This window comes from Corallococcus sp. CA053C, assembly GCF_003611675.1.
Taxonomy (GTDB): Bacteria; Myxococcota; Myxococcia; order Myxococcales; family Myxococcaceae; genus Corallococcus.
Map to the genome: position 1 here is coordinate 1 of NZ_RAWA01000031.1, position 43,690 is coordinate 43,690.

Here is a 43,690-nt window from a genome sequence, read left to right on the forward strand (position 1 = left end):
CCGCCCCCTCCGTCCCGCCCCGTGGACCATTCCTAGAATCAACGGAGGGCCTGACCGCGGAGGCTCAAAGGGGGCGCAGGGATGATGACAGCCGAGGCCAGCACCGAAGAGCGCGGCCTCTCCGACTGGGCCCTGCAATTCGAGGTCATCGTCTGGACCGCCGACGCGGTGACGCTTCAGCTGCTGCACGTGAGTCCGAATGCCGCCGGGCTTCTGGGCCATCCGCTGGAGCAGTGGTGGACCGAGCCGGACTTCCTCACCCGGCACCTCCACCCCGAGGACCTTGACGACGCGCTGACGCTCTTCTTGGAGGGCTCGCGCGACGGCTCACGCCGCCGGACCGGGCGCAGCGGCGTGCTGCGGTTCCTGGATGCGAACGGGCAGGCGCTCCCCTTCCTCACCAAGGTGCTGCCGCGCGAACACCGCGACGGCCATGCGCCCGAGCTGCGGTGCTTGATGGTGCGCCTCGAACGGGACACCCGCGTCAGCCAGGAACGGGAGCGCTCCGAGCGCGAGCGGGAGGCGCTGCTGCGCAAGGAGCACGAGGCCCGGGAGCGCGCGGAGGCGCTGGCCCGGCAGCTCGCGGCCGGCGAGTCGCGCTTCCGCAGCATCTTCGAATCCCACCTCATCGGGCTCGTGTTCAGCGACAACGACGGCCGCATCCTGGATGCCAACGACACCTTCCTGCGCACCGTGGGCTACAGCCGCGAGGACCTGGAGGCGGGCCGCCTCAACTTCATGGGCATGACCCCACCGGAGTTCCAGGCGGTGACGCAGCGGGCGGTGGAGGACGTCGAAGCCCGCGGCATGACGAGCACCTTCGAGAAGGAGTACGTGCGCAAGGACGGCCGTCGCGCGCCCGTCATGCTGGGCAGCGTCCGCCTGCCCGCCCTGAATCAGAACGCCACCTTCGTGCTGGACCTGACCGAGCCCAAGGAGGCCGAAGCGGAACGCGAGCGCTTCTTCCGACTGGCGCCGGACCTGTTCTGCGTCGCCACCATGGACGGCGCCTTCAAGCGGGTGAACCCGGCCTTCACGCGCATCCTGGGCTGGAGCGAGCAGGAGCTCCTCGCCCGGCCCTTCCTGGACTTCATCCACCCGGAGGACCGGGGCCGGGGCGAGCAGACGCTGGCCTTGCTGAAGCGGGGAGACGCCGGCCCCGGCCTCACCGTCCGTGTCGCGTGCAGGGAGGGCGGGTGGAAGTGGCTCGACTGGACCGCCGTGCCCGTGCCGGAGACGGGCCTCATCTACGCCTCCGCGCGCGACGTCACCCAGCAGCGGGAGGCCAAGGAGCAGCTCGTGCTGGCGGAGCAGCGGCTGCGGACCGTCATCAACAGCGGGCCGATCATCCTCGCCGTGCTCGACGCCGAGGGCCGCTTCGTCGTGTCCGAGGGCAAGGGACTGCGGAGCATGGGCCTCTCTCCGGGCCAGGTGGTGGGACAGTCGGCCCTCGAGATGTACGCGAACGAGCCCCTGGTGGTGGAGTTCCTCCAGCGGGGACTCCGGGGAGAGACCTTCTCCTCCATCGTCCGGACCGCGGGTCTCACCTTCGAGGTGTTCTACCAGCCCGTCCTGGACGAGGCCGGCCGTGTCACCAGCATCAGCATCGCGTCGCTGGACGTGACAGAGCGCGTCCGGGTGGAGGCCGAGCGGGAGGGGCTCATCCGACAGTTGAGGCACGAGCGGAGCATCCTCCAGGCCGTCCTGCAGCAGTTGCCCTACTCCGTCTACATCGCGGAGGCGCCCAGCGGCAGACTCTTCCTCGCCAACGCGCAGGCGGAGGCCCAGATTCGCGGCCCCACCGAACCCGCTCCGGACATGGAGGGGTACCGCGCCTATCCGGGCTTCCATGCCGATGGGCGGCCGTACGAACCCCTCGAGTGGCCCCTGTCGCGTGCCATCACCTCCGGCGTATCAGTCATGGCCGAGGCCATCCACGTCCTCCGGGGCGACGGCAGCCGGGGCATCGTCGAGTACAGCGCGACGCCCGTGCGCGACGCGCAGGGCCACATCACCCACGGAGTGGTGATGGGCGTGGACGTCACCGAGCGCAAGGTGGCGGAGCAGGAGCGGGAGCGACTCCTGGAGGAGCTGAAGCTGGCGGTCAGCGCCCGCGACGAGTTCCTGGGCATCGCCAGCCATGAGCTCAAGACACCGCTGACGCCCCTGGCCCTCAAGCTGGAGGCGCTCGCGCGCGTGGCTGGAGCCGAGCCGGAGTCCCCCCTGGCCCGGCGTCTTGTGCCCCACCTGGAGGTCATGCGGCGGCAGGTGAAGCGGCTCGCCGTCCTGGTGAACGACCTCCTGGACGTGTCGAACATCCGCGCGGGACGGCCGGCCCTCACGCTCGAAACCCAGCCGTGCGACCTCGCGGCGCTGGTGAGGGACGTGGTCGGGCGCTTCGACACCGAGGTGAAGCGCGCGGGCTGCGAGGTCCACCTCCACGCTCCCGCGCCGGTGGTGGGCGCCTGGGACAGCTCGCGGCTGGAGCAGGTGGTGACGAACCTGCTGGCGAACGCCCTCAAGTATGGCCCCGGCCACCCGGTGACGATGAGCGTGGAGGAGGTGGACGGGCACGCGAGGCTGACGGTCCACGACCGGGGCATCGGCATCGCGCCGGTGGACCTCCAGCGCATCTGGGGCAAGTTCGAGCGCGCGGTGTCCGAGCGCCACTATGGAGGGCTGGGCCTGGGGCTCTACATCTCGCGGCAGATTGTCGAAGCCCTGGGCGGCACGGTGAATGCCGAGAGCACGCTCGGCGAGGGCGCCACGTTCACCGTCGACCTTCCACTGCGGGGCGGCGCGGCGCACGGCGCCTGAGCCGATGCGTCGCGCGCCTGGGTCAATGCGTGACGGGGACGGAGCCGGGCTCCGGCAGCAGCGTCTCCTCGGTCGCCGGGTCGGTCTTGCCCGTCGCCTGCTGCGCCCTCGCCTGTCGCGCCTGAGGCGCTTCTGGCATGGGCCTGCCTCTCGCCGCGTCCACCGCGGGGAGGTTCAACCACGCCACGCTCGCGCCCGCGTGGCTGCGATTGGAGGCCGAGAAGCGGACCGTGTACGGGCCAGACTCCGCGCCGTGGGACACGAGCAGCGGGTCGCTGCCGGGCTCGAGGACCAGGGACACGTGCTCACCGACGCCGCCGCGATGCCAGAGCACGAGGTCGCCCGGTTTGACCTGGGATGACGAGACCGGCGTCAGGTAGCTGAGCAGCGTGCCCGTGTAGCCCTGCCCGTTGTAGTCCAGGCCATTGGGGTCGGGGGCGCCCGCCCACTTGTAGCAGAGCGTGACGAAGCCGGAGCAGTCGATGTTGAGCGGCATCTTGTGGCGCGCGTTGAGGCCGTCGATGGGGCGCACCTGCTGGTAGTGGATGCCCGCCGCGTTCGCGATGCCCCAGTTCGCCTCGGAGACAATCTTCGCGCGCAGTCCGCTCGCGACGACGACGGGGGCTCTCAACCGGGCCCAGGTGAGGGAGCCGACGATGCCATCGGCCACCAACTGGTGCGCGCGTTGGAAGGCCATCACCGCGGCCTCCGTCTTCGCGCCGAAGATTCCGTCGGCGCTTCCCACACTGAAGCCCGCCTTCGTGAGCAGTTGTTGGAGTTCGACAACGGCCGCCCCCCGCGAGCCCTCCTGAAGGATGGGATCGCCTTTCATTTCCCGGTTCGGTTCCGAGCCGGGGATTTCTTGAATGGACATGGGTGCACCTCCTCTGGAAAGTGTCTTCATCCCCACGGGACGGAGCACCCCCGCCGGAGCGTTACGCTCGCCTCCTTCGCGCTTGCTTGTGGGTGCGCTCACGCGCTGTCACGAGGTGGGATGGGGCGTCATGACGAATGACAGGGGGTTGGAATAGGCTGCCTTTCGTCCCTTACGAAAGGCTCCCCATTGAAGACGACGTACACGCTCAGTCACCCCGTCCTGCCCATGGGGACGTCATCCAAGGTCGACCTGCTGGTGACGTTCTCGGCGGAGGGGGGCGCGGCGTCCGCGCGGCGCTCGCTCAACCTGGGGCTCGTCATCGACCGTTCGGGTTCCATGGCGGGTGCGCCGCTGAAGAACGCCATCAAGGCCTCGCACGAGCTGGTGGAGCGCATGGGCCCCGAGGATTCGCTGTCCATCGTGGCCTATGACGACACGGTGTCCACGGTGCTCGCCCCGGTGAAGGTCACGGACAAGGCGGCCATCGGCAAGGTGCTCTCCAAGATTGGCGCGGGCGGCTGCACCAACCTGAGTGGCGGGTGGCTCAAGGGCGTGGACCACGTGAAGAGCCAGCTGTCCAGCGAGCGCATCAACCGCGTGCTGCTGCTCACGGATGGGAAGGCCAACACGGGCATCCAGGACGCGGGCCAGCTCATCGACCTGGCGCGCGAGAAGTCCAGTGCGGGCATCATCACCACGACGCTGGGCTTCGGCGCCAACTTCAACGAGGACCTGCTCATCGGCATGGCCAATGCCGGCGAGGGGCACTTCTATTACATCCAGTCGCCCGAGGATGCCGCGGGGGTGTTCCGCATCGAGATGGAGGGCCTGGGCTCGCTGGTGGCGCAGAACCTGGAGGTGGTGATCAAGCCCGCGTCCACGGTGAAGGTGGCAAGCGTGCTCAACCGCTACCGTTTCGCGGCGCAAGGCCAGGAGGTGACGGTGGGGTTGGGGGATGTGTACGCCACGGAGCCGCGGCAGCTCGCAGCGGAGCTGTCGGTGGAGGCGCCGTCGGTGGCCGGGCCGGTGGCGCTTGCCACCCTGGTGTTCCGGGCGCAGGTGGTGGTGGAAGGGCGCGTGCGGGAGCTGACGGGCGAGGTGCCCATCCTCGCGCACCTGGCCCCGGCCGCGGAGTCGGCGGCGACGGCGACGGACAAGCACGTGCTGGCCCAGACGAGCCGCCTGCGCATCGCGCGCGTGAAGGATCAGGCCATCGAGCTGGCGGACAAGGGGGACCTGTCCTCGGCCTCCCGGCGTCTGCGCGAGGTCATCTCCGAGCTGTCACTCCTCCTGGACAAGGCGTCGTACGAGCTCTCCGAGGAGGTGGAGCAACTGGCGCACTACGCGCAGCGGATGGAGTCGCGCACGTACGACGCGGTGATCCGCAAGGAGCTGAGGGACCAGTCCTATCAGGCGGGCACGCGCAACCGTGGGGACCTGGCGCTGCGTGGGACGGCGGGAGGCTCGGCGGACAGCCTGGAGGCCGTCAGCGACGCGGGCGGTGGCATCGTGCTGGAGTGCGTGCGCGAGGGCGGCAAGCTGCGCGTGCACACCGTCTCCCCGGGGCATGACACGAACTTCAACGTGCAGTTCCCCCGGAGCGCGCGCGAGGAGGGCGTGCGCTACGTGGTGGAGAAGCTGGAGACGTCCGGAGACGGCACCTTCTACCGGGTGGTGGGAGACATCAAGCGGCTGGTGGTGCCGGGACAGGACCGGCCTGCGCGGAGCCAGGCCGCGGCCCCAGCGAACAAGGGCAAGCCCACGGCCTCGAAGGTGACGGCGAGCTCGGCGGCGGACCTGCCCACGACGACCAGCGTGGGCACGGGCATCATCATCCAGTGCGTCAAGGAGGGCAGCAAGCTGCGCGCCCGCGTGGTGTCTGACGGATACGATCCGGATCTCAACATCCGCTTCCCCCGCGACATCCGCGAGGAGAACGTCCTCTACGTGGTGGACGAGATCATCACCATGGCCAATGGCAGCTCCTACATCGCCTGCGGCGACATCCGTCGACTGGTGCAGTAGGGACAGGCGCTCCGAACCGATCCTGCTTCAACCCAGGTTGAAGCAGGCCTGACCGTCACGGCGCCGTCGTGGGCGGCTTCCAGATGAACACGTTTCGCCGGGTGCTGTTGGCCACGACGAACACGTTGCGCGCGGGGCTGTAGCGGAACCGGCCATAGGTGCCATTCGAAGCCTGCGGGCCCGGGTCGTCGCCCGTGCCGGTGACCTCCACCCATCTCGCGGTCTGCAAATCCAGCATCGCCAGCCTGCGACCGCCCGGATACGCAATGAACCGGTCGAGCACCGGCGAGTACGCGAGTCCGGGCGCTCCGCCGACCGGCGCGCTCAAGCCCGTGGTGGTCACCGTGGCGTGGGTCTTCGCCGCGTCGTTCAGCGCGTAGGTCGACACGGTGGCGCCCTCGCGGACCAGCGCGAGGACGTTGCGCTTCGTGTCCACGGCCGCGCCCGCGTAGTAGAAGCCCGCTCCGTCCGGCGCGTGTGCGGTCCAGGTGTCGGCGACCGGGTCGTACTCGTGAAGCTTCCTCGGTCCGACGTACCAGAGGTGGCCTCGCGCGTCGGCGGCGCTCGCGCCGTAGTCGAGGACCGGGTTGTTCGCGCCGCGCACCCAGCGTGCGGTCGCGAAGTCGAAGCCCATCACCCGTGGAGCGCCGGACTGACCGCTGGGATAGGAGCCGACGGAACCGAGCACGTAGAAGCGGCCCGTCGCCTCGCTGAAGGCGATGTTGCCGTAGGTGTGCGCGCTGCGCGGCTGCTGCGCGTCCAATTGCGCGCTGATGCTCGGGTCGTCACACAGCTCGTGGCGCACGTAGCCGGAGGGGCCCAGGCCCGCGTCGGGGATGTCCAGGGACGCGACGGAGGGGTAGAGACCGCACGTCTCGACCCGCTTGTCGCGCATCACCGGGGTGACGCTGTTGCCAGTCATCCCCGTCGGAAGGTCGGTCCAGCGCTTCCACGTCATCGACGCGAGGTCGAACGTGAACACGTTGTTGTACGACGAGTCGTCGTGACCGCCGCCCCAGACGACCAGCCGGTCCCGGAGCGAGTCGTACGCTCCGCCGCTCCACGCGATCATCACCGCTTCGCACGGGTAGCTGGAGTATGGCTGGGGGCAGACGTCCGCCATCTGCGTGCCGGGCAGCTCCTTCCAGGAGCCCTCGGGCATGGCGGCGATGATGGCGTCGATGGGACCGGGTTCGATTCCGCCCGCGTCAGGCGTGATGACGGGGCCGCCATCCTCCCCGTCGCCACCATCCCGTGCGACGACGCCTCCGTCACCCGGGGGCGGCTCCGAGCCGGATTTGCCGCAACCGGGAGCAAGGACGGCCCAGAGGAGTGCCGCGGCCGGGATGCAGCTTCGAAGGACGTGTCGCATTCCACATCCTGCGCAGAGGCGCGCAGGGGCGCAATCTCCGAAGCCCCGGCGCCCGCTGGCGCCGCGCTACGGCCGCCAGACGTACGGCGGCGCGAGCGTGACGTCCGTCGTGTTCGAGGCGGCAGGGGTGTTCGGATCGACGAACCCGAAATAGGTGCCGCCCGTCTTGTTCAGGCCGACGCCCCGGTATTCCAGGTCGCCGATGAGCTGCGCCGTGCCCGACGCCGACTGCTGGCCCTCGTAGAAGCCCAGCGGGTAGAAGGTGGCGGCGACCCGGGCCGAGCCGCTCACGCTGAAGCCGTTCGTCAGCACGGAGAGGCCGGTGACGGTGCCGCCGGAGACGTTGCCCGACAGGACCACGGCGTGGTCGTCGATGCGCGCCGAGCCACTCACGGTTCCGCCGAGCACCTGTGCATCGGGACCGACGTACACGCTGGACGGCACGCCGCTGATGACGCAGCCGCCGCCGTTCGGATGACGCTGCGTCCCCGAAGGGCAGGCGTCCCGCGTGCCGCTCCTGAACCCCTCGGGCCAGGCATTCGTGAGCTGCACCATCCACGGATAGCGGTGGAGGGTGTTGTACGGCTGATCCCAGACAATCTGCTTCTGCACCGACGGGGTTCCGACCACGACCAGGAACAGCGCTTCGCCGGAGTTGACGCAGAACTGGAGCGCGCCATCCGCGCCGCGCTGCAGGGGGCTGTAGCGCGGCGTGGTGATGGCGCTGTCCGTGGCGACCAGGCCCCAGCGCCAGTCCGAGTCCGCGCCGCTCTGCGTGACGCCCCGGAAGGTCACGGTCACGCTGGTGGCGCCCGCTTCCGGGTAGAGCCGCACGATGTTGTAGCCCCAGCGCTGCGGCGCCCAGCCGGCCGGCGTCACGAACCGCCGGTTCGTCGCGAAGGCCGTGTCCAGCGGCTCCAGCTGGGTCAGGCGGAGGCGTCGCTCGGGGCGCGTCTTGCTCGTGATGGCGCCGTACTTCGCGCGGTAGGTCGGCCCCTGGTTGCCGCCGCTGGTGGGGGGCGGATCCTTGTAGTCCCAGGTCACGTTGTGCAGGGCCCACTCGCCGAAGAAGTCGTTCAGCTGGCTGATGTTCCAGCCCCGCGTCTTCATGATCTGCGAGAACGGGTCGTTGCTCGGGCTGCTCGTCCAGAGGTCATTGACGGCGCTGTAGCAGTGCTTGTCCTTCAAGAACTCCATGAACTGCCAGTTGCAGTAACGGTCCCGCGTCGAGCCCAGGTACACGTGGGGGGCGTTCACGGCCAGCTCCGAGCAGTGCACCTCGGTGCGGTACTCGGGGAGCTGGTGCGGCATGAAGTTGGCGTGACTCTCGTAGATCCACCCGCAGGTGTTGGACTGGTTGCACGTCATGCCGCCGCTCACGCTCTGCACGGCGTGCATGAACTCGTGTGCCAGCCCCCAGTGGTCATTGAGCGCGCCAGGGCCAATCCACATCCCCATCCGCGTCGCGCTCCAGGCACCACCGGACAGCCCCCAGTTGGAGTGGACGTGGACGCTGACCTTGGTCTTGCTCGTCAGGTTGCAGAGCGGTTCCTTGAAGAAGATGGGCGACCCGAAGTAGGCCTTCCAGACGGTGTTCTCCAGCGTGTCGAGCGCGGCCTGGGCGGTGGTGCTGGTGATGGCCTCATCCGAGTAGATGGCGAAGTGGGCGGACTCCCTGACCAGAGTGAAGTTCGTGTGATCCGGATCCGGCCCTCCCGCCGTCCACGTGCCCGGAGTGCAGGCCGGTGGCGAGGTCGGGCAGCTCGTGGCCCAGGCCGTCGTCGTGGTCCCAGGCTCGCATGCGAGCGCGGCCTCCGCGGAACGGGGGCCGCGCTCGGCCTCCGTCAGCTCCCCCTCCGGAAGACACCCGGCGCCAAGGACACTCATCATGAACAGCAAGGCAGGCAGACGCAGTGTCTTGTTGCAGCTCATGGCTTCGCATTCCCTTGCAGGAGGTGGCTCGGAATCCAAGTACCGCGCGCCAGCTCAGAGTTCAATTGGAGAGTAGGAATTGGCGCCAGGTGCCGTACCAATGGAACAAGACAGGGTCAGCGCTCCTCCCGAATTCGAAGCTGTGGTTGCTTTACAGTCACAGCATGAGCAGGAGGAGGAAGCCGCGCGTGTCATTGCAATGTCAGTGCGGAGGGGTGGGCGCGAAGTGGATCTGCCATGGACGATCCACCATGACGATTTCGCTCCTCCACCGGGTCGCCGGTGTCCTCGTCCTCTCCCTGGCGTCCATGGCCTGCTCCCTTCACGTACGCCAACACCCTTAAGCCTGCCTCCACACCTCAAGCACGCGAACACATCCAGGGCGAACGTCCTTTTCAGCAGCCCGGCCTGGTCCAAACGGGGTGTGCCCTCCTTCCTCGGCTCCTCCACCGTCGCGGCAAAGGCGGGGCTCTCCTCCGTAAGCCCCGGCTCCGCCCCTGCTTGAGGGAGCCATCATCCAGGGGTGCGTGAACGACCCCGAGGAGCACCTCTCCAGCGTCGTGGATCGCGAGATCCGGCGCGTGGCCACACCGAAGCAGTGAGTCCCGGAGTCGGCCTGGGCAGGGGCGACAAGGCACCTGCTCAGGCCACTCGCGACGGGGCGGCTCGGTCCTCTCGGGGCCGCGCACAGACCGTCCGTCGCCCGCGCCCGGCTTCGAGGGGTTGCCTGTATGGTGCGAGCCCAGTCCGGCGCCCCAGGCGCCTTTCATCCCGGTGGAGGAGTCATTGATGAGTCGTCGATGGGTCGCTGTGTTCGCATGCGTGGTCGCCGTGATGTCGGCCTGCGTGCCAATGGAAGACGGGGAGCCCGGAGGGGTCGCGGAACCTCTTGGGATGAGCCGCCAGGGGCTCTCTGAGGTCACCTTCCGCGCGGTGAGCAGCGCGAGCGGGAAGGGAATCACCTCGCTGGCCATCCCCGCGCCCGCCGGTGTTCAGGAGAATGACGTCATCCTGGCGCGCCTCACCAACCGCAACAATGTCAACGCGATCCTCACGGCCCCCACGGGATGGACGCTCCTGCGCTCGGACCAGAGCGCCTCGGCCATCAAGACCTGGATTCTCTACAAGGTCGCCACGGCCTCCGAGCCCGCGAGCTACACCTTCACCCTCGACCTCGCGAGCTACCTGGCCGGCACCCTCGTGGCCTACAGCGGAGTCGACCCGACGAATCCCATCGATACCCACAGCGGCCAGAAGAACGGCGACAGCCAGACCTTCACCACCCCCGCCCTCACCACCACGAGCGCCGACGGACTCGCGGTGTGGTTTGGCTCGCAGGTCTGGACGGGCGCGAGCTGCCCCACCCCCGGCATCTCTCCCCCGACGGGCTTCAGCGTGAAGGAGGACACGTGCCTGGTCTCCTCGTCCAGCGGCATCCTCTTCCACGTCTCCGAGAGTGAGCTGGGCGCCGCCGGTGTCCAGGCGGCCTTCAACGGAAGCTCGGCGTTCGTGGCCACGAACACCGCGGAGGTCGTCGCCCTGCGGGCCATCCCGCCGCCGCCTCCTCCTCCCGCCACGGTGGCCTTCCGCGCTACCGCCGCGGCCACCGCGCTGGCCGCGAGCTCCCTCACCATCGCGGCCCCCGCCGGAGTCCAGGCGGACGACCTCCTCCTCGCGCGCCTGAGCAACCGCAACCAGGTCGGCGCGGTCATCACTCCGCCCGCGGGCTGGACGCTGTTGCGCTCGGACCAGAGCTCCTCACAGCTCAAGAGCTGGGTCTTCTACAAGGTCGCCACGGCCTCGGAGCCCTCCAGCTACGCCTTCGGCATCGACCTCGCGAGCAACATCGCGGGCAGCATCGACGCGTTCAGCGGGGTGGACCCGGTGAACCCCATCGACACGCACAGCGGCCAGAAGAACGGCACGACCGCCGCGTTCGACACGCCGCTCATCACCACCTCCACGGCCGATGGCCTCGCGGTGTGGTTCGGCTCGCAAATCTGGACCGGGAGCACCTGCCCCGCGAGCCCCATCGTTCCGCCGACGGACTTCACGGAGTCCTTCGAGACCTGCCTCGTCTCCACCTCCACCGGCCTCATCTTCAACGCGGCCTGGAAGCCCCTCGGCGCGGCGGGGCTGCAGCCCGCGTTCAACGGAAGCTCGCCCTACGCGCAGACCAACACCGCCCAGGTCATCGCCCTCCGGGCCATCCAGCCGCCGGCGCCTCCCGCGGTGGCCTTCCGCAGCACCGCGCAGGCCACGGCGCTCTCCGCGAGCACGCTCACCATTCCCGCTCCAGCCGGAGTCCAGGAAGATGACGTGCTCCTGGCCCGACTCACCAACCGCAACCAGGTCGGCGCGGTCATCACTCCGCCCTCGGGCTGGACCTTCCTGCGCTCGGACCAGAGTTCCTCGCAGCTCAAGTCCTGGGTCTTCTACAAGGTCGCGACGGCCTCGGAGCCCTCCAGCTACGCGTTCGGCATCGACCTCGCGAGCAACCTCGCGGGCAGCATCGACGCATTCACCGGGGCGGACCCCGTGAGCCCCATCGACACCCACAGCGGCCAGAAGAACGCCACGACCGCCGCGTTCGACGCTCCGGCCATCACCACCTCGAGCGCGGATGGGCTGGCGGTGTGGTTCGGCTCGCAAATCTGGGCCGGCAACACCTGCCCGGCGAGCCCCATCGTCCCGCCCGCGGACTTCACCGAGTCCTTCGAGACCTGCCTCGTCTCCACCTCCACCGGCCTCATCTTCAACGCGGCCTGGAAGCCCCTCGGCGCGGCGGGGCTGCAGCCCGCGTTCAACGGAAGCTCTCCGTACGCGCAGACCAACACCGCCCAGGTGGTGGCCTTGCGTGCGGCGAGCGCCCCGGCCTGCACGGTCGGAGACACCTACGCGAGCACCTGGGTGCAGCAGGGAACCGTGACGGCCACCGAGATTGTGGAGCCCTCGGGTCTGGCGGCCAGCCGTGTGGTGCCGGGCGTGCTGTACGTCCACAACGAGGACACCACGGCCATCGTGGCCATCAGCACGCTGAACGCGGCCACGGTGGGAGTGTTCAACGTGGGCAACGTGACACCGGCGGACTGGGAGGACGTGGCCACCGGTCCATGCCCCGCGGGCTCATGCATCTTCATGGGGGACATCGGCCGCAACAGCGCCAACTTCCCCACGCCGCCGAACTCGTTCGCGGTCTACCGGATTCCGGAGCCGGACCTCGCGGGAGGGCAGACGACGGGCTCGCTGACCGCGGAGGCCTTCCCGTTCGTGTACCCGGACACCGCGAAGGACGCCGAGGCCCTCATGGTGCACCCCGTCACCGGTGACATCTACGTCATCACCAAGTCGGCGACCGGGGCGAGCAAGGTCTACAAGTTCCCCACGCCGCTCCCCACTCCCGGGACGATGTCCACGCTCGTCTTCGTCGCGAACCTGCAGCTGCCCGTGGACCCGCTGGACGACAACTTCGCGCGCGCCACCGCGGCGGCCATCCACCCCTGTGCGGAGCGGTTCATCCTGCGCACGTACCGGACGGTCTACGAGTTCCGTGCGGCGCCGGGCGCGGCATTCGAGACCGCCTTCGCCGCCACGCCGGTGCCACTCACCGACACGGTGGAGGGCCAGGGTGAGGCCATCGAGTACGACGCGAACGGCTCGGGCTACTTCACGATGAGCGAGAGCCCCTCGCCCTTCAAGCTCAAGCGCGTGAGCCGACAGTAGGGGGAACGAGAGCGGCCCATCCACGGAGGCGCGGCGGGGTCAGGGCCCGCCGCGTCCTCGTCGTGGAGGCGGCGGGAATCGAAGCCGTGTAGGGGGGAAACCGGCCCGCTCTGAAAAACGGCGCTCCCCCCGGTTTCCCTCTGAAAATCGGCCCCCCTCAGCGGCCGCACGCGTCCGCTCGATTGGGTCCTTTTTTGGTCCCCGGAATTCCCCAGGACCAAGCCGGAAAATCGACGCTCGGCTTGTGGTGAGCGTCCAGGCCGGACACGTTGACGCGGGCCTTGTTGTGAGCGCTGGGGCTCGCTCGTGCGAACACCTCCTGCCGCGGGAGGATGACCTACAAACCGAACCGCACGGGTGAGACCCGGACCGAGCTGACCGTCCAATCCAACGACGCGGAGACCTCGACGCGCACCGTCACGGGGTTCGGCGTGAGGACAGAGAACTGAGAGGCTGTCCGAGCGCCAGTTAGATTTCGAACCACGCCAGATAGGAGCGCCAACGCGGTGGTGGAGAGCTTCTTCTCCACGCTGAAGCAGGAGCTCGTCTACGTCCGCGACTTCAGGACGCGCCAGGAGGCGAAGGGGACGCTGTTCGAGTACATGGAGGTGTTCTACAACCGGAAGCGTCGCCACTCGGCCCTGGGCTACGTCAGCCCAGCTGAGTACGAGCGAGTGGCCTCAACGAAGCGGCTGGCAGCATAGTCAACCTGTCCACCGAATCGAGGAGCCAGGCTCACTGCCTTCACTTCACATCTTCCGAAGCAGCCAGGGATTATCGGACGAAGGGGCCGTGCTCCTGGCAACGAAAAGGGCCACCCCCACGCGCGTGGAGGTGGCCCTTGTTCATCCCACCGTGACGACTACTTCGCGGTCAGCCGCCAGGTGGTGCTCTCGGTGCTGCCGCCCTTCCCGTCCTCGGCGATGACCTTCCAGAAGTAGTCCTTGCCGGACGTCAGCGTCACCGTCCTCGCAAGCTCCTGCGTCGGCTTCGCATTGCACGCCTTGAAGGTGAAGCCAGAGTCCACGCTCCAGACGCAATGCCTGTACAGGACGGTGTCCCCGTCCTTGTCGTAGGTGCCGTCCCACTTGAAGGAGACGGTCGCGGAGGTGACATCGTTCTCCTTCGGGACCACCAGCGTCGGCACACCGGGCTTGAGGTTGCCTTCAACCTGCCCGGCCGTCACATACACCTTCGCCAGACCCGGCTCACCGGTCGCGGACACGTCCTGCATGCAGTCGCGGCGGCGCTTTTCGTCCGTGACGGCCTTGCAGAACTGCTCGGTCTCCTCCAGCGGAATCGGCTTCAGCGGCTCCGCGACCGGAATCCCAGGCAGCTGCTTGTCGACCCGGCACGAGCTCGCCTTGTACTCCGGCCAGCTCCGAAGCGTGTACGACTCGGTGGAGAACCCCGAGGCGTAGTCGAACAGCGACGTGTCCTTCGTCACCCGCCAGGCCTCCCCGAACTTCTCGTACAGGGCGATGTGACGCTCGTAGGGATCCGTCGGACGCGCTCCCAGGACACTTCCATCGGAGAGCGCCGGCAACCAGTTCCCCGGGGCGATGGTGCCCAGCAGGCCCTCCGTCGCGCGCGACTGCTGCACGCCGACGTTCATGAACCAGACGTGATAGTGCGCCCACCAATCCACGGTGATGATGACGCGCGTCCCGCCCGGCGACTCGATCTGGATGCCACCGGTCGCGGGCGTCGGGGTGATCCGCCCACCCGCGGGCAGCAGGATTTCCGAGCCGAGCTGCACGGGCTTGCCATCAATGCGCAGCTCCAGGATCTCCGGCTTCTCGGCGCTCATCTGGTACGTGATGCGGTGCGGGCCCACCCGGACGGCCACCGCCGTCGTCAGGCTCGCGCAGGCGGTCAGCCCGGTGTGGTCGTCCGGTCCCACCGGCTGATCCGTTTGGATGGGGGTGTGCCGCGCCTGGATCTCCAGCCCCGGGTCGCGGAGGAGCACGTACTCGCCAGCGCCCTGGAAGTCGTAGCGCACGCCGTCCATCGTCGTGAGATGCGGATCCCCCCAGGTGGAGGGGTTCGCCCCGACAATCCAGCGGCGAATCGTCTCAACGTCCACCTTGCTCAGCGGCGGCCCGCCACACGGCATCATGCCGAACGGGCAATCCTCGCCCGTGCGCGTGATCCGGTCGTACAGCGGACCCGCCAGGCTGCTGGCGTAGATCACCGCGATGCCGTGAGGCTGCGTGAGCGGACTCACGCCGGGGGTGCTCTGGTTCTCGGCGAGGTTCAGGAAGGTCCCGTAGTTCGCGTACGGCGGATAATCGAGCCCGCCGTGGCACTCGACACAGCCCTTGTTGAAGATCCGTTGCACGTCCGTGTACGTCGGAACGGCCGTGGCGGAGGGCAGCGACGCCAGCGTGGCATTCACGGCCGGAATCAACGCGGAACAGTCGAAGGGCGCCACGAGACCGGCGACCGGCTCCGCCGTCAGGCTGGCCTCCAGCGCATTCTCGAAGGCTGTCTTGTACCTGTCGAACACGTCGGCGAAGCCATAGGCGCGCGACCGGCCACGCACGCCCATGGACCACTTGTCGACCGAGACCCCCAGCGGTTCGAGGAAGTAGCGGTACAGGGCCACCGGCGTCGTGTTGAAGCCGTAGATTTCACGGTCGACCAGCATGCCGCCCATCACGGACATGTCAGCGCCCCCGAGATCGATGGGCCGGCGGAACACCTCGCGCCGCAGCCGGGCGAGCGAGGTATCCGTCGACGCGGTGGTCGTCGCGCCGTACTGCGGGATGAGGCCATTCACCGCCGGCCCGGTGGTCCTCACATACACGTCTCCGGTCCGGTCGAGGTTGAGCTTCTCGATGTCCGCCTTCCTGCGCGGAACGCTCTTCGTGCGTGCATCGGTGTCGGCGCGCACGGCGTTGATGCCCATGCCGCCGTTGCGCGCCGTGAAGAACGAGAGGTCGACGGCCAGGCCCGGTGGAGTGCTCTCCACCGTATTCAGCGCCGAGTTGATGACGAGGCAGCTCTTCGTGATGGCCAGGGCCACCGGACGCGGATCGACGTACACGCTGCCGGTCGCCCAGCGGTGGCTCGCGAGCTCATCCGCGATCCTGCGCTGGTTGAGATCGCCGTCCAGACCGCCCAGGAGGTCGAACAGCTGGACGCCTCGCCCCTCGGACCCGCCCACCGACGAGAGATGGAACAACGTGATGAAGGTCCCTCCGCGAGGGACGGCCGTGGGAGTGCCCGAACCCACGAGCCCGTTGAACGCATACGCGGTCGCGGGACCGGTGCCCCCCACCGGGGCCGGCTCCGTCGTCACCGGAGGCGACGTGTCGAAGGAGAACCGGGGCGTGCCGTCATTCGCGCCGCCGCGGTAGCGGGTGATGATGTTGGTGTTGCCCGCCGGAAGCCCCGGAGGCTGCAGCCGCAGCTGTTCCACCAACTGGCGAATCGCGGGGTTGGCCCGCCACGTCCAGGGATTGAAGAGCTTGCGGAACGCGGCCGTGTCCACCGAGCCCTGGTACAGCCGGTCCCGGTTGAACGGGAGCATGCCACCCCAGCTGTCATACGGGTCCCAGTTGGGCTTGTTCTTCGTCTTGATGACGCCCGCCGGAATGCCATCCGTGCCCGGAATCCCCGTCCTGTTGAGCACGTTCCGCGTGGAGTGGCAGCTCGAACACTTCGTGTCGTCCTTCTCGATGTGCCGGGAGCGCGGCGGAAGGGTGCCCATCGCCGGGATGGCCGTGAGGATGATTTCATGGAAGCGGAAGTTCCGCGTGGCCTCATCCCACTGCATGTATTCAATGACATCCGGATGCGAGCCCGGGTACGACGCGTGCGGTACCGGCCCGATGGAGAAGACAGACCTCGCGTTCTGACTCGACAGCAGGATGCGCGGGTGCTCCGCGGTCCCCGTCTGGAGGCTCTCCGAGCGCGACATCAGGATCGCGCTCTGCTTGTACTGGACGGGCAGCGCGCTGATGAAGCGGGCCACGGTGTTCGTGGCGGCATTGGCGGGATTGGTCAGGTACGCCTCGATTTCCTCGGGCGTGATGGCGCTCGGGTTCGCGGCGACGAGGGGGTTGATGGTGCCCGCCGGAAGGTGGAAGACCGGCTTCACCGACCGCGCCACGCCCATCGTCAGGGTGCAGCTCAGGGCCGTCCCGGAACAATCGGGGGTGGACAGGGGATCCGCGTCCACGTCGGTGTTCCAGCCGCCGAAGGTGGAGCCCCCGGTGGGCGCGGCGGTGAGCGTGACGGTGGCGGTCGCCAGATAGGCTTCATCACAGTCGCCGCCGGTGCTGGTGCAGGCGATTCCTGAAGCGGTGACCGTGCCCGTGCCGAGCCCCATCGGCATGACCTTGAGGGCGGCGGCTTCGGCGGTCACCCCGAACAACGAGGCCGCGACGAGCAGCCCTCGCAGGCCGGGACGAAGGTTGACGTGGGATGAAGACGGGATGCGTCTTTTGAGTCTCATGCGTTGAGCTCCGTGGGGCGGGTGACTGCCCAACGAAGCCCTCTTCAAGTCCGGGACCACGGCGCCGCTCCTCTGGAGCGAGGGGGCCGAGGGCCGTCGCCTGTTGCCTCCGGAGCTACGCTTCACGTCAGGCGTTGCCGGGAAGGCAACCCTGCCGCATCACGCCGTATGCACAGCCGGGGTGCCCCGCGCCGCTTGTGGATGGCGCGCGATGAACCTCCCGGTGACGCCCTTGGGGAGCACGACGCCGAAGAAGAACCCTTCCTCGAAGGGCTCCGTCGAATCGACGTGGGCCTTCACGCGAGCGCCGATGGTCGCGAGCGCCGTCTGCAGGAACACCATCGCGAAGGCGCCTCCCACGCACGCGCGAGGGCCCCGGCCGAACGGGAAGAAGTGGCCGCTCCCGAGCGGATCTCGCGCCACGCCACCGTCCAGCCACCGCGCGGGGTGGAAGCCTTCCGGGTCGGTCCAGTGCGCGGGGTCCCGGTGCAGGTGCTGGTTCGAGATCATGATCATCGACCCCGCGGGCAACATGACGCCGGCGAGCTGCGCGTCGGCGGACGGCGTGCGGGTGAAGACGCGGACGGCGGGCAGGAGCCGCAGGGACTCATACGCCACGGCTTCAATCCACTGCGCGCCGCTCAGCTTCTCGAACGTCAGCGCGCCTTCGGCCAGCGTGGCGGCCTCGGTCGCGAGCTGTGCTTCGGCGTCGGGGTACTTCTGGAGCTGGTGGAACGCGCCGACCAGGGTGGTGCTCGAAGAGAAGACGCCGCCATAGAAGACGCCACCGAGGAGGTGTGCCAACACCTGATCCTCGATGCCGGGCGTCTCGCGCAACGACCAGGACAGCAGGTCGACCGCGTGGGGCTTCGGGCTCTTGCGCGCCGCGCGGACCCGGTCGGCGAAGTGTCCGTAGAAGCGCGTCTTCGCCTCCGCGAAGCCCTTGGGCAGCGAGACGAACTTCAGCGGCAGCTTCGCCTGGATCCGGGCGTCCGCCCCCTTGGCGAGCAGCAGGAAGTCCTCGAACACGGAGGACGGGAGCTTCTCACCCACCGCCGCGACCGCGAAGGCATCGAAGGTCAGCCGGCGCAGCGCGGCGGTGTAGTCCAGGGACGGCTCCGCCAGCAGGGCCTCCACGGACTCGGCGATGGCCGTCTGCATCGGTTGCACCTGCGCGGCCAGCCACTCCGGGGACCACGGCTGCTCCATGGGCTCCAGCCTGCGCTTCTCCGCCCAGTCCTCGCTCAGCTTCGCGATGAAGACCGTGTCGCCCGTCACCGTGGGCCGGACCTGCTCGCTGATGTTCCCCTTCTCGAACTCCATCCGGCGGGGGGACTCCAGCACCTCCGCGATGAGCGCGGGATCATTGAGCACCACGCCGGGGCTGGGCCCCATCCAGATGAGCGTGACGCCGCCATACTCGCGGCCATACCGCGCGCAGACATCCCAGGGCTGGGGGCCCAGGAAATCGCCCGCGGTGCCGAGCACGCCGGGCTGCGGGCCAGGAAGGGCCGCGAAGGGTTTGCGCCTGGAGCCGAAGAACAGGTTGAAGAGACCGCGGGAAAGCAGGTTGGGCATGGGCATCTTCTCCAGACGTCTCAAACGGTGATGCCGCAGGGGATCCGGTCGGGCTGCAGGACGGTGTAGGGCACTTCGCACTTCGCGTTCCGGGCCTTCACCGCGTCGCGCTGGGCGCGCAGCCGGGCGTGGAAGCGGTCGCGAATGGCGAGGACCTCCGGCTCGGTGAAGTACTCCTCGTACCAGCCGCCCTCGTGGAGCAGGTACTCCTCGTCGTCACCGAAGCTGGAGAGCGCCCGGCCGATGGAGACCTGCCAGAGCATCTGGGACTTGGAGGGGATCATCGCCACGATGTCGTCCGGGCCGATGAGGCCCTTCTTCATCGGAGGCGCCTTGCGCATGCACAGGGGCGCGTTCGGCACGAAGGCGTAGTGCTCGTACTGGAGGTAGTTCACCGCGGCGTGCTGGACGCTGACGGTGAAGAGGACGGTGGTGAGGATGTCCACCAGGTCGGAGACGCGCGTCAATTCCGTGCAGGGCAGCTTCTCCACGGGCAGCCCGTGCGTGATGAGGTCGGTCCACCAGCGCTGCATCTCCGCATCGTTCACGAGGTCCGTGTCGGACCTGTAGAAGTGCCCGAGTACCCCACCGACGTACTCCTCGAACGCGTCCCACAAGGGCAGCGCGTCGTCACGGTAGGGATAGTGCGGGAGCACCGCCGGGTCGAGCACGCCGCGACGCTCGATGTCCGAGCGCGGCTTGTTGTCCGTCAGCTTCCAGCGCTGGTAGCCCTTTTTGCCCAGGAACACGTGTCCCTTGTCGGGGCCGCCGGTGGCGATGATGTCGTCGAACACGCCGCCCTCGGCGAGCAGACCCTTGCGAGCCCCCTCGTTGATGGCGAGCGTGTACCGGAAGTGGCGGCGCAGCAGCTTGTAGACGGGATGCGGATCCGGGAGGTTGCGCATCGTCGCCATGACGAACGGCTCCGCGACGAAGTGGGTCCGCAGCGCGTGCCCCACCATCTGGTGCGTGTTGCCCTCGCTGCACCGGACGTAGATCTTCGCCGCCAGCCAGTCGTATTGACTGTCATTGGGCGTGAAGACCGGATCCTGCTCCGGGTCCCGACCGAGCTGGATGGCGAGGGGCCGGAGCTGCCAGGTGTCGTCGAGGTACAGGAGGCACCGGGACGCGGGCGACCAGCGGCGCTCCTCGACGCCCTCCTTGTCGACCTTCCGGAACATCGGCACGTCGTCGAGGATCTCGAAGTCGAGCAGGAAGAGGCGCTTCGCCTCCAGCGCCTGGGCCAGCGTGGTGCCCGGCGACAGCAGGCCGTGCACGTCGGCATCCGCAAGCGGCAGGCCCGTGGGCAGCGCGGTGATGCTCTGGATGTGGACGGGGGTGATGCCCTGGACGGCCTGCCGCGCGAACTCGTAGTCGTCCTTCCAGCGGTTGGCGAGCTGGGGCAGCTCGATGCCCTTGAAGAAGTCGAAGATGTCCACCAGTCCGTTCCAGGCCTTGCTCAACACCGGCATGTTCAGCTTGATGGCCGCCAGGGTCTTGGCGATGACGACCTCGTAGTTGCCATCCACCAGCCCCCGGTAGAGTTCGTCCTTCGGGAGCGGGCGCGCCTCGCTGATGTCGAACGCGCCAGGCAGGCCGGCGGTCGCCTCCGGTGCACGCCAGCCATACATCCGCTGGCGGGCCTGGAGCTGTTCCATCCGGGCCGAGGCGTCACGTTCGCTGCGCACCTGGTGAGCGAACCGCGCCGTGCCTTCGAGGACCTCGGACGTGGAATGGCCCAGCACCCACCGGTGGTGCGGGAAGAACCAACTCTTTTCACCGGCGGTGACACGCACGGAGTCGAGCAACCAATCGCTCGCGACGCCTCCGGCGTTGGAGAAGCGGAGCAGGAGCAGTTCGCCCAGGTCGTGGGTCTTGACCGTGTAGGAGTCCTCCGCGCCGGCCTCGAAGTCGTTGTGGAAGCGCTTGTCCAGCTTCGCGGGAGTGCTCTCGCCCTGGGTGCCCACCAGGACGACGGAGATCGCGGCGTTGGTCCCCGCGCCAAGCCGTGAGCTCGTGCGAATCGTTAGCGTGTACTCGGAATTCATGGGGGTCCCCACTACCACGGGCCCGTCACGGTAGGCCGGCGAATCTGGGAGCTGCAAGCCATGCTAGCGTCCGGGTGCGATGACCCCCGCCACACACAGTTCATGTCATGAAAGCGATTCCGGAATGCCCCCCTGGGTGGGCTTGCCGGCGAAGTATGGGATTGAGGCGCGGGAATGATGTTCGCAGCCTGGCGCCGCCTGAAATCCTCCCTGGGCATCAAGACTCAAGAGCCCGATCTCCTGGAGCCTGAGGAACTGGCCCGCTGGTACGCGGGCCTGGATCTGCCGCAGCGGCTCGCGGTCAGCCGCAAGCTGGCCTCGCGCGTCCGAGCCCCCCGCGTGTCGCGGGACAGCGCCACCCTTCCCGCCGTCGCCACCGGCCGGCTCGTGTTCCAGCAGGACGGTCCCCAGGGGCCCATCCCGCTGCACCACGTGAAGGTGGAGCTGTGGGACCGGGACATGGGCACGCCGGATGATTTCCTGGGAGAGGGCTTCACGGACCCGGAGGGGTCGTTCTCCATCCGGTACGACCCTGCCGATGCAGGTGAAGGCGACGTGCCGGACCTGGAGCTTCGCTACTTCGAACCCCACCACACGTTCCGCAAGGACGGGCGGGTGGTGGAGAGCTGGCGGCGCATCGGTTCGGAGCGGGGGCCCGACGACCACGGCGGGCTCCATCACGACTTCGGCACGGTGCGGGTGCCGTATTGGGAATACGACCCGGCGACGCCGCTGGCGCGACTGCTCGTGGTGGAGGAAGGCACTCCGCCGACGGCGTATGCGCCGGGGCGTTCGCTGGCGATGCTGAAGGCTGTCGCACCCATCGAGCTCGTCAAACGACAGCATCTGCTCCAGGGCCGCCTGGGGCAGGCGCCCAGCCTCGCGAAGATCCAGGCGGACTATCCGGAGGCAACGACGGTCCGGCTGGAGCGGGAGTCTCCTGGTTCGACGCGCAGTGATGCGTATTTTGGCGAACGCCTGCTCAACGGCATGTTCTCCACCATCCTGGACCGGGATCCCGAGGCGCCCGGTGATGCACAGGCATTCCGGCTGTACCAACCGTGGAATGCGTATGAACAGGACGGCATCCACTGTCTGCCGGACGTGGACGTGCGGCTGCGGCTCGTGGAGGGAAAGCTCTTCCCCGTGCGCATCATCCTGGGGATGCGCGAGCCTGGAGCGACAGCGCCCGGCTCACCGGTGACGCGGCGGACCTTCACGCCTGGGGATGGCGCGGACTGGGAGGCCGCCAAGCGGATGGCGCGGGTGGGCGCGACGCTGGACACGGAGTTGGGCAATCACCTGGGTCAATGTCACTTCAACGTCGAACAGTACGCCATCGCCGCGAACCGGAACCTGCGACGCAATCCCTTGCGCTGGTTGCTGATGCCGCATTTGCGAGAGGTGGTGTTGATCAACCACGCGGCGAGCGGTTTCCTGGTGGGGCCCACGGGATACATCACGCGCGCCAGCGCCTTGACGGAGCACGGAATCAACCAGCGGCTGGAACACCTGATGGGCAGCTATGACTGGAAGGGCTTCGCGCCCGCGATGCCTGTCTGTGAAGGCCACCGGTACGCCCAGGCAGGACAGCTCTTCTGGCGGCTGCTGGGCGATCACATCGACGCGTTCTTCGCGGAGCATGGGGCGGAGATCGAAGCGCAGTGGCGCGAGGTGCGCAGGTTCTCGGATGACCTCGTCGCGCATTCAGCGCCTGCCTTTGTCTGTCGGTATTTGAGAGCGAAGGTGCCGGGGAAGGATGCACCGTGGTTCGTGCGCTCCGAACGCATGGACCTGGACACGAAGGCCGCGGAGCCACCGCCCAAGGCGGTGAGCGCGGTGACCCACACGGACACGCCGCGGGCCGGCGAGGTGGAGGCGCTGAAGAACCTCTGCCGTTACGTCATCTTCTTCGCGACGTTCCGGCACGCCTGGGCGAACAACCTCCAGTGGGAGGATGCGGGCGAGGTGCTGTACTCGTGTCTGGGGCTTCTCTGGGGCCAGGATGGCACGCTGCCGACGGAGGACGACCTGGACGTCGCGCCGAAGCCGGACGAGGCGACGGAGATGCTGTGGATCTCCTGGATGCTGTCGAAGACGAACTACGGGTTCATTCTCTCCAACGAGGAGGAGGACATGCACCCCCGCCTGCTGGAGTTGCTCCGGACCCACGCGGCGCAGTTCGCCGCGCTGGGCCTGGACGTGCGGACGGTCAGCTCCCGCATCAACATCTGAGCCCTTCAGGGCTCGTCCACTTGAGCCATCTCATCGGGCAGGGGCGTGCGCAGGAACATCCGTCCACTCCCCTTCCGCTCCCGGATGATCCGGAAGCCCTTTCCCGCGATACGAACGAGGTCCCCTTCATTCCCCTGCCCCTGGGCCAGCCAGACATCGGCCTCCTCGGACGTCGGGAATGACCGGACCGCGACGACCGATTCCGTTGCGGGCACAAAGAACCTCCGGAAGTACTCGCGGTAGTCCTCCAACTGCTCGCGGTCACGGATGTAGAGCAAAGCCACCGCGGCGATCCGGAGGGCCTCGTCCTCGGGCGTCCCCTCCTGGAAGCGCTCACCCACCGTTCCCAGAACGGCCATCACGGCATCGACGTCGAAGTTCGAGCCCGGTTTGATAGGCATCACGCCCCCCTGAAATCCAGGATGCCTGCGCTCAGTACGTCCAGGGGAAGCGCTTGAAGTCGCGCTTCCGCTTGTTGACGAACGCGTCGCGGCCTTCCTGTGCTTCCTCCGTGCCGTAACCCAGACGCGTGGCCTCTCCCGCGAAGAGCTGCTGGCCCACGAGCCCGTCGTCCGGGAGGTTGAAGGCATACTTCAACATCTTGATGGCCGTGGGGCTCTTGGTGTTGATCTCCGCCGCCCACTCCAGCGCGAACTTCTCCAGGTCCGCGTGCGGCACCGACGCGTTGATGGCATTCATCTGGAACGCCTCGTCCGCCGTGTAGGACTGGCCCAGGAAGAAGATCTCCCGCGCCCGCTTCTGTCCCACCTGCCGCGCCAGCAGCGCGGAGCCGTAGCCGGCATCGAAGCTCGCCACGTCCGCGTCCGTCTGCTTGAACATCCCGTGCTCCTTGCTCGCGATGGTCATGTCACACACCACGTGCAAGCTGTGCCCGCCTCCCGCCGTCCAGCCCGGCACCACCGCGATCACCACCTTGGGCAGGAAGCGGATCTGCCGCTGCACCTCCAGGATGTGCAGCCGCCCCAGTCGCGCCGGATCCGCGGCCTCCTCGCCGGGCTCATATTTGTAGCCGTCCTTGCCCCGGATGCGCTGGTCTCCTCCGGAGCAGAACGCCCACCCGCCATCCTTCGGCGACGGCCCGTTGCCCGTGAGCAGCACCACGCCCACGTCCGTCATGAACCGCGTGGCCTCCAGCGCGCGGGACAGCTCGTCCACCGTCTTCGGACGGAACGCGTTGCGCACCTCCGGCCGGTTGAACGCGATGCGCACTGTGCCCTGATCCACCGCGCGGTGGAACGTGATGTCCTTGAACTTGAAGCCTTCCACCGCCTGCCAGCGGGACGCGTCGAAGAGGGCCGAAACCATGCGCAGTCATGCTCCGAAAATGAGGGAGTGAACGGCCGCGGACCCTACCAGTTTCCCGCTCCCAGACGCCCGCGCTACCGTGCGCCCATGCCCACGAGCCTGCTCGTCGTCCATGTCCACGTGCACGTGCTTCCCCAGCACGTCGACGCCTTCCTCCAGGCCACCCTCGCCAACGCCCGCGCCAGCGTGAAGGAGCCCGGCATCGCCCGCTTCGACGTCGTGCAGGACAACGAGGACCCCACCCGCTTCGTCCTCGTCGAGGCCTACCGCTCCCCGGACGCTCCCGCCGCGCACAAGGAGACCGCGCACTACCTCACGTGGCGCGACACCGTCACCCCGATGATGGCCGAGCCCCGCACCAGCCGCCGCTACACCAACCGCTTCCCCGACGACGCGGGCTGGTGACATGCCCCCCGTGAGCTTCGAGTTCGCCACCGCGAACCGCGTCCTCTTCGGCCCCGGCCGCCTCGCCGAAGTCCCCGACCTGGTGCGCGCGCTCGGCGGTCACAAGGTCCTGCTCGTCACCGGCACGAACCCCGCCCGCGCCGAGCCCCTCCGCGCCGGACTCGAACGCCTGGGCATTCCTTCCGCCTCCTTCCGCGTCTCCGGCGAGCCCACCGTCGACACCGCGCGCGAAGGCACCGCCGTCGCCGTGGACCACGCCTGCGATGCCGTGGTCGCCATCGGCGGGGGCAGCGCGCTCGACGCGGGCAAGGCCATCGCCGCGCTCGCCGCCAACGGGGGCGACCCGCTGGACTACCTGGAAGTCATTGGCCGTGCACAGGCGCTCACGAAGCCGCCGCTGCCGTTCGTGGCCATTCCCACCACCGCGGGCACCGGCTCGGAAGTCACGCGCAACGCGGTGCTGGGCTCGAAGGAGGCCGGCGTGAAGGCCAGCCTGCGCAGCCCGCTGATGCTGCCTCGCGTGGCCCTGGTGGATCCCGACCTGCTGGAGCACGTCCCATCAGCCGTGCTCGCCGCGGGCGGCCTGGACGCGCTCTCCCAGCTCATCGAACCCTTCGTGTCCGTGCGCGCCCAACCGCTCACGGACGCGCTCGCCCGCGAAGGCATGCAGCGCTCGGCGCGCTCGCTGCGCAAGGCGGTGCTCCACGGTCCCGGCCCCTCGGAGCGCGAGGACCTGGCCATCGCCAGCCTCTTCGGTGGCCTGTGCCTCGCCAACGCGGGCCTGGGCGCGGTGCATGGCTTCGCGGCGCCGCTGGGCGGGATGCTCGGTGCGGCCCATGGCGCGCTGTGCGCCGCGCTGCTCGGCGCCACGCTGGAGGTGAACCTCGCGGCCCTTCGCGCCCACGCTCCGGACCACCCCGCCCTGCCCCGCTTCCGCGAGCTGGCCGTGCTGCTCACCGGCCAGCCGGAGGCCCGCGCCGAGGACGGCATCGCCTGGGTGAAGGCCCTGGTCCACGACGTGCGCATCCGGGGCCTGCGCGACATGGGCCTTGCCGACGCGGACGTGCCGGGGCTCGTGGCGAAGGCCCGCGCGGCCAGCAGCATGAAGGGCAATCCGCTGGTGCTCACCGATGCGGAGTTGACGACGCTCGTCGAACGGTCGATGTGAGGGTCCACCCATGAAAGCCTCTTCGCTCATCCCCGTGGTGCTCGACCGCCTTCGCGAGAAGTATCCCGACGCGAAGTACGAGCTGAACTGGAACACGCCCTTCGAACTCCTGGTGGCCACCATCCTGGCCGCGCAGTGCACCGACGAGCGCGTCAACCGCGTCACCGCCGAGCTGTGGAAGAAGTACGACGGCCCCCAGGCCCTCGCGGACGCCGACACCGCGGAGCTGGAGGAGGACCTGAAGCCCACCGGCTTCTACAAGCAGAAGACCAAGACGGTGCAGGCCATGAGCCGCGCGCTGCTCGACGCCTTCAAGGGCGAGGTGCCGCCGCGCATGGAGGACCTGGTGACGCTGCCCGGCGTGGCGCGCAAGACGGCCAACGTGGTGCTCAACACCGCCTTCCAGCAGGCCTCCGGCGTCATCGTGGACACGCACGTCGCCCGCGTCAGCCAGCGGCTGGGCCTGACGAAGCAGGAGAAGCCGGAGGCCATCGAGACGGACCTGATGAAGCTCGTGCCCAAGGACGACTGGACCTTCTTCGGCCCCGCCGTGGTGCTGCACGGCCGCTACACCTGCGTGGCCAAGAAGCCGAAGTGCACCGAGTGCCTGCTCAACGACGTGTGCCCCAAGCTGGGCGTCGCCGCCTGAGCCGGCGGCATCACATGTGCGCGAGCACCACCAGCGCCAGCACCCAGTCCAGCCCCGCTTCGATGACCGTGTACGTGGAGCCGTCGAACGAGGTGCCCAGCGCGACGCCCAGGTGACCGACGGGGCCGGCGAAGAACTTCACGCCCGCCTCGGCGCCCAGGTTGAGCGGGTTGCGCTGGCTGCCCAGATAGGGGCCCACGAGCACGCGGGCGTAGGGCGCCATCCAGTTCGTGACGAAGTGCTGGTAGCCCACGGTGGCGTTCAGCGACGCCGCCTGATCCTCGAAGGAAAGGTTCGCGCCCAGCGTCAGCCGACGGGCCCCCAGCCCCATGGGCTGCACGTTGATGTCCAGCCCTGCGCCCAGCCCGCCCTGCCACAGGATGCGCCACCCCAGGGCGACCTCCACCGTCGACTTGTCGATGGCGAGCGCCTCCCAGCGCAGCCGCGAGGCCCCCACCGCATCGCCTCGCGCCTCCTGGAGCTCCGCGAGCGCCAGCGCGCCCTCCTCCAGGTCGTCGTCGTAGGCCTTGCGCAGCGGCGGCTCCGCGCCGTCCAGGTCGCCCCGCTCCATCCGGAGCCGTCCCTGCTCCAGGCAGGACGAGTTCGCCCCCATCGCGCACGCCAGCCCGAACGCGCGGTCCGCTTCCTCCGTCCGGTGGTCCACCGTGAGCTGCTGCCCCCACGCCTCGCAGGACGACGAGCTTCCGCCCTCGCACTGCTCCTGCAACGTGGGGATCCGCACGTTCGACGACGTGGTCGCGCAGGCCACCGTCAGCAGGCAGGGCCACAGGCACCGCCAGCGACGCAGGGACGCGAAGAGACCACGGAGGGCTGGGGCCACATCCATGGTCGACATTCAAACACAACGCGGGGGACGCTGGTGGCGTCGACTCAGCGCGTCTTCAGTGTTCTTCGAGCGGCCCTTCACCGTCGTTGATGACGCCCGGGTTGCGGCCAACGTCCGGCCCGTCCCCGCTGCGCTCATCGGCCTTCTGCTCCTCGGAGGCGGTGTCGCCCGAACCGCCCACGCCTTCGCGGAAGCCCCGGGCGGCTTCGCGGCTGGATTCGCTGAGGCTCTCGGCGGCCTTGCTCGCGCCGTGCTTCACGTCCTTGGCGGCCTCGCCTACCTCCTGCCCCACCTGGCGGGCGTTGTCGTTGACGGACTGCTGCTGGCGTTCATTGCAACCCGCCGTAAAGCCCACCGTCCCAATCACTCCCAGCACGACGAGCCCGTTGAAGCGGCGTGTCCACATGGTGGTCTCCCTGGAGGGACCCTGCCCTCACCGGGGAAAAAGTAGGCACGGTCCCGTCCTGACGAAGTCCCGCTCCCCTGCCAGGACGGCCGCGAGTCCACGCCTGCCTGTCAGCCCCCCGCCGCGCTTCAATGGCCCGTGTCTTCTGGCGAATCCGAATACGGCTCATCCTCCTCCACGGGGCGCTCGTCCGGCACGTCCACCACGGCGTCGGGGTTGTCCGGATCCAGCTCCGGCTCTCCGGCCACGTCGGTGAGCTCCCGTGGCTCACGGAACGCGTCGGGCTTGTCGATCTTGAAGCCGACGTTCGTGGCGTCCGCCGCGTCCCCGCAGCCCGTCGCGCTCGCGAAGAGTCGCAGCACCTTCACGTCGTCCCAGTGCTTCTCGTCGTCGAAGAAGATCTGATCCTTGATCGTCTCCGACCCACCCGCAGGCAGGCTGAACTCGCCGCTCAGCGTCTCCTCCACGTGGCAGGGGCACCCCTCGCCGGTGTACGCGCGCAGGCACGCGGTCCCCGATGCGCGCCGGCCGCTCAGGTTCTTCACCGTGTAGGTGATGAAGTAGCCGGTACCCTCTTCGTCCTGGCTCAACTCGACGTTCGAGAGCGCGAAGTCCTCCACCTGCGCCTCCTCCACGTTCCGGGGCGCAGGCCCGCCCGGTGGCACCGGCTGACCTGTCGTCAGGACGTGCAGCATCTCGCTGGTCACCTCGGGTGGCGAGCGCTGGCAGTAGCTGGTCGTCGTGAACAGCTGCACCGACCGGGCCTGCTTCCAGAACTTGCGCGCCACCGTCGGGTGGTCCTGGAACGTGTCGGACGTGCCGCCCTTCAGGCTGAAGACGCCCAGAGTCAGCGTATCGATGACCACACCCTTGTCGTCGTGCAGCCACAGGCACGTCTGGCCCCGCCCCTGCGCCGTGCCCGGGTTGTCGAGCGTGTAGGAGACCTTCAGGTCGTCGTCCTTGTAGGCGAACGTCACGCCCGAGAACCGCAGCGGCTTGCGCACCTCCGCGACCGGGCCCGCGTCACGCACGGCCACCGCCACCGGGGCCACGCCCGCATCCAGCGACGCCACGGCCGCGGGCTCCTGCTTCTTGCAGCCCGGACCCCACACCACCGCGCACCCCAGCACGAGCACACCCAGGGCGCGCACGCGCCGCTTGTCCTTCCGCATCATGAACTCCCCCTCCGCGAACGACCCGCCCGGTCTCATATGGGACTCCGCCACGACGCGGCAAGCCGTGCCCGGCCCGGGTTCCCGCACGACCCGAATGCCGGGTCCTCCGCATCCGCCTTCGCGCGTGCTTGACGGAGCATGCCTGGAGCGCTCGGATGCGCGCCCTATGCCCATCCCCCAGTTGCGCACCCGTGCGGAAGCCACCGACTACCAGGAAACCTCTCGCAGCGCGGACGTGGTCGCGTTCGTCGACGCGCTCTGCGCCCAGACGAAGCTCGCGAAGCGCGTGGACTTCGGCCAGAGCGGCGAAGGTCAGCCGCTCATGTCGCTCGTCATCAGTGATCGCAACTGCTTCACGCCGGAGCTGGCGCGCAAGCAGAAGAAGATCATCGTGATGGTGGAGGCCAACATCCACGCCGGGGAGGTGGAGGGCAAGGAGACGCTGATGGGGCTCGCGCGCGACCTCACCCTCACGTCGCTGGGCAAGAAGCTGCTCGACCGGCTCTGCCTCGTCTTCATCCCCAACTTCAACCCGGACGGCAATGATCGCATCAGCCCGGGGAACCGCGCGCTCGACCTGAAGAACCTGGAGGGCCAGGTGAACCCGGCGGGCGGCGTGGGCATGCGCTACACCGGCGAGGGCTGGAACCTCAACCGCGACAACATGAAGCAGGAGGCGCCAGAGACGCGCGCGATGGCGAAGCTGTACCAGACGTGGTGGCCGCACCTCTTCGTGGACTGCCACACCACCGACGGCAGCATCCACGCCTTCGATCTCACCTTCGACATCCCGCACGGCAACGCGGACCTGCTCTCCACCTCGCGCGACTACAACCGCGAGCTGGCCTTGCGCGTGTCCGCCGCCGTGAAGAAGAAGCACGGCTTCGACAGCCACTGGTACGGCAACTTCCTCAAGGAGGGCGACCCGCGCTCCGGCTGGCACACGTACCCCGCGCTGCCCCGCTTCGGCAGCCACTACCGGGGCCTGCTGGGCCGGCTGGACGTGCTGCTGGAGACGTACAGCTACATCGACTTCCCCCGCCGCTGCGCCGTCACCCGCGCGTGGGTGCTGGAGCTGATCCGCGACGCCGCCCGCTACGCCAAGGGCTACCGCGCCGCCACCGACTTCGAGGAGGCCGCCATCATCGCCCGCGGCAAGAGCCCCGACGTGCTGGAGCGCGTGGGCGTCAACTTCGGCGTCGCCCAGCGGGACGCGGAAGGCGCGCTGGTGTTCGACTACCCCGCCTACGTGCTGGGCAAGGACACCGCCGTCATCAACTCCTTCGACGAGGCCAGCATCGAGGGCCGGCGCTACCCGGGCAAGCGGCGCAAGGTCTACAAGATGCCGCACTACCGCACCTTCGTGCCCACCCAGGCGGTGAGCACGCCGACCGCGTACCTGGTGCCCGCGTCGCTCGCGTCGCGGCTGGAAGGCCACGGCATCCGCTTCGAGAAGCTCGCCACCGCGCAGCGCTTCCAGGTGGACAGCTACCGCATCGCCCGCCGCGAGCAGACCTTCAGCCCGGACGTCGCCGCCAACGTGCCGGCGCCGGGCCAGAACGAAGTGCCTCTCAGCCAGAAGCCGAAGCCCGTGCGCTTCGAGACCGTCCTCACCGTGGCCCCCGAGCGCTCCGAGCGCGAGTTCCCCGCCGGCACCCTCAAGGTCCCCACCGACCAGCGCACCGGCACCCTCATCACCTACCTGCTGGAGCCGCATTCGGACGACGGCTTCTGCCGCTGGCAGTTCCTCGACGACACCCTGACGGTGGGGGAGCTGTACCCCATCCACCGGGTCGTGGAGGCCACGCGCGCCCCCCTGAAGGTCGAGTAGAGCGTCCGGCCGCGAACGTCTGGGAGCCCTCCGGTCTGCCCCCGGGTCTGTCAGCCCCGGGGGAATTGGCCCTAGACTGTTGGGCGCAGGACCCGCGGAGGTCGGCGGGGGCACGCGGGAGGCCCCGGATGGCTGACAGGCAGGACTCGCCCCAAGGCACGCGCCCTCCACGGCGCACGGGCCTGGGGCGCGCCGGGTTCTGGTTGGGACTCGCGCTCTGCATGGCCGTGGGCTTTGGCGCCGTGCGCTATGGGAAGCAGCGCGGCGCCGGTCCGGAGGCGGCCTCGCTGTGGCTGTCGGATCTGCCCACGCGTCCCCTGGAGGTGCGCCTGGCCCACCCCGCGGCGGACGTGCACCGCCGCTTCGTCGCCCCGGTCGAGCCAGGGCTCGCGGCCCGCCCGGTGCCGCTCGGGGCGCTGTCCCGGCTGGAGGACCGGGGCGACGCGTACGGGGTCGCGATCAGCTACCTGCTGCATGGCTACACGGAGCAGGCGCTCGCGCACCTGTCGCACGTGCCGCCGTCGCCGGACAAGGACACCGCCCACGCCGCCGCCGCCCTCCTGCGCGGACATCACGACGAGGCCCTGGAGCTGCTGGACAGCACGCTCGAAGCGGAGCCCCAGCACCCGCAGGCGCGCTGGAACCGGGCCGTGTTGATGCGCGAGCTGGGCCTGTCGCTCGTCGCCGCCACCACGTTCGAAGAGGTGGCCGCGCAGGGCGAGCCCGGCTGGAGCGACGAAGCGCGCGAACAGGCCCGGAGCCTGCGCGCCCGCTTCCAGGAGCGTGCGGATGCGTGGAAGGCCACCCGCGAGGTGCTCCTCGCCCGGCTGCGCACGCCGGACGCGCCGCTGCCGGTGGAGTCCATCAGCCGCTTCCCGGGGCTCGCGCGCGAGCGCGTCTACGACCTGCTCGGAGCCGCGGAGGACGCGGCGCGGGTGCGGGAGCTGCTGCCGCTCGCCCAGGCGCTGGACCACGTGTCCGGAGGCCGCGCGCTGGAGGACACCGTGCAGCGGATGGCCGCGCTGGACTTCACGCGCCGGGCCCCGCTCGCGCGGGAGTACGCGAAGCTGGTGCTGGAGGAGCATCCGTCGCCCGCGAGCCTCATCGAGCGCCTGCGCCAGGAGGAGACGGCGCGCGACCTGCTGCTGGGCGCGCTCTTGCGCACGCCGAGCGTGGCGCGCACGCAGGAGGAGCTGCGGGCCCTGACGCGCGATGTGACCGACCCGTGGATCCTCTCGCGCGTGGAGCAGGAGGGGGCACGGCTGGACGACCTCGCGGGGCAAGGAGCGCAGGCCGGGGATCGGCTGCGCGCGGCGCTGACGGGATGCCGCGAGAACAAGCTGCCCCTGCGCTGCGTGGACGTGTTGATGCGGCTGAGCCAGCGCGCCACGGCGTCGAACCGGATGGTGGAGGGCGAGGAGTCCGCGCGCGCCGCCTGGCAGGAGGCCGCCGCGCTCGGTGAATGGGAGCGCGAAGGCGCGGCGCTCGTGATGCTGGCCAACGCGACGCGCTTCCAGCGGCGGGTGGCCGTGTCGCGTGCCTACCTCAACGAGTCCCTGGCCCGGCAGCCCGACGACTGCATGGCGCGCACGCAGGCGCACCGCAACCTGGCCTCGCTCGCGCTGATGCGCTTCCGCCCGCAGGAGGCGCGCAACGAGCTGGAGGCCGCGCTGGCCTGCGGGCAGACGCCCGGGTTGCAGGGCGCGTGGATCCTCGCGGACCTCGCGCGGTTGGATCCGCGGCCGTCCGACGAAGCACGCCTGCGCGCGGAGCTGGCGCGGGTGACGCCGCTGACGGAGAACCCGGGCCGTCGCGTGCTGGCCACGCTCATCGAGGGGCGCTTCGCGGTGGCCCGCGACTGGCGCCAGGGCCAGCAGGTGCTCCGCCGCGCCATCGCCGAAGCGGAGCCGCTGCTGCGCGCCTCCGCGGATGCGCGCGACGCGCGGGTCGTGGCCTTCCAGACGCTGGCGGTGAGCGCGGGCCACGCGGGCGCCTTCCGTGAAGCCCTGGACGTGGTGGCGGAGAGCCTCCAGGTGCCCGTGCCAGAGGGCTGCGTGCTGGCGGCGGCGGTGGAGGACGAGCGCACGGTGACGGTGGTGCGCGGGCTCCAGGGCCAGGTGCGGGGTCACTACGACGCGTCCCGCACGCGCCCCCTGCGCGACGACCTGACGGGGCTGGTGCCTCCGGAGCTGGTGGCCCTGCTGCGCGACTGCCCCCGCGTCGCCGTGCTGGCCGCGCCGCCCCTGGACAGCCGCGCGGGCATCCTGCCGCCGGATCTCGCGTGGAGCTACCGCGTGGGCACGGGCGCCCAGGCCCCTCCTCCCACGAAGCCACCGCTGCACGTCGTCGTCTCGGACGTGGAGCCGCCCGCGTCGCTGCGGCTGGCGCGGCTGCCCTCGGCGGCGGACTCGGACCTGGAGGGAGCGCAGCGCCTGCTGCGCCTCAAGGGCGCGCAGGCCACGCCCGAGCGCGTGCTGGAGGCCATGGAGCAGGCCACCGACATCGACATCCACGCGCACGGCGTGGTGGACCGCGCGCTGTCGGATGCCACGGTCATCGCGCTGTCGCCGCAGCAGGACGGCCACTACGCGCTCACCGCGGAGGAGCTGCGCCGCCGGCACCTGCACGGCGCGCCGCTGGTGGTGCTGGGCGCATGCAGCGCGGCCCGGCTCGCCCCCATCCTCCACCAGACGTCGTCCCTGCCGCAGGCGTTCCTCGCGTCAGGCGCGAGGGCCGTCTTCGCGGCCACGGCGGACATCCCCAACGACGCGGGCGCCTTCTTCCGCGGGGTGCGCGAGCGCATCCAGGCCGGCACGGAGCCCTCCCAGGCCCTGCGCGCCGAGCGCCTCGAGTGGCGCCGGCAGCAGCCCGGCACGAGCTGGGTGGACAAGGTCCTGCTCTACCAGTAGCCCGTCACTCCACCGGAGGCAGCGCGGAGGGCAGCGGCTCCGCGTCGGACTCCCACGTCACGTTCGGCACCGGCAACGCGAACGCCTCGAATGACACGGCGAGCCCGCCCTCCGGCGCGTGGAAGCCGTACCACCACCCCACCGGCACCAGCAGCAGCTCCCCGGGCGACAGCGTCACGTCCAGGCGCAGCGGGGCCTTGTCGTCCGTGGCCGACGCCACGCGCCGCAGCTCGAAGGCCGGGATGAGCTGGAGCTGGCGCACGCCCCGCACCTGGGCGAGCAACACATTGCGCCGGGCGGCCCGCAGTGGAACCTCGGCCTCCGCGGGCTCCCACCACAGGCGGGAATCGCAGGCGCGCGCATCCTCCGCCGCCAGTCCCCGGGGCGTGGCCAGCCCCTGCGTCAGTGACTCCAGCCGCGCATCCCCGAACAGCGGCACGCAGCACGCGTGTCGCGCCTCGCGCTCACCCAGCAGGGTGGCCACGCGGGAGGAGGCCCACGCCCCCGGCTCCAGCGTGGAGGCCCAGGCATCGCGCAGCACCACGGGCAGGTTCTGGAAGTAGTAGCGCTCGAAGAACGCGGAGGGCGTGAGCGCCTCGTGACGGTCCACCCGGGGCGGGGTGTCCGTCTGTTGGAACAGCTCGGCATAGACATCCAGCAGCCCCTCCAGCTTGCGCTGCATGCCCACCGCGCCCAGGGCACCGACGACGAAGGGCTCCCGCTGCTCCGCCGCCACCGCCCGCCGCGCCGCCTCCGCCGCCACGCCCGCCTTCTCCAGCGCGGCCACCAGGTCGCGCGGCGCCGTGCCGCGCAGCAGGTTCTCCACCAGCCACCGCCGCCACTCGGGCGTCAGCGGCGAGCCCTCTCCTCCCACTTCGCGCGACGCACTCATCGGTCCTCCTCCTGGGGCGTGGCGCCCAACCAACCCTCCCGCCAGAAGGAGTTGAGGCCGGGAGTCTGCTCGAAGTTCACGAACGTGACGGACAGGCTCGGATCCAGCGCGCGCAGCGCATGCCACCAGCCCACCGGCAGGAAGAGCACGTCCCCCGGCCCCACCTCCACCGTGTGCAGGGCCACGCGGGCGAAGTCCGGGAAGCGCGCGGTGTCCGGCGCCATCACGTCCACCGCGCTGTAGAAGCCGCGCACGTTGGACATCCACGGCGTCTCCCAGGACGGCGCGAGCCACACCTGCTTGCGGCCCCACACCTGGCAGAAGAGGACGTTGAGATGATCATGGTGCAGGTTGGACAGCGTCCCCGCGGGCCCCAGCCACACGTGCACGCGGTCAGGTCCGTCCAGGTCCGGATGGATATAGCCCTCCGGGGCACGTAGGTCCTCCAGCAGCGGACGGAAGGCGTCGCGCAAGAGCAGGCTGTTGCGCGCCACCAGATACATGTCGTTCGTCGGCGCACCTTCGAAGCGCGAGAGCAATTCGCGCAGGGACACCTCGCGGCGCAGGCGGTCGGCGTGGAAGTCCGGCAGCGCCTGCGCATCGCGCCCCGCCATCACCTCCACCCGTTCGTCACCGAAGCGCTCGGCCATCCACGCGGGCGTCCACCGCTTCAGCGCGGGCCAGTCCTCCAACAGCCCTTCAATGACCACCGGCCGGTTGCGCCGATAGTAGTCGGTGAAGAACTCCGCTGGGTCCAGCCGGTGACGCCGCTCCACCCGTGGCGCCGCATGCGCCTGTCGGTACAGCGCCGACCGCGTCGCGAGCAGTGACGCCAACACCTCCAGACGTTCCGCATGGCTCCGGCCGCCTACCACCGCGGGGTGAGCCTCCGCGGCGCGCACCCCGTCCCGGGCGACCTCCGGGTCCAGACCCGCGGCTTCCAGAATGGCCACAAGTCTCGCGGAAGCCACCCCACGCACAAGGTTCTCCGCGAGCCACGTTTTCAATTCAGGGGGGAGGGCGTTCTTCATCTACGGTCCCCCCGCCTCGGGCTGAACGTTTCGGGTTGTCCACATCCACCTTGAGCGGACTGCAATGACTTCTTCTTCGAACTCGCACCAGATCGTCCCGAATCCACCGCCAAACCCTCCCGGAGAGGAGTGCGACCCGCTCCGGCGCAAGACGCCCGAGCCCACGCCGCCGCCGCCCACGCCGCCCCTTCCTGAAACGCCCACGAAGTAGAACCTCGACGAATCACCGACCCGCGCGGGGGCATCCCTCATCTGGAGGTGTGCCACCGCGCGTTGCCGCCCGGCAGGTCCAGGGACTGGAACGTCACCGACACGCTCACGTCGAGCGCATGCACCTGGTGCCACCACCCCACCGGGATGAAGAGCAGCTCCCCGGGCCCCAGCACCACCTCGTGCACGTGCGCCGTGCCGAACGCGGGGAAGCGCTCCAGGTCCGGCGCGGACGCGTCCACCGCGCTCCACACATGCGTGCGGTTGTACACGCGCGGCGTCTCGAACGAGGGGATCAACCAGAACCGCTTGCGCCCGTGGACCTGGCCGAACAGCACGGAGTCCACGTCGTGGTGCAACGCCGTGCGAGTACCAGCCGGTCCAATCCACAGCTTGATGCCCCCGGGCTCCGGATGCGGATGCAGGAAGCCGGGAGGAAAGCGCACGTCGTCCAACAGCCCGCGCAGCTCCGACCGCTCCAGCGCGAAGTTGCGCGCGGTGAGGTACAGGTCGTTGGTGGGCCCGCCGTGCTCCAGCCGGTGGAGGAACTCCGAAAGCCGCATCACCGTGCGGCACGCATCCGGGGACAGGTCGTGGTCCGCGCGGGACTCACGACCCGTCATCACCTCCACCTCCACCTCGCCATGCGTCCTCGCGAGCGCCTCCGGCCGCCAGCGCTCCAGCAGCGGCCAGCCCTCCAGGAAGTCCTCCAGGATGACGGGCCGGTGCGCGCGGTAGTAGCCGTCGCGGAACGCCTCGGCGGACACGCCCCGCCGCCGCTCCACGCGGAAGCCCGCCTGCGCATGCAGCGCGGCCCGCACGTCCAACAGCGACGCCACCTCCGCGCCTGCGCCCATCTGTCGGGCGCCCGCCTCCACCGCCGGGTGCCGCCGCGCGAGCTCCACTTCCGCGCGAGCATCCTCCGGGGCCACCCCGCCAGCGACCAGGGCCCGGGCCAGCGCGTCCGCCGCCACGCCGCGCAGCAGGTTCTCCGACAGCCACGCATGCCACGTGGGCGACAGGGCCATGGCGTCGAGTCTAGGCCACGCCCGCATCCGCGCGGCAGGGGGCGTTTGCCCCACATGCCCTAGAGGCTCAACGCGCCCTTGAGCCCCAGCACGATGACGTCACGCGCGCTCTCGTCGGCGCCCGGGCGGATGTACTGGAAGTTCGGACGCAGCACGAGCCACGGCGTCGCGTGCAGGCTGTAGTACAGCTCGCCCAGGTACTCCGAGCGGGGCACCGCCGCCGTGGGGTCCTGCAACTGCTCCAATTGCTGGGCCGTGACGTAGCGCCCGTTGGAGTGCGTGCGGCCCAGCGCGAAGCCCACGTCGTCATCCGGTCGGCCGAAGAGGCCCGTGTAGCCCAGGCCCACGGTGTACTGGCTGTCCACGGTGGAGGTGTCGCGGTCCGTGTGCGTCAGGCGCACGAACAGGTTGAGCCCCTGCGCCTCGTTCTCCGCGCCTCGCACGTGCGTGAGCTGCTGACGCGCCACGAAGTACGCGCCGTAGCGCCCGTTGCGCTCCACGCCTTCCAGCAGCACGTCGTTCGCGTTGGACGTGTCGTACCAGGCGCCCAGCTTGTAGAGCCCCTCCAGCCGATCCCCGTCGAACTTCGGGTTCCACCCCAGCTCCAGCGGCAGCATCACCCCGGTCGCTCCGGAGAAGCGCCCCAGGTAGAAGGACGGGTCCAGGTTGCGCGGGTTGATCTCATAGGCGGCGAGCTGCACGTAGGCCACCTTCATCGTGTCCAGCCGCAGCCGCGTGCCCCACTGGCTCACCGGCCAGTTGAACCAGTAGTTGCCCACGAGGTTGCCGGGCTGCGCGCCGCAGAAGGACAGGTTCTGGAAGTCGCATTTGAAGTCCGCCGTGTCCTCGCCCACGGTGACGCGGCCCAGCTTCCAGTGCAGTCGACCGCCCAGGAAGAGCTGCTCGTACCAGAGCTGGGTGAGGCGCCCCACGTTGCCGCGGCCGTACACCTCCTGCACGAGCTGCAGCGTGCCCAGCTCCATGTCCGCGCCCAGGTCGTTGCCGTTGCGGTGCGTGAACGTGAACTGGAAGGTGCCCCCGGGCAGGCCGAACAGCTTCTGCGTGTCCAGGCCCAACCCCACGTCGAGCTGGCCCGCCTGCCGCAGCGCATGCCCCTTGCCGCCGCGCGCGTTGTAGGCGAGTTCCGTGACGTAGCGGACCTGGAGCGACACCCCCAGCTCGAACAGCAACCCGCGCACGCCGCTCCAGCCACCCGTCAGCCCTGGAGGCATCTTCGTCTCGGCCGCCAGCGCCGGGCCCGAGCACAGCAGGGCCCACCCCAGCATCCACCCCACCCAGGTCTGTCGTCGCGTCGCCATCCGGACCATCCCCTCGCACGCCACCGCTCCTCAATGGCAACGGACGTGGGGATGTCCACCCGGCCACCGAGGCCGGCGTCGCATTCCCGCCACTCGCCCCAGCCTCCCAAGGGGCCAGAGGTGCGGCGCGCGACGGTGCGGGACGCCAGGAGTGTTGCCCCCGGCGCCTCCGCCTTCCCTGCCCGTCCGGGGCAGGGCCTTACGGCAGGCTACTTCTGCGGCAGCGGGACGGAGCGCACGTGCAGCTCGCGCAGCTGCTTCTCGTCCACGTCGCCGGGGGCGCCCGTCATCGTGTCCGTGCCCGTCTTCGTCTTCGGGAACGGGATGACGTCGCGCAGGGACTCGGCGCCGGTCAGCAGCATCACCAGGCGGTCCATGCCCAGCGCGATGCCGCCGTGCGGGGGCGCGCCGTACTTGAGCGCGTCCAGCAGGAAGCCGAACTTGGTGCGCGCCTCCTCCTCCTGGATGCCCAGCGCCTGGAACACCTCCGACTGCACCTTGGGGTCATGCAGGCGGATGGAGCCGCCGCCGATCTCGAAGCCGTTGAGCACCACGTCGTAGCGGTGGCACTTCACGCGGCCCGGATCCGACAGCAGGTACTGCACGTCCTCGTCGTGCGGACGCGTGAAGGCATGGTGCGCCGCGGCCCAGGTGTTGGACTCCTCGTCGAACTCGAACAGGGGCGGGTTCACCACCCAGAGGAACCTCCACTGGCCGCCGCTGCCGTACTCCGGGATGAGGCCCAGCTTCTTCGCCACGTGCACGCGCAGGTTCGCCATCACCGTGTGCACCAGCGACTCGCGGCCGAACTGGAACAGCAAGAGGTCGCCCGGCTTCGCGTTGCACGCCTGGTTGATGGCCAGCCGCAGCGCCGGCGTAATCGTCTTGGACAGCGGGGACTGGGTCCACTCACCGCCCTCGCCCACCTTCGCGCGCGCCAGGCCCCGGGCCCCCGCCTGCTTCGCGAAGTCCTCCAGCTTGTCGCTCTCCGCGCGCGACAGCGCCTTCTCCGCGGGGACGACCATCGCCTTGACGATGCCCTTCTCCTGCACCGCGTCCCACATCATGGGCACGCCACCCGCGGCGCCGTGCTCGCGGATGAGGTCGGTGAGCACGGTGTGCTCCAGCCCGAAGCGCAGGTCCGGCTTGTCGTTGCCGTACTTCGCCATGGACTCGTAGAAGTCCATCCGCTGGAACGGCGTGGGGATGTCCAGGCCCAGCACCTCGCCCCACAGCTTCTTCAAGAGCCCTTCGATGATGGTGAAGATGTCGTCCTGGGTGACGAAGCTCATCTCCACGTCGATCTGCGTGAACTCCGGCTGCCGGTCCAGGCGCAGGTCCTCGTCGCGGAAGCACTTCACGATCTGGAAGTACCGGTCGAAGCCCGCGACCATGAACAGCTGCTTGTACAGCTGCGGGCTCTCCGCCAGCGCGTAGAACTTCCCCGGGTTCAGCCGGCTGGGCACCAGGAAGTTGCGCGCCCCACCCGGCGTGTACTTGCCCATGAAGGGCGTCTCCAGTTCCAGGAAGTTGTTGCCGTGCATGTACGCGCGCGTGAGCGCGTTCATCTTCGAGCGCGTCATCAACGTGCGCTGCAGGGGCCCCCGGCGCAGGTCCAGATAGCGGTGCGCCAGCCGCTTCTCCTCGGACGTGTCCACGTTGTCCTCGATGAGGAACGGCGTGGCCTCCGAGCGGTTGAAGATGGTCAGGTCCGAGGCCTTCACCTCGATCTCCCCCGTCTTCATCTTCGGGTTCACGTTCTTGCCGCGCGACAGCACCTTGCCCTTGATGCCGACGCAGAACTCCAGGCGCAGGGTGCCGGCGATTTCGTGGGCCTCCTTCGCGTCCGGCTCGAACACCACCTGGGTCAACCCGTCGCGGTCCCGCAGGTCGATGAACACCGCGCCGCCGTGGTCACGGCGGTTGTGCACCCAGCCGAAGAGGACGACCTCTTCGCCGACGTTCGCGGCCGTGAGCTGACCGCAGGTATGGGTACGCTTGACCTCGGAGATGAATGGGACCGCCATGGAGACCGCCTGCGTTTTGTTCGGGAAGGAAGGCCGGGCACCATACCGGATCGTGGAAACAGCGCGTCAAGGAATCCGTGGCTCCCGGCCCCCCCTTCCTCCCTCGGAAGACGGGCATCGGAGCGACCCCGTTGGCACCTCCCCGCAACCCGGAATCCCATCTCGGGTTGGAGGAGCCATGGGCATGCGCGTCGGCGTGTACGTGGGCTTCTTCCTGGCCCTGCTCGGGGCCGGCGCCGTCCAGGCGGAGGAGTCCGCGGAGAGCTCCCTCACCCTCGAGGCGAGCGCGGGCCACGGCTACGGGCTCTGGAGCCTGCTGGGTGACGTGGGCGTGGGCGAGACGACCTTCCTCACGCTCGGCTACACCGGCGCGCGTCCGGAGGCCGGCACCGCCCCCATCCACCAGCTCTCCGTGGGGGTGGACCATCTGGCCGGGGAGCACTGGCTCCTGTCCGGCGCCATCAGCCTGGGGCTGCCCAAGGGCTCCGACACGCAGCTGACCCCGGAGCTGCCCCGGCGGAACATCCCCGGCCTCACCGCCCGGACGGGCTACGGCAGCCAGGGCCTCCAGCTCGCGGCGGGCTACGACTCGGCGGGCTTCGGCGCGGTGGAGTACGGCGTGGACGCGGGCCTGGGCTTGAGCCGCTACCCGCTGCGCCGCCAGCTGCTCACCGTGTCCGATGGCGCCACGAGCGTGCGGTACGCGCGGGAGGACCTGCTCTGGGTGGCCCGGCCCACGCTGGGCGCGCGCCTCATCTGGGACGGCCGCTGGGAGCTGGGCCTGCGCGCGGGGCTGTCCCTCTACAGCGAGGACCCGCTCACCGCGGGCCAGTTCACCGACGCGGAATGGACGGCCCTGGAGGCCCAGCTCGAGGACCGGCTCGCCGCCCGGAAGCTGCTCGCGGGCCTGCGTGAGCGCCAGCTCCGCGACCTGGGTGCGGCCGTGACGCGTCGCATGGCGGATGTCAACGCCGGCTCGGGCTTCCCCTCCGCCCCCGCCCGGTTCGACCTGAAGCCGTCCCTCTCCTGGCGGCTGAACGCCCGGGTCCGGGGCCAGCTCTCCTACGCCTTCACCCGGTACGTGCCCACCCAGGGCGTGGCCCACGTGCTGGCCACCCGGTGGACGGTCCGCCTGGGGGAGCCCGTGCGCGTCTGGGCCTCCGTGGCCGTCCAGCGGGACGTCCCGGAGGACCTGCCCGCGGAAGCCTCCGGCCTGCTCACACTGGGAGGGGAATACACGTTCTGAGCGGTCCGGAGTAAAACGGCGTCATGCTCCGAACAGTCATCACCGCCGCCGTCGGGCTGGGACTGGCCGCAGGCTGCGCGCCCGACAGCGAGGCGCCGGTCAAGGTCTCCGTCCTCGCCCGCTCCAGCAATGGCCAGTACGTCCCCACGCAAGTCGAACTCACCACCATCACGGACGTCGTCGGCCTCAAGGGCACCGTCGGTGACCTCCAGGGAGGCGCGCGCATCGTCATCGACATCAACGACCCGGCGCTCGGCAACGCGACCGAGGACACCATCGCCGACGTGCTGCTCAAGAAGTCCGGCCACGACGTGAAGGCCAGCTACATCAGCCAGAAGGACGCGAAGACGGGCGAGGACGTCCTCTGGCCCGCGGACTTCCACTCCTGGAACATGGTGACGTCGTATTACAACCTCGAGCGCGCCAACGAGTACTTCCGCGTCGTCGGCAACGTGAAGACGACGGACTTCGAACCCGTCCCCACGCTCTACTACTTCCCGGAGTTCATCCAGGCGGCGCAAAGCAAGGATCCGGCGCGCGACAACGCCATCTTCTACCCGGTGCTCCAGTCCTTCCTGGTGCTGCCGTTCGAGCAGATCCAACGCGCGCCGCTGCCGCTCAACGCGGCGGTGATGGCGCACGAGTACGGGCACCTCGTCTTCAACCGGCTGGCCTACGCCACCCAGTCGCTGCCGGTGTCGCTGTCGCTCTGGTCGCAGGAGTCGCCCAGCATGGGCGCCAACATCCTCAAGGCCCTGGACGAAGGGCTGGCGGACTACCACGCCTACGGCGCCACCTGCCGCAGCCCCAGCGGGTGTGATCCGCGCTTCCTCGCGTCCTCCTTCGACGGCGGCCCCTTCTCCGCGGTGACGGACGAGCGGGACCTGTCGCGCGGCGACCGCTGCATGAGCGCGCTGCTGTACACGAACATGGTGACCCAGGACGTGGGCAGCTGGTCGGGCAACGGCAACGAGTACAAGCTGGGCACGCTGCTGGCCACCGCGCTCTACCAGGCGGGCCGCTCCTCCGGGCAGGAGGCGGTGCTCCAGCGCGCCATCGTCGCCTCCTACTACGACACGACGCCCGCCACGCCGGGCATCTACCAGATCACCCAGCTCGTCCTGGGGGACCAGAGCAAGTTCACCCTGTCCGCGGCGGTGAGCCCCATCCTCAGCCACATCACGGACCTGGAGCTGCGCAAGGCCGTGTGCAACGAGTTCATCGACCACCTGCAGATTCCCAGCGCGGAGCTCCACGAGCTCGGCGTCTGCCCTGCCAGCGCGACGGGCGGCGCCACCTGCCCCAACATCTTCCAATGAGGCCCGCTCCCTTGAACACCTGGCTCAAGGCCTGCCTCGCCGGCAGCCTGCTCCTCTCCGCCCCCGCGCTCGCGCAAGCCGACGAGGATGATCCGTACGCCTATCCGGACGACGAGGCCGCGCGCGCCACGGAGAAGGCCACGAAGGAAGACGACGACGCCTACGAGCGCCGCCGCAAGCTGGTGGACGAAACCGACGAGTTCCGCGAAGCCGCGGAACGGGAGAACGACGACGGCTTCGACAAGCTCTCCCGCCTGGACGACCCCAACCTGGGCGTCGCGGTGGAGCTGGGCGGCGGCCTGCTGCTGGTGGACAGCGCCCGCGGAGACTTCTCCGACAACCGGCCCGGGCTGGGCGTGCGCGCCACCTGGGAGTTCGGTCGTTCACTCGACAGCGAGATGCTCCGCGAGGCCCTCTTCGCGGACCTGCGGTGGCTCTTCGCCAGCCTCAGTGACGGCACGGATTTCATCAAGGGGGACACGCGGCTTCACTACTTCACCCTCGCGCCCGCGTACCTGTTCCGCTTCGGTCAGTCCGACTTCGGCTTCTACGTGCAGGCCGGCGCGGGGCTCGCCTACCAGAACACCGGCATCACCGTGGGCGACAGTGAGACGAAGGTGAACGGCCTCAAGCCCGTCGTGCAGTACGGCGTCGGTCTGCGAGGGCGCCCCGCCCTCTCCCGCTCCCTGCACCTCACCTTCCGCCTGGAGGCCATGGGCCTGCGCCGCGGCTACGCCAACGACATCTTCTTCGGCGGCAGCGCGGGCATCGGCTTCTGAACGACTCGCGCCGGGGGCTGAACTTTCTTCCCGTCCCCCGCCCCCGGCGCGAGT

Annotated in this window: 28 protein-coding genes and 1 pseudogene; 13 read left to right on the forward strand and 16 right to left on the reverse strand. The window is 69.4% G+C overall.

Annotated features, from left to right (window positions below; translation table 11 throughout):
• Positions 1-81: 81 nt before the first annotated feature.
• A complete protein-coding gene (locus D7V97_RS06495; RefSeq protein ID WP_120609723.1) occupies positions 82-2,817 on the forward strand; it encodes a PAS domain S-box protein in 2,736 nt (911 codons plus the stop codon).
• Between the two features lie 22 nt (positions 2,818-2,839).
• Here D7V97_RS06495 and D7V97_RS06500 read toward each other — a convergent pair whose 3' ends face one another.
• On the reverse strand, positions 2,840-3,649 hold the full coding sequence (locus D7V97_RS06500; RefSeq protein ID WP_233582545.1) for a peptidoglycan-binding protein: 810 nt from the start codon (positions 3,647-3,649) through the stop codon (positions 2,840-2,842).
• Between the two features lie 231 nt (positions 3,650-3,880).
• On the opposite strand from D7V97_RS06500, the gene D7V97_RS06505 reads away from it, so the two are divergent.
• Positions 3,881-5,719, forward strand: coding sequence for a VWA domain-containing protein (locus D7V97_RS06505; protein WP_199728721.1), 1,839 nt, complete (start codon positions 3,881-3,883; stop codon positions 5,717-5,719).
• 55 nt (positions 5,720-5,774) lie between these two features.
• On the opposite strand, the gene D7V97_RS06510 is transcribed toward D7V97_RS06505, so the two are convergent.
• Together D7V97_RS06510 and D7V97_RS06515 are read right to left on the reverse strand one after the other, a co-directional pair.
• On the reverse strand, positions 5,775-7,091 hold the full coding sequence (locus D7V97_RS06510; protein ID WP_147444711.1) for a hypothetical protein: 1,317 nt from the start codon (positions 7,089-7,091) through the stop codon (positions 5,775-5,777).
• 66 nt (positions 7,092-7,157) lie between these two features.
• Positions 7,158-9,023, reverse strand: coding sequence for a DUF6055 domain-containing protein (locus tag D7V97_RS06515; RefSeq protein WP_120609726.1), 1,866 nt, complete (start codon positions 9,021-9,023; stop codon positions 7,158-7,160).
• A gap of 894 nt (positions 9,024-9,917) precedes the next feature.
• On the opposite strand from D7V97_RS06515, the gene D7V97_RS06525 reads away from it, so the two are divergent.
• Positions 9,918-12,746: a cell wall anchor protein gene (locus tag D7V97_RS06525; RefSeq protein WP_233582546.1), complete on the forward strand. Its 2,829-nt coding sequence runs from the start codon at positions 9,918-9,920 to the stop codon at positions 12,744-12,746.
• A gap of 500 nt (positions 12,747-13,246) precedes the next feature.
• A pseudogene (locus tag D7V97_RS06530) lies at positions 13,247-13,450 on the forward strand (IS3 family transposase); the annotation flags it as partial.
• A 158-nt stretch (positions 13,451-13,608) separates the two neighbouring features.
• Here D7V97_RS06530 and D7V97_RS06535 read toward each other — a convergent pair.
• The 3 genes from D7V97_RS06535 to D7V97_RS06545 form a co-directional block, all read right to left on the reverse strand.
• Positions 13,609-17,208 carry a VWD domain-containing protein gene (locus D7V97_RS06535; RefSeq protein ID WP_120609727.1) on the reverse strand — a complete coding sequence of 1,200 codons (3,600 nt, stop codon included), beginning with the start codon at positions 17,206-17,208 and terminating at the stop codon, positions 13,609-13,611.
• Between the two features lie 159 nt (positions 17,209-17,367).
• Positions 17,368-18,786: a cytochrome P450 gene (locus tag D7V97_RS06540; protein ID WP_120609745.1), complete on the reverse strand. Its 1,419-nt coding sequence runs from the start codon at positions 18,784-18,786 to the stop codon at positions 17,368-17,370.
• Between the two features lie 20 nt (positions 18,787-18,806).
• Positions 18,807-20,834, reverse strand: coding sequence for a lipoxygenase family protein (locus tag D7V97_RS06545; protein ID WP_120609728.1), 2,028 nt, complete (start codon positions 20,832-20,834; stop codon positions 18,807-18,809).
• 174 nt (positions 20,835-21,008) lie between these two features.
• Between D7V97_RS06545 and D7V97_RS06550 the strand changes: the two genes are divergently transcribed.
• Positions 21,009-23,069: a lipoxygenase family protein gene (locus tag D7V97_RS06550; protein WP_233582547.1), complete on the forward strand. Its 2,061-nt coding sequence runs from the start codon at positions 21,009-21,011 to the stop codon at positions 23,067-23,069.
• 5 nt (positions 23,070-23,074) lie between these two features.
• Here the strand turns inward: D7V97_RS06550 and D7V97_RS06555 are convergent, their stop codons facing one another.
• Positions 23,075-23,470, reverse strand: a complete 396-nt coding sequence (locus D7V97_RS06555) for a hypothetical protein (protein ID WP_233582548.1) — start codon at positions 23,468-23,470, stop codon at positions 23,075-23,077.
• Between the two features lie 31 nt (positions 23,471-23,501).
• A complete protein-coding gene (locus D7V97_RS06560; protein WP_120609729.1) occupies positions 23,502-24,395 on the reverse strand; it encodes a 1,4-dihydroxy-2-naphthoyl-CoA synthase in 894 nt (297 codons plus the stop codon).
• A gap of 87 nt (positions 24,396-24,482) precedes the next feature.
• On the opposite strand from D7V97_RS06560, the gene D7V97_RS06565 reads away from it, so the two are divergent.
• The 3 genes from D7V97_RS06565 to nth are packed head-to-tail and all read left to right on the forward strand — an operon-like array spanning position 24,483 to position 26,617.
• On the forward strand, positions 24,483-24,800 hold the full coding sequence (locus D7V97_RS06565) for a putative quinol monooxygenase (protein WP_120609748.1): 318 nt from the start codon (positions 24,483-24,485) through the stop codon (positions 24,798-24,800).
• 1 nt (position 24,801) lies between these two features.
• Positions 24,802-25,968, forward strand: coding sequence for an iron-containing alcohol dehydrogenase (locus D7V97_RS06570; protein ID WP_120609730.1), 1,167 nt, complete (start codon positions 24,802-24,804; stop codon positions 25,966-25,968).
• 10 nt (positions 25,969-25,978) lie between these two features.
• Positions 25,979-26,617 (forward strand): endonuclease III, encoded by a 639-nt coding sequence (gene nth, locus D7V97_RS06575; RefSeq protein WP_120609731.1) that lies wholly within the window; start codon positions 25,979-25,981, stop codon positions 26,615-26,617.
• 10 nt (positions 26,618-26,627) lie between these two features.
• Here nth and D7V97_RS06580 read toward each other — a convergent pair whose 3' ends face one another.
• The 3 genes from D7V97_RS06580 to D7V97_RS06590 form a co-directional block, all read right to left on the reverse strand.
• Entirely contained in the window at positions 26,628-27,464 is an 837-nt protein-coding gene (locus D7V97_RS06580; RefSeq protein ID WP_120609732.1) for a hypothetical protein, read from the reverse strand.
• A gap of 55 nt (positions 27,465-27,519) precedes the next feature.
• Positions 27,520-27,870, reverse strand: a complete 351-nt coding sequence (locus D7V97_RS06585; RefSeq protein ID WP_199728722.1) for a hypothetical protein — start codon at positions 27,868-27,870, stop codon at positions 27,520-27,522.
• A 128-nt stretch (positions 27,871-27,998) separates the two neighbouring features.
• A complete protein-coding gene (locus D7V97_RS06590) occupies positions 27,999-29,045 on the reverse strand; it encodes a hypothetical protein (RefSeq protein WP_147444712.1) in 1,047 nt (348 codons plus the stop codon).
• 166 nt (positions 29,046-29,211) lie between these two features.
• On the opposite strand from D7V97_RS06590, the gene D7V97_RS06595 reads away from it, so the two are divergent.
• On the forward strand, positions 29,212-30,876 hold the full coding sequence (locus D7V97_RS06595) for a M14 family metallopeptidase (RefSeq protein WP_120609734.1): 1,665 nt from the start codon (positions 29,212-29,214) through the stop codon (positions 30,874-30,876).
• Positions 30,877-31,004: 128 nt separating this feature from the next.
• A complete protein-coding gene (locus D7V97_RS06600; RefSeq protein ID WP_120609735.1) occupies positions 31,005-33,785 on the forward strand; it encodes a CHAT domain-containing protein in 2,781 nt (926 codons plus the stop codon).
• A gap of 4 nt (positions 33,786-33,789) precedes the next feature.
• Here D7V97_RS06600 and D7V97_RS06605 read toward each other — a convergent pair whose 3' ends face one another.
• From D7V97_RS06605 to aspS, 5 genes are all read right to left on the reverse strand, one after another.
• Complete coding sequence (locus D7V97_RS06605) at positions 33,790-34,677, reverse strand: hypothetical protein (RefSeq protein WP_120609736.1); 888 nt, start codon at positions 34,675-34,677, stop codon at positions 33,790-33,792.
• Entirely contained in the window at positions 34,674-35,630 is a 957-nt protein-coding gene (locus tag D7V97_RS06610; protein ID WP_233582549.1) for a cupin-like domain-containing protein, read from the reverse strand. Before D7V97_RS06610 ends, D7V97_RS06605 begins: the two co-directional genes overlap by 4 nt.
• Before the next feature lie 326 nt (positions 35,631-35,956).
• Positions 35,957-36,946: a cupin-like domain-containing protein gene (locus tag D7V97_RS06615; protein WP_120609737.1), complete on the reverse strand. Its 990-nt coding sequence runs from the start codon at positions 36,944-36,946 to the stop codon at positions 35,957-35,959.
• Between the two features lie 59 nt (positions 36,947-37,005).
• The gene (locus D7V97_RS06620) at positions 37,006-38,265 is read right to left on the reverse strand and encodes a carbohydrate porin (RefSeq protein ID WP_158623295.1); all 1,260 of its coding nucleotides are present in this window, start codon (positions 38,263-38,265) and stop codon (positions 37,006-37,008) included.
• A gap of 209 nt (positions 38,266-38,474) precedes the next feature.
• Positions 38,475-40,292, reverse strand: coding sequence for an aspartate--tRNA ligase (aspS, locus tag D7V97_RS06625; RefSeq protein WP_120609739.1), 1,818 nt, complete (start codon positions 40,290-40,292; stop codon positions 38,475-38,477).
• A gap of 178 nt (positions 40,293-40,470) precedes the next feature.
• Here aspS and D7V97_RS06630 point away from each other — a divergent pair, with 178 nt between their 5' ends.
• From D7V97_RS06630 to D7V97_RS06640, 3 genes are read left to right on the forward strand one after another with little or no spacing between them, the layout of a single operon-like run.
• Entirely contained in the window at positions 40,471-41,538 is a 1,068-nt protein-coding gene (locus D7V97_RS06630) for a hypothetical protein (RefSeq protein ID WP_120609740.1), read from the forward strand.
• A 23-nt stretch (positions 41,539-41,561) separates the two neighbouring features.
• Entirely contained in the window at positions 41,562-42,857 is a 1,296-nt protein-coding gene (locus D7V97_RS06635) for a hypothetical protein (protein WP_120609741.1), read from the forward strand.
• Positions 42,858-42,868: 11 nt separating this feature from the next.
• Complete coding sequence (locus D7V97_RS06640; protein WP_120609742.1) at positions 42,869-43,636, forward strand: hypothetical protein; 768 nt, start codon at positions 42,869-42,871, stop codon at positions 43,634-43,636.
• The last annotated feature ends 54 nt before the right edge of the window (positions 43,637-43,690 follow it).

What these genes read in the sequence shown, in the direction of transcription:
- D7V97_RS06495 (WP_120609723.1), top strand. Translation starts at nt 82, where the DNA reads ATGATGACAGCCGAGGCCAGCACCGAAGAGCGCGGCCTCTCCGACTGG.
- D7V97_RS06500 (WP_233582545.1), bottom strand. Translation starts at nt 3,649, where the DNA reads ATGAAAGGCGATCCCATCCTTCAGGAGGGCTCGCGGGGGGCGGCCGTT.
- D7V97_RS06510 (WP_147444711.1), bottom strand. Translation starts at nt 7,091, where the DNA reads ATGCGACACGTCCTTCGAAGCTGCATCCCGGCCGCGGCACTCCTCTGG.
- D7V97_RS06515 (WP_120609726.1), bottom strand. Translation starts at nt 9,023, where the DNA reads ATGAGCTGCAACAAGACACTGCGTCTGCCTGCCTTGCTGTTCATGATG.
- D7V97_RS06525 (WP_233582546.1), top strand. Translation starts at nt 9,918, where the DNA reads ATGAGCCGCCAGGGGCTCTCTGAGGTCACCTTCCGCGCGGTGAGCAGC.
- D7V97_RS06535 (WP_120609727.1), bottom strand. Translation starts at nt 17,208, where the DNA reads ATGAGACTCAAAAGACGCATCCCGTCTTCATCCCACGTCAACCTTCGT.
- D7V97_RS06540 (WP_120609745.1), bottom strand. Translation starts at nt 18,786, where the DNA reads ATGCCCAACCTGCTTTCCCGCGGTCTCTTCAACCTGTTCTTCGGCTCC.
- D7V97_RS06545 (WP_120609728.1), bottom strand. Translation starts at nt 20,834, where the DNA reads ATGAATTCCGAGTACACGCTAACGATTCGCACGAGCTCACGGCTTGGC.
- D7V97_RS06550 (WP_233582547.1), top strand. Translation starts at nt 21,009, where the DNA reads ATGATGTTCGCAGCCTGGCGCCGCCTGAAATCCTCCCTGGGCATCAAG.
- D7V97_RS06555 (WP_233582548.1), bottom strand. Translation starts at nt 23,470, where the DNA reads ATGCCTATCAAACCGGGCTCGAACTTCGACGTCGATGCCGTGATGGCC.
- D7V97_RS06560 (WP_120609729.1), bottom strand. Translation starts at nt 24,395, where the DNA reads ATGGTTTCGGCCCTCTTCGACGCGTCCCGCTGGCAGGCGGTGGAAGGC.
- D7V97_RS06565 (WP_120609748.1), top strand. Translation starts at nt 24,483, where the DNA reads ATGCCCACGAGCCTGCTCGTCGTCCATGTCCACGTGCACGTGCTTCCC.
- D7V97_RS06570 (WP_120609730.1), top strand. Translation starts at nt 24,802, where the DNA reads ATGCCCCCCGTGAGCTTCGAGTTCGCCACCGCGAACCGCGTCCTCTTC.
- nth (WP_120609731.1), top strand. Translation starts at nt 25,979, where the DNA reads ATGAAAGCCTCTTCGCTCATCCCCGTGGTGCTCGACCGCCTTCGCGAG.
- D7V97_RS06580 (WP_120609732.1), bottom strand. Translation starts at nt 27,464, where the DNA reads ATGGATGTGGCCCCAGCCCTCCGTGGTCTCTTCGCGTCCCTGCGTCGC.
- D7V97_RS06585 (WP_199728722.1), bottom strand. Translation starts at nt 27,870, where the DNA reads ATGTGGACACGCCGCTTCAACGGGCTCGTCGTGCTGGGAGTGATTGGG.
- D7V97_RS06590 (WP_147444712.1), bottom strand. Translation starts at nt 29,045, where the DNA reads ATGATGCGGAAGGACAAGCGGCGCGTGCGCGCCCTGGGTGTGCTCGTG.
- D7V97_RS06595 (WP_120609734.1), top strand. Translation starts at nt 29,212, where the DNA reads ATGCCCATCCCCCAGTTGCGCACCCGTGCGGAAGCCACCGACTACCAG.
- D7V97_RS06600 (WP_120609735.1), top strand. Translation starts at nt 31,005, where the DNA reads ATGGCTGACAGGCAGGACTCGCCCCAAGGCACGCGCCCTCCACGGCGC.
- D7V97_RS06605 (WP_120609736.1), bottom strand. Translation starts at nt 34,677, where the DNA reads ATGAGTGCGTCGCGCGAAGTGGGAGGAGAGGGCTCGCCGCTGACGCCC.
- D7V97_RS06615 (WP_120609737.1), bottom strand. Translation starts at nt 36,946, where the DNA reads ATGGCCCTGTCGCCCACGTGGCATGCGTGGCTGTCGGAGAACCTGCTG.
- D7V97_RS06620 (WP_158623295.1), bottom strand. Translation starts at nt 38,265, where the DNA reads ATGGCGACGCGACGACAGACCTGGGTGGGGTGGATGCTGGGGTGGGCC.
- aspS (WP_120609739.1), bottom strand. Translation starts at nt 40,292, where the DNA reads ATGGCGGTCCCATTCATCTCCGAGGTCAAGCGTACCCATACCTGCGGT.
- D7V97_RS06630 (WP_120609740.1), top strand. Translation starts at nt 40,471, where the DNA reads ATGGGCATGCGCGTCGGCGTGTACGTGGGCTTCTTCCTGGCCCTGCTC.
- D7V97_RS06635 (WP_120609741.1), top strand. Translation starts at nt 41,562, where the DNA reads ATGCTCCGAACAGTCATCACCGCCGCCGTCGGGCTGGGACTGGCCGCA.